This window comes from Streptomyces sp. NPDC057543, assembly GCF_042801895.1.
Classification (GTDB): Bacteria; Actinomycetota; Actinomycetes; order Streptomycetales; family Streptomycetaceae; genus Streptomyces.
Map to the genome: position 1 here is coordinate 1 of NZ_JBHVFF010000014.1, position 57293 is coordinate 57293.

Annotated in this window: 37 protein-coding genes, 1 tRNA gene and 1 pseudogene; 14 read left to right on the forward strand and 25 right to left on the reverse strand. The window is 69.1% G+C overall.

Annotated features, from left to right (window positions below; translation table 11 throughout):
• The 9 genes from ACFU8Q_RS04630 to eccD all read right to left on the reverse strand — a co-directional run.
• Positions 1–13806, reverse strand: a 13806-nt coding sequence (locus ACFU8Q_RS04630) for an EndoU domain-containing protein (protein WP_384447690.1), incomplete at its 3' end; no start/stop codon positions are given.
• A gap of 13 nt (positions 13807–13819) precedes the next feature.
• On the reverse strand, positions 13820–14143 hold the full coding sequence (locus tag ACFU8Q_RS04635) for a hypothetical protein (RefSeq protein ID WP_384447693.1): 324 nt from the start codon (positions 14141–14143) through the stop codon (positions 13820–13822).
• The gene (locus tag ACFU8Q_RS04640; protein WP_384447695.1) at positions 14136–14597 is read right to left on the reverse strand and encodes a YbaB/EbfC family nucleoid-associated protein; all 462 of its coding nucleotides are present in this window, start codon (positions 14595–14597) and stop codon (positions 14136–14138) included. The genes ACFU8Q_RS04635 and ACFU8Q_RS04640 overlap by 8 nt, the downstream gene beginning before the upstream one ends.
• Positions 14597–16636: a hypothetical protein gene (locus ACFU8Q_RS04645; protein WP_384447698.1), complete on the reverse strand. Its 2040-nt coding sequence runs from the start codon at positions 16634–16636 to the stop codon at positions 14597–14599. Before ACFU8Q_RS04645 ends, ACFU8Q_RS04640 begins: the two co-directional genes overlap by 1 nt.
• 124 nt (positions 16637–16760) lie before the next feature.
• The gene (locus tag ACFU8Q_RS04650) at positions 16761–17183 is read right to left on the reverse strand and encodes a hypothetical protein (RefSeq protein ID WP_384447701.1); all 423 of its coding nucleotides are present in this window, start codon (positions 17181–17183) and stop codon (positions 16761–16763) included.
• 2 nt (positions 17184–17185) lie between these two features.
• Complete coding sequence (locus tag ACFU8Q_RS04655) at positions 17186–17470, reverse strand: WXG100 family type VII secretion target (RefSeq protein WP_384447704.1); 285 nt, start codon at positions 17468–17470, stop codon at positions 17186–17188.
• A gap of 67 nt (positions 17471–17537) precedes the next feature.
• Positions 17538–17885 (reverse strand): hypothetical protein, encoded by a 348-nt coding sequence (locus ACFU8Q_RS04660; protein ID WP_383759208.1) that lies wholly within the window; start codon positions 17883–17885, stop codon positions 17538–17540.
• A gap of 109 nt (positions 17886–17994) precedes the next feature.
• Positions 17995–19500 (reverse strand): type VII secretion protein EccB, encoded by a 1506-nt coding sequence (eccB, locus tag ACFU8Q_RS04665; RefSeq protein WP_384447707.1) that lies wholly within the window; start codon positions 19498–19500, stop codon positions 17995–17997.
• A gap of 163 nt (positions 19501–19663) precedes the next feature.
• Positions 19664–21052: a type VII secretion integral membrane protein EccD gene (eccD, locus tag ACFU8Q_RS04670; protein WP_384447710.1), complete on the reverse strand. Its 1389-nt coding sequence runs from the start codon at positions 21050–21052 to the stop codon at positions 19664–19666.
• A 216-nt stretch (positions 21053–21268) separates the two neighbouring features.
• On the opposite strand from eccD, the gene eccCa reads away from it, so the two are divergent.
• Positions 21269–25291 carry a type VII secretion protein EccCa gene (eccCa, locus tag ACFU8Q_RS04675; protein WP_384447713.1) on the forward strand — a complete coding sequence of 1341 codons (4023 nt, stop codon included), beginning with the start codon at positions 21269–21271 and terminating at the stop codon, positions 25289–25291.
• Positions 25292–25570: 279 nt separating this feature from the next.
• Here eccCa and ACFU8Q_RS04680 read toward each other — a convergent pair whose 3' ends face one another.
• The 6 genes from ACFU8Q_RS04680 to ACFU8Q_RS04705 all read right to left on the reverse strand — a co-directional run bounded on the left by ACFU8Q_RS04680 (position 25571) and on the right by ACFU8Q_RS04705 (position 37297).
• On the reverse strand, positions 25571–26764 hold the full coding sequence (locus ACFU8Q_RS04680) for a S8 family serine peptidase (RefSeq protein ID WP_384447716.1): 1194 nt from the start codon (positions 26762–26764) through the stop codon (positions 25571–25573).
• Positions 26765–26810: 46 nt separating this feature from the next.
• A complete protein-coding gene (locus ACFU8Q_RS04685; protein WP_384447719.1) occupies positions 26811–30125 on the reverse strand; it encodes a right-handed parallel beta-helix repeat-containing protein in 3315 nt (1104 codons plus the stop codon).
• A 1191-nt stretch (positions 30126–31316) separates the two neighbouring features.
• On the reverse strand, positions 31317–32639 hold the full coding sequence (locus ACFU8Q_RS04690) for an RNA polymerase subunit sigma-70 (protein ID WP_384447721.1): 1323 nt from the start codon (positions 32637–32639) through the stop codon (positions 31317–31319).
• 13 nt (positions 32640–32652) lie between these two features.
• Positions 32653–33252, reverse strand: a complete 600-nt coding sequence (locus tag ACFU8Q_RS04695; protein WP_384447724.1) for a hypothetical protein — start codon at positions 33250–33252, stop codon at positions 32653–32655.
• The gene (locus tag ACFU8Q_RS04700) at positions 33249–34928 is read right to left on the reverse strand and encodes a DEAD/DEAH box helicase family protein (protein WP_384447727.1); all 1680 of its coding nucleotides are present in this window, start codon (positions 34926–34928) and stop codon (positions 33249–33251) included. The genes ACFU8Q_RS04695 and ACFU8Q_RS04700 overlap by 4 nt, the downstream gene beginning before the upstream one ends.
• Positions 34925–37297 (reverse strand): ATP-binding protein, encoded by a 2373-nt coding sequence (locus ACFU8Q_RS04705; RefSeq protein ID WP_384447730.1) that lies wholly within the window; start codon positions 37295–37297, stop codon positions 34925–34927. Before ACFU8Q_RS04705 ends, ACFU8Q_RS04700 begins: the two co-directional genes overlap by 4 nt.
• Positions 37298–37571: 274 nt before the next feature.
• Between ACFU8Q_RS04705 and ACFU8Q_RS04710 the strand changes: the two genes are divergently transcribed.
• Positions 37572–37760 carry a hypothetical protein gene (locus ACFU8Q_RS04710; protein ID WP_384447733.1) on the forward strand — a complete coding sequence of 63 codons (189 nt, stop codon included), beginning with the start codon at positions 37572–37574 and terminating at the stop codon, positions 37758–37760.
• Here the strand turns inward: ACFU8Q_RS04710 and ACFU8Q_RS04715 are convergent.
• Both ACFU8Q_RS04715 and ACFU8Q_RS04720 read right to left on the reverse strand, forming a co-directional pair.
• Positions 37745–38206, reverse strand: coding sequence for a very short patch repair endonuclease (locus ACFU8Q_RS04715; protein WP_384447778.1), 462 nt, complete (start codon positions 38204–38206; stop codon positions 37745–37747). The two genes, ACFU8Q_RS04710 and ACFU8Q_RS04715, sit on opposite strands and share 16 nt — an antisense overlap.
• A 332-nt stretch (positions 38207–38538) precedes the next feature.
• Positions 38539–39888: a DNA cytosine methyltransferase gene (locus tag ACFU8Q_RS04720; RefSeq protein ID WP_384447735.1), complete on the reverse strand. Its 1350-nt coding sequence runs from the start codon at positions 39886–39888 to the stop codon at positions 38539–38541.
• Positions 39889–40243: 355 nt separating this feature from the next.
• On the opposite strand from ACFU8Q_RS04720, the gene ACFU8Q_RS04725 reads away from it, so the two are divergent.
• Positions 40244–40807, forward strand: a complete 564-nt coding sequence (locus ACFU8Q_RS04725; protein WP_384447738.1) for an HD domain-containing protein — start codon at positions 40244–40246, stop codon at positions 40805–40807.
• On the opposite strand, the gene ACFU8Q_RS04730 is transcribed toward ACFU8Q_RS04725, so the two are convergent.
• Positions 40795–41262, reverse strand: a complete 468-nt coding sequence (locus ACFU8Q_RS04730) for an NUDIX domain-containing protein (RefSeq protein WP_358972811.1) — start codon at positions 41260–41262, stop codon at positions 40795–40797. The two genes, ACFU8Q_RS04725 and ACFU8Q_RS04730, sit on opposite strands and share 13 nt — an antisense overlap.
• On the reverse strand, positions 41249–42022 hold the full coding sequence (locus ACFU8Q_RS04735) for an XRE family transcriptional regulator (RefSeq protein WP_384447743.1): 774 nt from the start codon (positions 42020–42022) through the stop codon (positions 41249–41251). The genes ACFU8Q_RS04730 and ACFU8Q_RS04735 overlap by 14 nt, the downstream gene beginning before the upstream one ends.
• A gap of 97 nt (positions 42023–42119) precedes the next feature.
• Between ACFU8Q_RS04735 and ACFU8Q_RS04740 the strand changes: the two genes are divergently transcribed.
• The 5 genes from ACFU8Q_RS04740 to ACFU8Q_RS04760 all read left to right on the forward strand — a co-directional run bounded on the left by ACFU8Q_RS04740 (position 42120) and on the right by ACFU8Q_RS04760 (position 45636).
• The gene (locus ACFU8Q_RS04740) at positions 42120–42812 is read left to right on the forward strand and encodes a haloacid dehalogenase-like hydrolase (protein ID WP_384447746.1); all 693 of its coding nucleotides are present in this window, start codon (positions 42120–42122) and stop codon (positions 42810–42812) included.
• A 108-nt stretch (positions 42813–42920) separates the two neighbouring features.
• On the forward strand, positions 42921–43823 hold the full coding sequence (locus ACFU8Q_RS04745; RefSeq protein ID WP_384447749.1) for a radical SAM protein: 903 nt from the start codon (positions 42921–42923) through the stop codon (positions 43821–43823).
• Entirely contained in the window at positions 43816–44457 is a 642-nt protein-coding gene (locus ACFU8Q_RS04750; protein WP_384447752.1) for a hypothetical protein, read from the forward strand. The genes ACFU8Q_RS04745 and ACFU8Q_RS04750 overlap by 8 nt, the downstream gene beginning before the upstream one ends.
• A complete protein-coding gene (locus ACFU8Q_RS04755; RefSeq protein WP_384447754.1) occupies positions 44375–45052 on the forward strand; it encodes a class I SAM-dependent methyltransferase in 678 nt (225 codons plus the stop codon). Before ACFU8Q_RS04750 ends, ACFU8Q_RS04755 begins: the two co-directional genes overlap by 83 nt.
• Entirely contained in the window at positions 45049–45636 is a 588-nt protein-coding gene (locus tag ACFU8Q_RS04760) for a CYTH domain-containing protein (protein WP_353786714.1), read from the forward strand. Before ACFU8Q_RS04755 ends, ACFU8Q_RS04760 begins: the two co-directional genes overlap by 4 nt.
• 572 nt (positions 45637–46208) lie before the next feature.
• Here ACFU8Q_RS04760 and ACFU8Q_RS04765 read toward each other — a convergent pair.
• From ACFU8Q_RS04765 to ACFU8Q_RS04775, 3 genes and pseudogenes are all read right to left on the reverse strand, one after another.
• Positions 46209–47933 (reverse strand): relaxase/mobilization nuclease domain-containing protein, encoded by a 1725-nt coding sequence (locus ACFU8Q_RS04765; RefSeq protein WP_384447756.1) that lies wholly within the window; start codon positions 47931–47933, stop codon positions 46209–46211.
• Positions 47934–47937: 4 nt separating this feature from the next.
• Positions 47938–48489 carry a plasmid mobilization relaxosome protein MobC gene (mobC, locus tag ACFU8Q_RS04770; protein WP_383759190.1) on the reverse strand — a complete coding sequence of 184 codons (552 nt, stop codon included), beginning with the start codon at positions 48487–48489 and terminating at the stop codon, positions 47938–47940.
• Positions 48490–48813: 324 nt separating this feature from the next.
• Positions 48814–49544: pseudogene (locus tag ACFU8Q_RS04775) on the reverse strand (DUF2637 domain-containing protein).
• Between ACFU8Q_RS04775 and ACFU8Q_RS04780 the strand changes: the two are divergent.
• Positions 49476–49628 (forward strand): hypothetical protein, encoded by a 153-nt coding sequence (locus ACFU8Q_RS04780; protein ID WP_384447780.1) that lies wholly within the window; start codon positions 49476–49478, stop codon positions 49626–49628. The pseudogene ACFU8Q_RS04775 and the gene ACFU8Q_RS04780 sit on opposite strands and share 69 nt — an antisense overlap.
• A 459-nt stretch (positions 49629–50087) precedes the next feature.
• Here the strand turns inward: ACFU8Q_RS04780 and ACFU8Q_RS04785 are convergent, their stop codons facing one another.
• Together ACFU8Q_RS04785 and ACFU8Q_RS04790 are read right to left on the reverse strand one after the other, a co-directional pair.
• Complete coding sequence (locus ACFU8Q_RS04785; RefSeq protein WP_384447759.1) at positions 50088–51392, reverse strand: DUF3631 domain-containing protein; 1305 nt, start codon at positions 51390–51392, stop codon at positions 50088–50090.
• A gap of 233 nt (positions 51393–51625) precedes the next feature.
• Entirely contained in the window at positions 51626–51856 is a 231-nt protein-coding gene (locus ACFU8Q_RS04790) for a hypothetical protein (protein WP_384447762.1), read from the reverse strand.
• 94 nt (positions 51857–51950) lie between these two features.
• Between ACFU8Q_RS04790 and ACFU8Q_RS04795 the strand changes: the two genes are divergently transcribed.
• Together ACFU8Q_RS04795 and ACFU8Q_RS04800 are read left to right on the forward strand one after the other, a co-directional pair.
• Complete coding sequence (locus ACFU8Q_RS04795; RefSeq protein ID WP_384447765.1) at positions 51951–52652, forward strand: transcriptional regulator; 702 nt, start codon at positions 51951–51953, stop codon at positions 52650–52652.
• The gene (locus ACFU8Q_RS04800; protein ID WP_384447767.1) at positions 52649–54307 is read left to right on the forward strand and encodes a tyrosine-type recombinase/integrase; all 1659 of its coding nucleotides are present in this window, start codon (positions 52649–52651) and stop codon (positions 54305–54307) included. Before ACFU8Q_RS04795 ends, ACFU8Q_RS04800 begins: the two co-directional genes overlap by 4 nt.
• A gap of 129 nt (positions 54308–54436) precedes the next feature.
• Here ACFU8Q_RS04800 and ACFU8Q_RS04805 read toward each other — a convergent pair.
• A tRNA-Thr gene (locus ACFU8Q_RS04805) sits at positions 54437–54510 on the reverse strand.
• Positions 54511–54689: 179 nt separating this feature from the next.
• Here ACFU8Q_RS04805 and ACFU8Q_RS04810 point away from each other — a divergent pair.
• The 3 genes from ACFU8Q_RS04810 to ACFU8Q_RS04820 all read left to right on the forward strand — a co-directional run bounded on the left by ACFU8Q_RS04810 (position 54690) and on the right by ACFU8Q_RS04820 (position 57218).
• Positions 54690–55826, forward strand: coding sequence for an ABC transporter ATP-binding protein (locus tag ACFU8Q_RS04810; RefSeq protein ID WP_384447770.1), 1137 nt, complete (start codon positions 54690–54692; stop codon positions 55824–55826).
• Between the two features lie 233 nt (positions 55827–56059).
• Positions 56060–56473, forward strand: a complete 414-nt coding sequence (locus ACFU8Q_RS04815) for a hypothetical protein (protein WP_384447772.1) — start codon at positions 56060–56062, stop codon at positions 56471–56473.
• Positions 56474–56507: 34 nt separating this feature from the next.
• Positions 56508–57218: an NDP-sugar synthase gene (locus ACFU8Q_RS04820; protein ID WP_384447775.1), complete on the forward strand. Its 711-nt coding sequence runs from the start codon at positions 56508–56510 to the stop codon at positions 57216–57218.
• The last annotated feature ends 75 nt before the right edge of the window (positions 57219–57293 follow it).

The following is a 57293-nucleotide window of genomic DNA, read 5'->3' on the forward strand; positions in this document are numbered from 1 at the left end:
GTCGTCGTGCACCGGCCGGAGCGGTTCGCCCTCCGTGGCCTCGCGGTACTGGTCCTGGAAGCCGAGGAGGTGGCCGGTCTCGTGCGCGATGACGTACGACGTGTCGGTTGAGTTCTCGCCGCCCTCCGCGACGTACCAGGTGGCGCTGTCGAACCGGACCACCCCGCCCAGGTCCGGGTGCAACTTCACCGTGTGGTGCGCCTGTGCGGGATCGTCGACGAACTCCAGCTCCACCCTCAGCAGATCCCCGTTCGGGAGACGGTGCTTCGGTTCGTTGTAGTACGCGTCGACGCCGCGCTTCGCCATCGCCTTGGCGTTCACGACGTGGTTCTCGGTAGCGCCCGGCCGCCGTTCCAGATGGATGCGAACCGTGACGTCGGAGCGCACACTGCCGTCGCTGAGCAGGGTGCGCTCGACGGAGAACGCGCGCTCATGGACGGGCGCGGCGGCCCCGCCCATGTCCATGGTCCGCTTGCTGGGCCGGACAACGTCGGCCGTACCCAACGAACGGACGTCGGTGACCGGCTCGGGTCGGGGAGCCGGGGCGAAGGGGGACGGGGGGAGTTCGACGACGGCGTACTTGGCAGCGGGCGTGAGGGTGGGAGCCGGGGGCTCTTGCGGGCCGGTGTGCTGCGTGTGGAGCGGGGCGGTCGGCGAGGAGTGCGGCTGGGGCTGACGGGGCCGGTGCGGGCTCGGGGTCATCACGATGTCCTCGTCCCAGTCCACCGGGGCGTCCTCGCCCATCACGATGTCCTCGTCGAAGACCGTGTGCGTCGGTGTGGCCTGGTGGTAGGGAGGGGTCTGCGCGCCCGGAGTGGCGGGGGTCATGGGGTTCTCCGACCACAGCTGGGCAAGCCGCTGCTGCACCTCGGCGCGGTGCTCCGTGACGTAAGGATCCAGCTGAGCCAGGCGGTCCTGCGCCCTGGCGAACGCCGCCGGGTCCTGGGCCCGGCTCGCCTTGACGGCCGCGAACTTGGCCACGTTACGCAGGTGTTCCACCTCGTACAGATGGCTCCGGAGGTCAGCGAGGTCGAAGTCGGGCGGTGGCGGCACGATGTCCCTGACCGCCGACCAGTTGCCGACCAGGAAGTCCAACTCGGCTGCGGTGAAATGCCGCAGACCTTCGAGGGACATCCTGCTCCAGTGCAGGAAGCCGTGGTAGTCGAGGTCGGCGTCGCCGTTCTCGTCGCGGTCCTCGCCGAGGAGTTCGTCGGCGATCTCGTCGAACCGTTCCCGGTCCAGCTCGGCGCGGAGCTCCTCGATCTCCGTGCGGTGCCCGACCAGATACTCCAGCGCCAGCTCCTCCGGGGTGGCGGGGCGCTGCCAGAGGTCGGCGTCCATGTTCAGCCGGGTGACGTCCGAAGGGGTGTGCAGCCGCAGAGCGTCGGCGAGCCGGGTGAGGGCGAGCGGATGCACACCCAGCTCGTGTGCGGCGGCGTCGGTGACTGCGTCGGTGTCCACCACCTCGGTGCGCTGCCACTGGTCGATCCGCTGCTGGTTCTCCTGCATGTCCGGGCCGAGCAGGCTGCGCATGCTCTCACCCTGGCTGTGCTGGAAGGTCGACAGGTCCCACCAGTCGTCGGCGGAGACCTCGAGTTCCGACATCCGCCGGACGAACTCGCCCACCTGCGGTCCCGCGCCGAGCCGCGTCGCCAGCGTCTGCAGGGTGTGCAGTGCTTCGCTCGGCGTGGCGGCCTGGTGCAGCACGGGCAGGGCGCTGCGCAGATGGTCGGGGTGCAGTCCCAACGCCCTGGATACGGCGGCCAGATGGACCGGGTTGACGGGAGTGACCGGGCTTTCCAGGTTGACCGGCGTGTGGTCGCTCGGGTGCGTGGCCGGGCCCTCGATGTGTCCGGTCGGGGCCGTCGGCTGCGGCCGCGTGACGATCTCCGCCCCGAGGATGAGCAGCGAGGTGCTGTTGATGCGAGTGGTGAGCTGCACGCCCGGCTCGGGCGTGGTCACGATGGTGAGCGTGCCCGGCTGGTCCAGGTCGGGGGTGCGCGGTGCGCTGCTCCGGGCCGCCCGCAGTGCGGCCAGCCGCAGCCGGTCCGGGGTCCAGCCCTCCGGCAGCCGGCCGTCCGGGGTGTGGGTGTAGTCGGACGCGAACGCGTCCTGGGTGAGCGCGGTCAGCGCCGCCTCGGTCGACTCCTTCGTGACGTGCGGGGCGTGGTCCTGGGAACGGCGGGCGGCCAGCAGCTCCAGCAGACCGGGCTCGTCGAACAGTCCGGCGTGCGTGTTGCGGCGCAGCGCGGCCTCGACGTCCGCCGTGAGCATCGGGTTCGGTGTCCCGCCCTGCTGCTCGCGCGGGGCGTCCCAGGAGTCGGTGGACCGGGGCGTCGGGCGCCGGTGTTCGAGGACCTGGCGTACGAGATTCTCGCGGCCCGCGTCCGGGTCCAGGTCGAAGCCCAGCAGCCGGGCCGCGGCCTCTTCGGGGCTGTGCACGGACAGCGCTCCGATGTCGGCGCCGTCCTCCGACGGGCCGGTCTCCCTCGTCGGCCGAAGCTCCACGGTGAACCGGGTCTTGGGGAGCCGGCCGTTCTCCTTGCTCTCTTCCCCGGAGTTGTATGTGTCGTCGATGTGCTCCTGCACGTCGGACAGCTTCTCGCGCAGTTCGGCGAGGGCCTGCGGGTGCATGTTCCCCGGGTAGTGAACGATCCGGGTGAGGTTCAGCCCACGGTCGCCGTTGGTGAACACCACGTGCGACACCCGGAAGCCGGCGAGCCCGCCGGACGCCCGGGCATACGTCATCGGGGTCTCGGAAGTGACCGCCACGATGTCCTCGGCGTTCCACTCCGGGTGCGGCTGGAAGCGGGACGGACGGAACCAGCGGTGCTCGCCGTCCTTCACGACCCCCTGCATCCGCACGCCGCCCGCCGCGCCCTCCCACAGGTACCCGCCGTCGGGCAGCACCTCGAAGAGGCCGTTGGCCAAGGCGTTGTTGTGTGCGTCCCGTACGGCCTCGCGCAGATCACCGGGGGTCCACTCCTCGGGGAACAACATCCGCGGATTGGTGCCCCAGCCGTCCTGGACGACCCCGTCGGGCGAGTCGCCCTCGCCGACCTTCAGGGTCGCCTTCCCCGGTCCCGTAGGCGGATTCCGGAACCACACTTCGGCCCGGCGCACACCGTTGAAGTCGGGGCCCGTCAGCTTCTCGAATCGGATGCCACGGTCCGTCTGGGCCACCTCGCGCTTCTCTTCGCCGTGTGCGTACTGCACCCCGGTCAGCGTCTGGGGGTCGCCGCGCAGCACGAAGCGCATCGAGGCGTCGCTGAACGCGGGATCGTCGGACAGCCCGCGGGGCGACGGCGGTTCGAGGTGGGTGGGCGGCAGCAGACCGTTCTGGTCGGGGTGGGGGGCGAAGTCGGTGATGGTGCCGGTGGTGTCGGCGCTGCCCTTGATGCGTACGCCCTGGTAGACGCCGTCGAAGGTCCGGCGTCCGGAGCGTTCGCTGTCGGGGGTCAGGCTGCCGTTCCTGACGTGGTCGAGGTACACCTGGCGGGCCGCGTGCAGGACTTCGTCCGGGCTCCAGTGGTCCGGGAACATCGTCCGGTCACTGCCGTCCGGCCGTTTGCCCGCCTGGTAGGTGCCGTTGGGGTTGCGTGGCCCCGTGGCTTCGGGGCGGAACCGCCCGGAGGGGCCGCGCGGGGCGAGGAGACCGTTGGTGCCGGTGCGGGGGTTGCCGCGCAGGACCCGTTCCCGTACGTCGAGCGGGATGTGCGCCCTGGCCTTGTCGTGCGGAGCCGTGCCCACGCCGGGGGTGTGCGACCAGGCGTCGTCGACCGCCGTGGAGAGCAGCAGCAGATCCCGCGGCATGATCCGCAGCGTCGGCGAGAGGTGGTGGTCGGACGTCATGTGGTCCATGTCGAACTGCACGAGCCCCGCGTCGTCGATGCCGTAACCGGACATCAGCGAATGGTCGTCGTACACCGGCCGGAACGGCCGGCCCTCCCTGGCCTCGCGGTACTGGTCCTGGAAGCCGAGAAGATGGCCGGTCTCGTGCGCGATGACGTACGACTTGTCGATCGCGCCCGCCCCGCCCTCCGAGACGTACCAGGTGGCGCTGTCGTCCCGGCCCTCCCCGTTCGGGTCCGGGTGCAACCTCACCTGCCGGTGCGCGTCTGCGGGATCGAAGACGAACTCCATCTTCACCCGCAGCAGATCACCGTTCGGGAGACGGTGTTTCGGTTCGTTGTAATACTTGTCGATGCCGCGCTTCGCCATCGCCTTGGCGTACTTGACGTGCTTCAGGGTGGTGCCCGCCTGCGGGAACAGATGGACACGCACTGTGACGTCGGAACGCACACTGCCGTCGCTGAGCAGGACGCGCTCGACGGAGAACGCGCGCTCCCAGACGGACGCGGCGGCCCCGCCCATGTCCATGGTCCGGTCACTGGGCGGCAGAATCTCGGCCTTGCCCAGCGACTGGACGTCGGTGACCGGCTTCGGGAGGGGACCCGGGGGAAGTTCGGCGACGGAGTAGTCGGCGGTGAGCGTGGGCGTGGCGGCGGGCTTGTGCGGGGGGACGGGTGCCGAGGACTCGTGCGGGCTGGTGTGCTGCGTCCGAAAAGGGGCGTTCGGCGAGGTGTTCGGGGCATGGGACGACTCGGTCCGCTGCTGGGCGGTCGGCTCCGTCGTCCCGTCGAAGTGTGAGCCGTTCTGCTGAAGGTGTACGGAGAGCGGCGCACCGCTCCCCGGCGCCGGCCGGAACCGGTCCGACCCGCCGGGGTTCGTCCCCGACGGCGGTGTGTGCACGGTCAGGTCCACGTGGAACGTTCCGGCCAGCAGCGGCAGGAAACTCTTCGACCAGGGGGAGTCCCCGCTGTGCTCCCACTCGGCGACGGCCCTCCGCACCTCCTGGAACAGCAGGTTGCGGGCCCTGCGGGCCGCCGCCTCACTGGTCGGTACGGAGGTGTGCGGGAGGAGATCGGGGAGCAGTTCGGCGAGCCCGTGCGGGCCCAGATCCCTCACATGGGCGTGCACGGCCTCCTTCATGCCGAGCACCAGCGTGTGCAGGTCCTGGTGGCTCTCGACATCGGACGCGGCCGAAGCGGTGGCGCGCAGCTCGTCCGGGGAGTTGACCAGGTCCCTCAGCTTCTGGCCGAGGTGGGGAAGCTTCGGCCCGACTGCCGAGGGGGCGCTGACCAAAAGCGAAGTGAGCTGCGAGTAGGCGTCGTCGGGCACCTTGAGCACCGGGCGGGGCGTACCCGGCACGGGTTCGAAGTCGGACCCGTCGTCGGAGACCGAGTCGTGGTCGGAGACCGAGTCGTGGTCGGAGACCGAGTCGTGGTCGGAGACCGAGTCGTGGTCGGAGGCCCAGTCGTGGTCGGATTCGTTGTCGGACGGCGTTTCCTGCGGAGGCCTCAGGTCACTGGTCTGATCGACGTGCCGGTAGTGGCCGTCCTTCAGTAGAAGCTCGACGCCTTCGGCGCCCTCGTGGCCCGTCGCCTCGCTCCCGTCGGGCATGAACGTATGGCGTCTGCCGTCCACCAGCACCGTCACCGGCACCCCGAACAGCTGGGCTGCCAGCGGCGGGTACAGGTCACCCGCGCTGTCCTTGGCCGCGGAGTCCTCGTTGGCGGGCCGCTCCGTCTGCGACGCGGCGAGCGCGGTCCGCTGCTCCGGGGTCAGTACCGCACGGTGGTTCTCGGTGGGGGCGCCCGCCGAGTGCGGAATCCACTTGCCCTCCGTGTACTCCCGGCCCTGTGGCGTCGACCTGTCCAGCAGGTCCTCCAGGCCGGCCGCGCGGACCTCGTCGGGCTCGAACTTGTCGGCGAGGTCCGGGTGGGTGTAATCGGCCAGGGGGTTGTCCCCGCCCCCGCGGAGGGTCTCTCCGAACAGCGCACGCAACTCGTTCGCCACACCGGTGAGGTCGTGGTCCCTCGGGACGGCGATGCCCTGCTGCGCCAGTAGGTTCGGATCGATCCGGACCAGGTGCTCGGCCAGGGAGTGGAAGAAGCCGTTGCCGTCGTGCGAGACCGGGCCGACCGGGTGGATCCGACCGGACGAAAGGTCCTCCACGCCGAGGAGTTCACCCTGGTCGTCGGTGAACTCCGCGTACGTGTCGGCGGGGGGTACGGACTTCTCCACGCCGTGGTCGTGCTCCACGGTCGGGTCGTAGGCCAGCACCTGGGGCTCAGTGGTGTCACCGCGCTCGTTCGCCGGGAGCCGGTGCCAGTCGTTGAGGGCGTCGGCGGCCGACCGCAGCGCGTGGTAGTGCTCGCCTGCGGCCCTCAGCTTCTGCTCCAGCGACTCCAGCTTCGGCCGGACCGTCTCCCGTACCGCGTTCAGTTCGGCGTTCGCCGCGTCCAGCGCCTGCTGCGCCGTCTGCCGGGCCTCGGGGGTGGTCGCCGCGTCCAGCCGGTGCTGCGCGTCCTGCACCACGAACGCCAGGTCGGTCAGCGGGCGGTAGGTGCTCCAGTACGCGTCGTGGTTGGCCTTCCAGGTCTTCCATCCCTTGGCCACGTCGTCCCATTGGCTGGACAGCGCCTCGGGGTGGTTCTGGTCGTTGATGAGCCCCAGGTCGCGGGCCACGTCCTCGCGGATCCAGGCGAGCACCTCGGTGTCCGCCTCACCGGCCTGGAGGCCCGGCGGGTCGTAGCCCTCCCAGGTCAGCCCGCGGGCTGCCAGCTGCCCGACCGGGCTGTCCTTGATGTGACGGTGCACCCCGGCGACGGCCAGCCACTTCGTGGGCACGGAGAAGAGGAACGCCCGCCCGGTGTCCGGCTTCATGTTGATCTTGGCGGCGGTCGCCTCGTTGAACTTGAACTCCTCCGACGAGCCGACGCCCGGCGCGATGACCGGGGTGACCTGGTAGGTCGTCTTGTGCGAGTCGGCCCCGATGGCGTCACCTCCCATCCCGCCGTTCTTGCTGTGGGACTGCCCCTCACCCACGTCGAAGCTCTCCCCCGTGCCGGTGGCGAACTCCATCCGTACATCGGCCGTCGCGAGGAGCTTGGCCCCCGACAGGTCGAAGGCCGGGTGGAGTTGGAGGGTGCCGGTGGCGCCGCCGACGACGGTGTCGTCCACCAGGCCGAGCGGCTGGTAGCCGGTCTCGCCCAACGCCGAACCGTCGATGAGCGAACCGGTCAGGGACATCTCGCTGGTGCCGGTCGTCAGCGTGTCGCCGCCACCCTTGCCGGGCGACAGCAGTTTGACCTTCGCGGCCTTGGCACGGGCCTCGGTCAGCTGGTCACCGGTGAGCACACCCCGGGTCTCCACCCCCTTGCCCGCGTGTCCCCCGTTGAGGTGCTGGCTCTCGGCCTTCGCCAGGGTGATGTGGGCCAGGTTCTCGACGTTCCTCGAGCCGAGCACCCGCGTGAAATGCACCCCGTTGCCGGGGACCAGCCCGGCGGGCCGGTTGTCGCCGGACACGTGCTGGGTGAGGTGCCGGCTGATCCTGTCCGGCGTCGCGTTGTTCGACGGCCACACGTCCACGGCGGCGGGCGGCGGTGTGTACACATCGCCCTCGTTCTCCCCGCCCGGCTTGAGCAGTGCCAGCGGCTCCTGGCTCTTCGCACTGCCCGCTTCCCAGGTGTGTTCCAGGACGACGTCGCCCTTGTTGTCCACCACCGTGACCACGACGTCGTACGAGGTGGAGACGGTGGCGAGCGGGCCGGGAATCACCGTCACCTGCGCCGTGGTCTGCGACTCCGAGCTGCTTTGGCCACCGCTCTCTCCCTTCGAGCCGCTGGAGTTCCCCAGCGGGCCGCCCGACGAACCGTTCGGTCCGGTGATGCGTTCGGTGACGTTCGCGGAAAGGCCGCGGGAGCGGGTGACGCCCCGCGAGGCGCTGTTGCTGTTGGTGACGGAGTGGCCGTTCTCCACATCGCCGAAGCCGAAGTCCTCGACCGTCCGGGTGCCGGGGACCTGCTTCACCGTCACCCGGTATTCCTTGCCCCCGACAGGGAGGCTGTCGGTGAAACCGCGCCAGGGCGCGCGCCCCCGGTACTGCTGCGGGATGCCGGACTCGACCATGGCCTGCCCGTGCCGTTCGGACAGCAGTGTCCTGATGGACTCCAGGCTGTTGCGGGTGAACCGCAGATTGCGCAGGGTCTGCATGAACTGCGCCCGTCCCGCGTCGTGACCGCTCGGAGCCGACACCGGGACGACCCCGAGCGGACTCTCCTTGAACCACGAGGAGTGCGACCAGGTCCCGGCCCCGTCGGCGAGACCGGGCACCCGCGCGATACCGGTGTTGAACAGATTCAGCGCGTGCGCCGCCTGTTCGGAGACCAGTCCGCGCCAGGCGTTCGCCTTGTCCACCAGCTGCCCGGTCCACGCGGGCAGCTTCGAGCGGAACGGGGTGAGGGCGCCGAGCTTGTCGGCGGACATCTCGACGCGATACTGGGCGTCCGTCGTGACCGGCACCCACTGACCGTTCTCCGGAACGATGTTGACCGACCGGCTGATGGTCTTGCCGCCGCCCTGCGAGGTCACACTGGAGCGCTGGTACGGGGTGGCGCCGAAGCCGTAACGCGTCGTGGTGGGTACGCCCGTCGGCTGCGCGGGGAAGTGCCCCACGTTCACGTCGAACGACAGCACCCAGCCCTTGCTGTCGCCGCCCGAGACCGCCAGGTCCAGGGTGCGGTTCATCTCCGGCTTGAGGTCGACGGGGCCGCCCACGGCGGTCGGGTTCCCCCGCCGTCCGACGAGGCGTATGTCGCCCGTCGCGCCGTACAGGAAACCCGGGGCGCGTACGTCGTTGAGCTGCTTGCCCGTCGGGGAGAACACCTGGTCGGAGTCGGAGGTCAGCGACATCGAGCCGAAGGCGTTCTTCATCCGCTGGTGCTGGCTGGTCCCCTCGGTCGTCAGCGACCACTCACCGCGGGTCGCCCGGTTCGCGACCAGCGGGCCCGCCTGCTGGAGGTGATGGTCCGTCGGCACGTAGAGGGTGATGACCGGGATGCTCTTGAGCGAGTCGTCGCGCTGCCACTCCGAGGGCGCCCACAGGTCCTCGGTCTCGGTCAGCGGGTCCAGCTCCCGCGAGGTGGTCTCGCGGCTGGTGACGAACGGGTTGGCCGCGCCCTCCGCATGCGGGTCGACCTTCGGCATGTACTGCTCCGACAGATGGAGCATCACGCTGAAGTCCCCGAGCGTGGCCTCGGGGCCGCCCACGGTGGCCGGCTCGTGGATCTTGCGCCCCGCCCGGCCGAGCGTGAGGGCCCGGTACGGCGCGTGCCACTGGTGCACGCCCACCAGCTCGGCCTTGAACCGGCCGGTCGCCAGGAAGGAATGCACCCCGGCCGGGGTGGCCGTCACGTCCTCGCGGCCGGCTGTGAACGTGGTGCCGTTGCCCCGGGTGTGCTGGCGGTTCGCGCCGGCCTTGGCCCCCAGTACACCGATGTGGTCCGGCGTACCGGTACGGAACGTTTCGTTCGAGCGCAGTTCGACGGTGCCGCCCGCCTGGGCCCCGAAGGTGTGCGTGGTGCTGTGGGCGTTGCCCACGCGCTCACCGGCGTTGTTGTTCTGGCGGGTCATCCGGTCACGGTCGGTGCCCTGGTAGACCGGCGGATCGAGATCGGCCTTCAGGTTCAGCGCGAAGAGGTTCTCCTTGGTGAGATTGCGGCCGAACAGCTTGACGGACAGCCCGTCGTGGGCGAGTTCGTTGAGCGTCACCGCCAGGTTCCGCTCGTCGAACCTGGCCATGATGATGCGGGTGTTGGCCTTGGCCCGGTCCCGCTCGCCGCTGATGGCCTGCGTGAACTTGGTCCATTGGCTGCGCGGATCGGCTGTGTTCGCACCTGGCCGCGGGGCGACCAGCACCGAGTCGCCGTGCGTCCGGTTGATCCAGTCGAGTACCCGGTCGACGAGTACGTTCGGGGACGTCGGGTCCGGAGAGTGACTGTTGTCGATGACGAGGTCGGTGGCCCTGGTGTGCGTCAGGTCGTAGTCGCCGTCGCGCCAGTGCGCGGGCAGCGGCGGCTCGCTCCCCTCGGGACGGGTGTGGGTGTCGGGGTCCCAGCCCGCCCGCTCGCGGGCCTCGCGCACCGGCATCCGTACGAGATTCCAGGTGTCGAGGACCCTCGTCTCGCCCTTGAACGTGACGGGCACCTTCAGCTCCTGGAGGTAGAGGGCCGTGGAACTGCCCTTCACCCGCCCGGTGATCTTGCGCCCCACGTTCCCGCCCTGGAGCGAGACCTCGCTGGAGTCGTGGCTGTAGTGCAGGGTGAGCCCGAGCTGCATGAAGATGTGCGGCGCCTGGTCGGTCGGGATGGCGAACCGTGAACCGCCGAAGAAGGCCACCACATAACGCCGGTTGTCCTGGACCAGGATCTCGTTCTTCACGGTGATGGCGTCCGTGATGCGCATCTCGGCGTCGTCCACGACCTCGATCAGATGGTGCTCTCCGGATATCGCCTTTCCCACCTGGAAGCTGCCCGCGGACTGGCCGTTGCGCCTGCGCACGTCGAGCGGTGCCAGCGGTCCACGGGCCATCTCGTCGGACATGCTGTGGAAGCGGTCCGTGCTGAAGTAGTCGCTGAGCTGCTTGTGCTTGTACCCGCCCGGCCTGGCTTCGAGCTTCTGGACCGCCCAGTCGAAGAGCGACTTCACCGGGCCGAAGCCCTCGGTGCTCGGTGAGCCGAGAGGCGAGCCGGGCGGCGGGGTGAAGTTGCGCGGGACGCGCAGCTCCGTCACCTTCGGCACGGCGGAACCCTTGGACACCCGGGTCGTCATCCCGTTCTTGATGCCCGCGCCGAAGGATTCGAGCTGCTCGTCCGGGTGGAACTCGACCTGGTAGTAGACGTCCTGGTGAAAGGACTCGCTGCCGCCGGTCGTGCGCGTCTCACGCTGGTACGAACGCTGGTCGTGGCTGCCGACGACATGCTTCTGGTTGTGACTGGCGCTCCCGCGGAGGTCCAGCAGCATCCGGGCTTCGGACGGCAGTGCCCCGACGGCGAACCCCGCTTGGAGACCGGTGCCCCGGGACGTGCCGGTGTTCGTACCGGTCTGCTGCTGGAGCTGTTGGGACGTGTCCAGCTTGTGCGGGTCGCGGGCCTCGGAGTCCGGATGGTGGGTCCACATATCGGCGTACGGGATGGCCGTGACGGTCATCACGGTCCGCTTCGCCTTGGTGAGGCTCGTCCCGAGGACGGGAACACTGTGCTTGACGACGAACCGGCGGCCGTCGCCGAGGAACGATCCCGGATGCCGGGCCAGTTCGTCGTCGATCTGCTGGATCACGGAGGCGTCGGCCCGGTCGCCGTTGCGCTTGCGGTTGAGCGCGGCGTTGAGCTTGTCGTGGAGCGTCCGGCCGATGCTCGCGCCCTGGCGCGGCTGAAGCAGCTTGGTGCTGCTGTGTCCTGCGGCGGAGCCGGTGGGGAGCGGGGTCTCCCGCCCGGCCTGGTTCTTGACGTACTGGCTGACGTCGTGCTGCCAGAGGGGAGGACGGGGGGCGTCCTCGGTGACCGCCCTGGGGGCGTTCGTGGGGGGCGTCAGGGTGTCATCGTGCCGGGGGTCGTCATCCGGGGTCTGCTCGTTCGTCTGCTGGTTGGACTGCTGGTTCGTCTGCTCGTTGGACTGCTGATCCGTCTGCTGGTTGAGCTGCTGGTCGGTCTGCTGGTTGAGCTGCTGATCCGCCTGCTGGTCAGACCGCTGCTGTTGTTGTTCGGAGTGCTCGTTGGCCTGCTGGTTGCTCTGGCTGCTCTGCTCGTTCTGGAGCTGATCCGTGTCAAGTACCGAGTTGTCCCGGTGCTCGCTGGAGACGACGTTGTCGTGGGACAGCGGCGTCGGAGGAGAGGGCGGCGTCTGCGAAACCGTCTCGTTGACATCAACCGTCTCGTTGACCGTCTCCGTGACGTTGTTCGCCGTGGACTTCGGGGCGGTGACCGATTCATTGGTCTGCGTGAGCGTCGAGTCGAATTCGGTGGAAGTGGTCTGCGTCGAAGTCGGGCGCCGCAGAGGCTTCAGTTCGATGTTGCTGCTGCCTTCGCCATTGTTCGGCAGAAGGGGCGACTGGTTCGAACGGCGCGGCGGGGTGGCCGCATTGGGCGTGCTGCCCGATGACGTGTGGGTGGGCGACAGGTTCGGCGGGGTGGTCGATGCCGGGTTGGCCGGGGGCACGGAAGTGACCGGAGCGACCGGCGTCACCGGGGTCTCGGACTGGTGCTGGAGGTCCGACGTGACCGTGTGTTGCGTGTCGTTCGTGTTCGTGTGGTTGATGGTCTGGACCGTCGCGTCCGAGGAGGTCGTCACCACAGGCTTCACCGGCGTCACCGGGTCGTGGGACGTGACCGTGTGGTTGGACGTGCTGTCGGGCGTCTTGTTGGACGCGTCGTCGGCCGTGGTGTGGTTCGAAGTGTTGCTTTCCGTGGTCTGCGGCGTATTCGCAGTCGTGTTCTGTGTCGTGTTCGTCGTCGTGGGGTTCGTCCCGTTGTTCAGCGGGTCCGATCCGCCGCCGCTCACATCGAGGTGCTTGTCCAGGCCCTTGTCGAGCCCGCCGTCGAGCGCCGACGTGTTGAAGTGGTGGGACATGGCATGCACGACAGGGCGGACGAGATAGACGTGTCCGCCATGGCTCAGTCCGCCGGTCAGCATGCCCGCGACGAATGTGTCCCACGACGTGGTGAAGCCGTCCTGGTAGATCAGGTTGTAGAAACCCTCACCGAGGTTCTGGCCCACGGACTCGACGAGCAGCCCACTGCCCACCATGCCCATCCGGAAGCGCTTGTTGCCCTGGAATCCCATGTGCATCAGCGTCTGGGGCATGTCGTGGGCGAGCGCCTTCAGCGCGTTCTTGTCGAGCTTGCTGCCCAGTTCCTTGGTGAGTTCCCTGCTGAGCGCTTCCGCCGCCCCCTTGGTCGGGCCCGACCAGTGCTCGGTGACGGTCTTGGCCCAGGTCTTGCCGATCTGACGGGACTCCTCCTTCGTCAGCCCGTTGATGGGGGACTTGGCGAACTCCTTGCCCATGTTCTTGATGAAGTTGTCGCTCGCGGCCTTGGCGCCCTCTTTTCCACCGACCTTGGTGAAGCCCTTCATGAGGCTGAGGTCGTGGTCGCTCAGTATCTTGGCCACGTTCTTGGCCAGGTCACCGGCCCCCTTGCCGCCGACCTTCTCCAGGGTCTTGAAGGCTGTCTTCAGCTCCTTGGTGAGGAGCTTCGACAGGCCCGTACCGAGCTTGTTGCCCAGCCACTTGCCGATCCCCGGGGCCAGCAGGCTGAGCGGCCCGGTGACCAGGCCCTGGATCGCGCCGAACTTGACCGCGTCCAGCAGCAGCTTGTTGTCGAACTCGTCCCGGTTGCCCTGGCCCATCTGGACCATCTGGATGATGCGGTCCATCGCTATGCCCATGCCGACCCCGAGGGCGACGTGCTGGGCGATCCTCTTGAGCAGCTCCTTGAGCAACATCTTGAGGAACAGCCGGGTGAAGAGCGTGCGCCAGCTCAGTCCCGACAGCAGTGCCTCACCGAAGCCGGGCACCCACGAGAACGCCATGGCGTACATGAACTCGGCCAGCAGCTCGATGAGCTGGGCGAGCATCATCCACTTCGTGTACTCGGCCTGGTTCGCGGTGTCCCGGGCGACCTTCGCCATGCTCTGGGACTGCTCGGCCGCCGCGTCGAGGAACGAGCTGTCGCCGCCCGCGATGACCTGGCCCAGCTTGAGGAACGCGTTGGCCGCGTCGCCCTCGAAGTTGTTCTGGATGCTCTGGAGCAACAGCACGAGCTGGTCGTCGAGCTGCTTGTAGTCGTCGCCCACGGAGTCGTAGAGCTCCGCCGCGTTCCGGAGCTCGTCCTCGTTGGCCTGTGGCCACTTCATGCCCGTCAGGGCATGCATGATCCACTCGACCGCGGGGGAAGGGGTCAGCATCCGGGTGCTCTCATCATGCGTCGCTCGACCAACTGCTCGCGAGCGACCTGGCTTCGTCCTCGACCCGGTCGAACAGGCCCATCACGTCGGATCCCGTGTACCCGACTTGTTCGACCAGGGTCTTGAGCAGGGTCAGCAGGTCGTGCAGGTGTGTCATGCCGGGGTCGATGGTCTCGTGGTACTGCTTGGCGATCTCGTCATCCTTGCCGCCGCCATCGATATTGATCTTGTCGATCTGGGCCAGGTAGTCGCCGATTTGCTTGATCAGCGACCCGATCTGCGGGTACTGCGCGAACTGCTGCTTGAGCTGGTCGATGGTGGTGATCTTCTCAGCCATCCGAGGCACCGCCCTTCCCCTTGCCCGTGCCGTTCCGGTCGGCGCCCGGCGTGCCGCCCGGCCCCGCCGGCCCCGGCCACATCTCCCGCAACGGGCCCATCAAATCGTCCATTTCGGTGCCGCCCGTCATCGACTTGCGCAGGGCGGCGCCCGCCCCCTGGAACGGCGAGATGGTCTCGCGGACCTTCTGCCCGGCCTGCTCCCTGGCCTGGCCGATGACCTCGACCAGCGCCGCACCCAGCTCGGCGGGAGCCATGTCGCGGTACGCGTCCGTATGGAACTTGATCTCCCGCACGTCGCCCTGGGCGCCGGCGACGACCGTCAGCATCCGGTCCTTCGACTGCACGGTGACCGTGTACTTGGCCAGCTCCCGCTGGGTCGCGAGGAGGGACTCGCGGTGCTCAGCGAGCTTTCCCATCATCTCGTCGAGCTGTTCCTGGAATCCGTTACCCATCAGCCGATCACTCCCGGTGCTGCTTCCTGGGAGGTGCCCCAGGTCTCTTCGTCCTCGGCCAGCCAGGTGCGGCGCTCGCGGTCCCGCTCGCCTCCTCCGCCGCCGCCGCCTCCGCCGCCCATGGGAGGCATCATCGGCTGGCCGTTGGACGAGGTGCGGTTCATCGCGGAGGACTCCCTGGCCGCGGTCGCGGCGGCCAGATTGGGCTCATTGGCCGAGGTGCGGGCCCGGATGCGCTCGGAGATCGAGGTCCTGGGATCGCCGACGGTCCGGCTGGTGGGGAGCCGCTCGTTGACCCGGGGCGGCGTCTCCTCCAGGTTCAGCCGGTTCCTGTCGCCGCCTCCGGTCCTGTACCCGTTGCTGCTGGTCTCGGTACGGGCCTGACCGCGGACGTGGGAGAGGGCCTGCTGGTAGGCCTTCTCCTGCTCGACCTCCCGGGCCTGCTGCGCCTTCCGCTGCTTCAGCTGCTGTTCCTGCAGTTCCTGCTGGTCCTTCAGCTGCTGCTGCTGGTTCGCCTTCTGCAGCTTGAGCTGCTTTTCCTGCAGTTCCTGCTGTTCCTTCAGCTGCTGCTTGCTGTTGCTGCTGCTGGGGCCGGTCGACGACGACGGGCCGATGTGGGAGTTCGCCGGAGCCTTGAGGGGCTTGTTGTCGGCGCCCATCAGCAGCTTGCCGTCGGGCCCGGTGATCGTGCCGTCCTTGTTGATGTGGGACCCGGGCGGGATCCGGGTTTCGTTGCCCTTTGAGTCCTTGATCGGCTGGTTGTTCTTGTCGAGCAGCGTGTTGCCGGTGCCGTTCCCCGTACTGGTCTGCGGGGGACCGGTCGTCTTCGACTCCGGCGGCGGCATGGAGTTGAATTTGGAGTTGGTCTGCGGCGGCCCAGTGACACTCGAACTCCCGGGCGGCTTGTCACCGGGGTTGGTGTCCGTGCCCGGGGGCTTGTCGCCCGGGTTCGTATCGGTGCCCGGAGGCTTGTCACCGGGGTTGGTGTCCGTGCCCGGGGGCTTGTCGCCCGGGTTCGTATCGGTGCCCGGAGGCTTGTCGCCGGGGTTGGTGTCCGTGCCGGGGGGCTTCGGCGCGTTGGGGTCGCGGTACGGCGGCGCGGTGAGCGCGTTGGGCGGGATCACGTCGATCGCCTGCTGGTAGACGATTTCCACGGCCTTCATCTGCGCATTGGCGACGGTGTCCAGCCAGGAAAGCCCGCCCAACCAGGCGTCCTTCGACTTCTGCTCAAGCGTGGTCCAGAAGTCCGACTTCGTCGGATTTCCGAGTCCCGGCACGTCAAGATAGGCGTCGCCCGACGCGTCGAATTGGAGCGACGTGGCGTTGAGGGCATTGAAGAACTGGTCGTGGACATGGTTGGCGGGCCAGGCGGCCGCGCTGTTGCGGTAGCCGTCGGCCGCGTTGACCAGCGCGTACAGCGCCTCGTGGATCATGGCGCGCGCATCGTCGATGCGATACGGGATGTCCCCGTAGTTCGTCACCTCCTGGTAGAGGTAGGCCACTTGCTGCTGTACGGCCACGAGGGTCCGCTTGAGGGCCCCGGCCGCCGTGCCCTGCATCTCGGAGTCCGGCACGTTGATGTCTTTGGCCCACGACTTGAGCTCGTTCTGCACATCGGTCAGATGACCGAGCATCCCGCGCATCATCATCCCGGCCGTGTCGAAACTGCCCAGGCTGAGCGAGGAGTTGCCGTTCAGGGTGTTCAACGCCGGCCCGATGATGGCCCAGGGTTCGTGGATGAACTTGGACAGCGCGGTGTCCGAGCCGTTCTCCCCGACTTCGGGCGTCAGAGAGAACCCGATCTGGTACGTGTAGTTCGTGGAGTTCTTCCCGGTGCCCGACTTGCTCCAGCTCTGCGCCCAGGCGTAGTCATAGCCGCTGGGAGTACCGGCGCTGGGCCGGGCCGTCGGGTTGACCACGTGATCGGACTTGAACCACGCGCCCCCCATCACGTCGGTGCGGTTGGTCACCTTGCCCTGACCGGGGCCGTCTTTGGCGACGACGACGGCGAGCGCGTCCTCCCACTTCCGGTCGACCATGACGGGCTCCTTACGGGTGCGATGCAGACGGTTGAGCAGTGCAGACAGGTGAGCGGTACAGGCGCCGGGCAGGCCGGCACTGCCCGGCGCTGACGTCGAGCGGTGCCGGTGCGCTGTACCGGAGTTACGCGGAGGGGCTGTTCGTGGGAGCGCCGCCGAACCCCTTGATGGCGTTCGCCAGCTCCAGGTTCATCTCCGACGCCGTCAGTGCGGCGTCGTCCTCGCTGTTCTGGAGAATGGAGTCGACGGTCGCCATGTCGATCGAGAGGGTGTTGAAACCGTTCCCGAGGACGTCCACCTGCGCCTTGAGACTTGAGCAGAGTTGAGTGAACACCTTGTGCAGAGTTGCGTCGACGCCCAGGGCGCCCGAGCCCGCGAGGAGCCCCTTGTAGGCGCCCGTCTCGGTCGCGAATTCGGTCAGCGTCGTGTAGTCGGGGCCCTTCTGGAGCATGTCCCGGAGCGCCAAGACCCTCGTGCGGGCCTCACCCTTGAGCCAGCCCTCGGTGACCTTGAAGGTCCCCGTGTCGCCGCCGTCGTCCTTGGCCATGGTCAGAACATCCCAGCGCCGCGCTTGTCACCCGCGACCTGGCCGTCGACCATTTCCTTCAGGGCCTGCGAACCCATACCGAACTGGGCGTTCATCGTTTCTATGGCGGTGTTGGCCTGGTTCTGGAAGTCCTGGTACACGACCGCGGTCTGACCGGAGAAGGACGCCTTGAGGGCGCCGAGCTGGCTGAGCAGTTCCGTGAGCGCGTTCACCATGTCCGCGTTGGCCTTGACCATGTCGTCGATGGCCGCGTTGGCGCGCGAGACTTCGAGTGTGACGTCCGCCATGTCCGGTCGTCCTTTCAGGAGGTGAGTGAGGGGAGAGGCAGTGCTGGTGGCGCCGAGTGGCGGTGGGTCAGCCGGAGAGGGCCTGGTAGTAGCCGTTGCCGCCGCCGTCCCATGCGCTCGCGTACTCGGAGGCGTCCATCTCACTGGTGTTGTGGATGACGTCGGCCGCCGACAGCGCGGCGTGCAGCGCGTCGACCTTGCCCTTGACGTCCGTGTACGCCTGCATCCACTGCTGGAGCTTGCTGCTGAAGATGCTGGAGGAGTTGGCGACGTACGCCATCCGCACGTCGTCGTGGATCGCCGACACCGTCGCGCCTGCGCGGGCCATGGTGGCCACGTGGTTCTCCAGGGCGGTGCGGGCCTTGTCGACGTCTACTTGCTGCCGGTTGAACAGCCCAGCCGTGCTGTCATCCATGGTCGGCCTCATTCACATCAGGATTCGGACATGTGTCGCCACGATACTCATCAGAAGTGCTCAACTGACCCTGCAGGATGAATATTTGATCTTCACTTGAGCATTGGCTTCAATTGTTGACGCATCGTTCATTGGATTGTTTACCCGTGCGTGCAACCCTTTCGCTCCCGGTGCCTTCCGAGGCGGATTGGTCGGCCTGCACGATTCCGCCCCGAGCCAGCGCCTGCGGGTCGAGACTCGGCCCGGTCGGCAGCAGGTCGAGCAGCGGCGCGGGCAGCCGTACCGCTTCGTCCGCCGAGTAGCCGAGCTGCTTGAGGGCGTCGTCGTCGGGCACCGGGTAGGCGGCGCCCGCATCGGTGACCAGGTAGCGGCTGGCACCCGTCCCGGCCGTGGAGTGGGCCGTCACCAGGACGCCCGAGCCCGGCCGCACCCAGATCCGGTCGGCCGCCAGGCAGCCGGCCCGTACGCCCGGTTCGGCGTCCGGCGCCCCGCCCGGCACCTGCGCCGCGGCGACCAGCGCCACCGTCGTGGTGTGCCCGGAGCCGCTGGAAGCGACCCGCGCGCAGACGTCCTGACCTGCGGCGGCCGACACCGGGTGCGGCGCCTTGGCGGGCAGGTCGGCGGCGAGCGCCGCAGCCGCCGACGCCGGAACCTGATGGGCAGCCAGGTCAGCGGCGCCCACCGTGCGTTCGCTCACCACGCCCCCGTCGTACGCCTGCGCCTGGGTGCGCGGGTCGCCGAGCACCAGCCGGTGGAGGGTGTCGGTCAGCGGTACGAGCCCGTCCTTGCGCAGCAGGTAGTGCTGGCCGCCGTCGGCGGTGAACAGCTGGCCGGTCCGGCTCGCCGCCCCCGCCAGCCGCGGGCCCGCCCCGCCGCGGCCCGGCACCTCGGGCGCCGCCAGGTCGGGCCCGGCCGCCAGCGAGGCGAGGAAGGCGTCGCCGACCGGGTACGGGGCCGTGGTCCCCGCCCAGCCGAGCGCCGCAGCCGCACCGTGCTCGGTGTCGACCGCGAACCGCCTGCCCTGCCAGAGGAGTTGGACCCCGCCGTGAGGAGACGACACCAGTACGCCGTCCTTCGCGCCCAGTCCGTCGCCGCCCGGTTCGGTGCCGATCACCACGGAGGTGACCGTGCTGGTGCCGCCGGTCCCGGTGTCCTTGCGGCCCGCGCACACCGACCAGGTACCCCGGTCGAGCGCGCCCTTCGGCAGCCCGTCGGGCGCGCCCACGATGCCGAGCGGCGTCCCGCGCGGGGTGTCCCCGAGGGAGGCGGCGGCGACCTGCTGGACGGAGAGCTTGTCCCCGGCCAGCAGCCGCGCCGACGCCTCGTTCAGTACGGGGTGCAGCGTGCCGCCGACGTAGAGGTACCGGGCCCCCGAGTCCTTCACCACCACCAGCGCGCCGTCGGTGCGCCAGGAAGTCGCGCCACCGGGCGAGATCAGCCCGTACAGCGTCGTGACCACCGCGGCGAGGGCGGCGGCCAGCAGCCCCCACATGATGCCGCGCCAGGTACGGGCGGTCGGGGTGTCCGGTGCGTCCGGCTCGGCGCGCTGCATACCGGAGGAGAGCCGGCCCATGACGAACATATGGGCCTGGACCTGGTCACGCCTGGACTGCATGGGAGTTCCTCACCGCTTCCTCAGTGTGCTGACCGTGAGTGTGCTGAATGTGAGCGTGCCGACCGTGCTCAGTGCGCTCACGGGCTCACTGGATCACCGGGGAACCGGCCCCGGACCTGCCCTGTCGGGCTGCTGGGAATCGGGCGGCCGGTTCCGGGGCCGGTCAGCCCCAGATGCCCCGCAGTGTGCCGAACACCCCGGCCAGCAGCAGCGCGAGCGGCAGCAGCACGAGTGCGGTCAGGCTGTGCAGGAGGTCGGCCGCGCGGCCCCAGTACGGGACCAGCCTGCGGCCTGGCACGGTCCAGGCGGCGATCACCGTGACCGCGGCGGCGACCGTTAGATACCCGGTGACCTCCAGCCGTCCCGGCATGCCGGTTCCGACCGCGTCCATGCAGGCCGCGAGCACCAGGGCGTACGCCCCCGGCAGTGCCAGGGCCAGGCGCTGCCAGGCACCGCCGACGGTCCGGGTGTGCAGCAGCAGCAGTACGCCGAGCGCCACCGCGAGGACCGGCGCGGGCCAGCCGTCGGAGTCGGGCCCGGTGAGCAGCGCCGTCACACAGCCCGCCAGGACCAGTCCGAGTGCGGCGGAACAGCCGGTGGCGTACGCGTCGGCGGACCGGGCGCGCACCCGGACCCGCTCGGCCTCGAAGGGCTCGATGCCCTCCTGGAGTTCGTCGGCGCTGGACGGCAGTGGTGGGAGCCGCAGCCCCGCCAGGCGGAAGGCGAGACCCGGTACGAAACTCCCGGTGGCGACCGCGCCCACCGCGAGGTATCCGGCGGTGTGCGACAGCGGCACACCACCCGCGCAGACCATGCCGCCGACCGCCGCGAACAGGGCGACGACGAAGGCGCCGAGGAACAGCGGAGCGAACGCGCCGACCGCGGCCAGCGCGAGGACCGCGGCGCCGGCTGCCGCCGCTCCGCCCGCCAGCAACCGGGGGCCGAACACGTCCTCACCGTGCCCGGCGGTGGGCAACAGCGCACCGGCCAGGGCCAGATGCGGCACCGCCATCAGCCCGAGAGCGGCGCCCGCCCCCGCGTCCCCGACGGCGCGCGACGCGGCCGTGGCCCCGGCGAGCAGCAGTACGGCGAGTACGGCAGCCGCGGCGGTCCGCCAGCCGGCGGGGCCGGGCAGCGCGACGGTGAACAGGGCCGCGGTCAGCCCGGCCACGGCCAGACCGATCAGCAGCCGTCTGGTCAGCGCGGGACGCCAGGTGTCGGGGCGGGCCCGCAGCGTCTCCCCGATGCCGTCGACCAGATCGTCGAAGTCGACTTCGGGGAGCGACTCGTGACGGGCCCGCAGGTACAGTGTTTCGCCGTCGCGCAGTTCGAGCGACTGCGGGGTTCCCTCCTCGTCGAGGGGTGCGGCGCCCAGCCGCTGGAGGGTCCAGCCGCCGTGGGCGGCGCCCTGCTCGTGCAGTTCCCCGCCGGCGTACTCGACGAGGACCGGGATGAGATCGGCGAGCGGTACGTCGACCGGGACGCCCAACTCGTAGGAATTTTCAGGCGCTCTTACAGCTATTCGGCACAATCCGACGGTGGTGTCGCTCACGGCGTTTCGATTCTCTCCCGTCCGTGGGTGCGGGTCGACCCGGGAACGGGGCGAACACTATCGTGAGTTCGAACCGATCATCGGATCAACCATCTGGCCGGCATTGGTGGGTGGTTGTTGAAATTGCCCTACGGCACAACGGACAGCTGTTTGCTGTCCGCCCTTTGACCCGCGGGTAATTCACCTGTCTCCTTGGACCAGGAAGGCCCTGCCCTCTTGAGCACCGTCACGTTCCGGCGCCCGCCGCGCCGGCCGGGCCCGCAGCTGCCACAGGGCGAGCTGACCCTCCAGGAACCACCCGCACTGCCCGAGTCCCAGAGCGCCATGAGCGGCGTCATCACCTATCTGCCCATGGCGCTCAGCTCGCTCGGCATGGTGCTGATCTTCATCAGGCCCGGCGAGAGCAGCGGCGTCCTGATGTGGGTCGCCATCGGCATGATGCTGCTGTCCGCGGTCGGCATGCTCATCAGCCAGTTCATCCGCGCCGCCGGTGACCGCAAACGGCGGCTGCGCGGCGAACGGCGCGACTACCTGCGCTACCTCTCCACCAGCCGCCGCCGGATCCGCAAGGCCATCGACGAGCAACGGCGCGCCGACGCCTGGCACCACCCCGAGCCCGGCTCGCTCGTCTCCCTGGCGCGCAGCGGACGGCTCTGGGAACGCCGCACCACCCATGAGGACTTCGCCGAGGTCCGGGTCGCCACCGGCACCCGTCAGCTCGCCCTCACCCTCAACCCCCTCTCCACCAAGCCCGTCGAGGACCTCGAACCGCTCTGCGCGCACGCGCTGCGCCGCTTCATCCGCGCGTACTCGACGGTGCCGGGGCAGCCGATCGCCGTCCGGATGCGCTCCTTCGCCCGGCTCATCCTGCTGTCCGGCAGCAAGGACGGGGAGGAGACCGGGACAGACGCGGCCGCGGCTGCCGAGCGGAACCTGGAGACGGCCCGCGGCGCCGCCCGCGCCATGGTCGCCCAGCTCGCCGTCCTGCACGCCCCGGAGGACCTGGCCCTTGTCGTCGTCGCCGACGGCAGCGCGCTCCCCGGCTGGGAGTGGGTGAAGTGGCTGCCGCACGCCCAGCACCCGTCCGACACCGACGGCGCGGGCACCTCCCGCCTCGTCGCCGAGGCCGTCTCCGAGCTGGAGCCGCTGCTGGGCGAGGAGTTCGGCGGGCGTCCGCCGTTCGAGCCGGGCTCCGAGCCGAGCCGCGACGAGCCGTACACGGTCGTCGTCCTGGACACCGCCGCGGTCCCCGCCGGGGCGCGCATCGCCGGGCCCGGCTACCGCAACGCCCTGGTCATCGACGTACGCGGGGCCCTCGACGCCGCCCCCGCACGCGGCACACTCCGTTTCCGGGTCACCCCCGACGACCTCTCGATGGTCACCACCGACCCGGACGGCAAGTCCTCCGAGACCTCCGTGGGCCGCCCCGAGACCCTGGGTCCGCACGCCGCCCGCGCCCTGGCCTCCGCCGTGGCCCCCTTCCGGCTGGGCGTCACCGCCCGCTCCGAGCAGCCGCTCCAGGAGGACATGGAGCTGACCGGTCTGCTCGGCGTCCACGATCTGCACTCCGCCGACTTCATCAAACTGCACGAACGGCGCGCGCCCGGCGACCGGCTGCGGGTCCCCATCGGTCTCGCCGCCGACGGCAGCCAGGTCGTCCTGGACATCAAGGAGTCGGCACAGGGCGGGATGGGCCCGCACGGCATGCTCATCGGCGCCACCGGATCGGGCAAGTCGGAGCTGCTGCGCACCCTGGTGCTCGGCCTCGCGCTCACCCACTCGTCCGAGACGCTCAACTTCGTACTCGTCGACTTCAAGGGCGGCGCGACCTTCCTCGGTCTGGACCGGCTGCCGCACACCTCCGCCGTCATCACCAACCTCGCCGACGAGACGGCGCTCGTGGAGCGCATGCGCGACGCCCTGCACGGCGAACTCATGCGCCGCCAGGAACTCCTGCGCAAGGCGGGCAACTACGCCTCGCTCCTGGAGTACGAGAAGGCCCGCGAAGGCGGCGCCGATCTCGCGCCACTGCCCACGCTCTTCGTCGTCGTCGACGAGTTCAGTGAACTCCTCGCCGCCCACCGGGACTTCCTCGACCTGTTCGTGATGATCGGACGGCTCGGCCGAAGCCTCGGCGTGCATCTGCTGCTCGCCTCGCAGCGGCTCGACGAGGGCCGTATCCACCAGCTGGAGTCCCACCTCTCCTACCGGGTGGGGCTGCGGACCTTCTCGGCGATGGAGAGCCGCGGCGTGCTCGGTGTCCCGGACGCGTACGAGCTGCCCCCGCAGCCGGGCAGCGGACTGCTGAAGAACGACGTCGGCACGCTCACCCGGTTCAAGGCCGCCTTCGTCTCCGGTCCCTACCGGGTCGTCCGCCCCGCGGTACGCCAGGCGGTCGTCGCCGGGCAGGTCGTGCCGTTCCACGCGGGCTGGGTTCCGCCGCGGCAACTGCCGCAGACCGAGCCCGATGTGGCCGCGCCGGAAGCCGGTCCGGCCGAGGAGGCCGCTGCCGCCAGCCTGCTCACCATCGCCGTCGAGCGGCTGGAGAGCTCCGGCCCGCACGCCCACCAGGTGTGGCTGCCCCCGCTCGCCGAACCCCCCACGCTCGACCTGCTGCTGCCCCCGCCCGGCGCGGCGACGCCGCGCCGCCCGCTCACCGTGCCGGTCGGCATCGTGGACCGACCGTTCGACCAGCGGCGCGACGAGCTGTCCGCCGACCTGTCGGGGGCGGGCGGCCATGTCGGTATCGCGGGCGGACCGCAGAGCGGCAAGAGCACCCTCGTCCGTACGCTCGTCACCGCCATCGCCCGCACCCACACCCCGCGCGAGGTGCAGTTCTACTGCCTGGACCTGGGCGGCGGTGCGCTCGCCGCGCTCTGTGGCCTCCCGCACGTCGGCGGCGTCACCGGTCGCCTCGACCCGGACCGACTGCTCCGTACGGTCGCCGAGATCACCGCGCTGATCGCGCGCCGTGAGCGGCAGTTCACCGACCACGGCCTGGGCTCCATGGCCGACTTCCGGCGCAAGCGCGCGGCCGGTGAGTTCGCCGACGACCCGTACGGCGACGTCTTCCTCGTCGTGGACGGCTGGAGCACGATCCGCCAGGACTTCATGGACCTGGTGCCCACCTTCACCCTCATCGCGTCCCGCGGGCTCAACTTCGGCATCCACCTGATCATCGCCGCGACCCGCTGGGGCGAGGTCGGCAGCGCCCTGCGCGACCAGCTCGGCACCCGCTTCGAGCTGCGGCTCGGTGACCCGGTCGACTCCGCGATCAACATGCGGGCGGCGGCGACCGTACCGAAGATCCCCGGCCGGGGGCTCACCGACGAGCGGCTGCACTTCCTGGCCGCACTGCCCCGTATCGACGGGGACTCCTCGGTCGACACCCTCTCGGACGGCGTGGACGCGCTGGTCCGCGAGACGGCCGCCGAGTGGGACGGACCCAAGGCCCCGCCCGTACGGATGCTGCCACTCACCCTGCCCGCGTCCGAACTGCCCGAGCCGGACGGCGACCTGCGCGTCCCGATCGGCCTGCGGGACGTCCAACTGGACACCTTCCACCACGACTTCGAGGAGAACCCGCACCTGGTCGTGGTCGGCGACGCCGAGTCGGGCAAGACCAACCTGCTGGCCATGGTCTGCGAAGCCGTCACCCGGCGCTACGGGCCCAGCGAGGCCCGCGTCATGGTCACCGACTACCGTCGCCGCCTCGCCGAAGCCGTACCGGAGCCCTACCGCCTCGGGTACGCGGTCGGCCCGGCCCAGCTCCAGGAGATGGTCAGCGGCTCCGCCCGCGCCATGGCCGACCGGGTGCCGGGGCCGGAGATCTCACCGGAGCGGCTGAAGCGGCGCGACTGGTGGAAGGGGCCGCGGCTGTTCGTGGTCGTGGACGACTACGAGCTGATCGGCGGCGGCGGTCCGGACCCGTTCGCCCCGCTGCTTCCGTATCTCGCCCAGGGCGCCGAGGTGGGTCTGCACGTGATCGTGGCTCGCAGTGCCAACGGCGCGTCCCGCTCGATGATGTCGGACCAGCTGCTGCGCCGGCTCGTCGAGGCCAACACCCCGGTCCTGCAACTGTCCTGCCCGCCCACCGAGGGCCAGATCATCACCGGCACGAAGCCCCGTCTGCTCCCGCCCGGACGCGGTCTGTACATCACGCGCCGCACCACGGTGCAGGTGCAGACGGCGCTGCGCGGCGAGGAGGCGGAGGAGGCAGTGGGGACCAAAGCGGAGTAACGACCTCACCCGCGAAAGAGAGTGGATCAGCGAGCGGCGTCGTGCGGCTTCGAATCCAAGGCGGAGGCGCAGGGCGTCGGGAGCCCGCTCTCCATCGCGGGTGAGGTCGTAAGCCCTCCGGGACCACAGGGCCCGGGATCCTGTGGTCCCGGCCCGGTGGTCCTGGCCCGGTGGTCCTGGCCCGGTGGTCCTGGTCCGGTGGTCCCGGCTCTGTGGTCCTGGGGGTCCCACGCTCCGCGGCTCCGCGGCCCCGTCGTTCCGGAGCCCCGAGCCCCGGGGTCAGACGCCGGGGCGCCAGCCCCGGCGGCGGGCGCGCGGGAGCACCACCGCGAAGAAGGCCGTCAGCGCGACGATGCCCGCCGCGCCTCCGGCCACCGCGACGGCGCCCGCATGGGCGCTGTCCCCGGTACCGGCCGCGAGCTGCGGGGCTGGACCGGGCCGCGCGGGGCGGGGCGCCGACGGGGGCAGCACGGCCGTCACCGCACCCGCCGGATCGACCGTCCCGGCACCCGTCAGCGCACGGCTCCCAGCACCCGGGTACGCCGTCGCCGTCAGCCGGTCCGTGAGCTGCTGAACGGTCAGGCCGGGACGGTATCCGTCCACCAGCGCGGCCGTACCCGCCACGAACCCGGTCGCCAGATCGGCCCCGCTGCCGCTGAAGTGCCCGGTGCCGCCGGGCCCGATGCTCATGACACTGGTGCCCGGCGCGGCGATATCGGGGGCCGTCGCGGGCGCGACCTTCTGGTCGGGGCCGCCCCCGGGAGCGAGCCCGGCGACAGCCAGCACACCGGGCAGCGCCGCCGGATAGGCGGCCGGGGCCGCGTCCCCCGACGAGGCAGGACTCCCGTACGCCGGGGCCACCACGAGCACATCGTGGCTCACCGCGTCCCGTACGGCCGAGGTGAGCAAAGCACTGCCGCGGTCCAGCGCGAGGGGCACGTCCACCACCCGAGCCCCGCCGGCCACCGCGGCCCGGATCCCCGCCGCCACCCGGTCGGCGGTCACCGACCCGTCCTTGGCGGTCACCCGGACCGCCAGGATCAATGCGTCGGGCGCGACCCCCGCGAAGCCGACGCCGGGCTTCTGCCCGGCCGCGATGATCCCCGCCACGAAGGTCCCGTGCCCGGTGCAGTCCTTCCCGGCGGTCCCGCCCGAGGCGACATCGGGCCCGGCCTTCACCCGCCCGGCGAGCGCAGGGGTCCGCGCGGCATCGACCCCGGTGTCGACCACGGCGACGGTGACACCCGCGCCCCGGGACAACGGCCAGGCCCGGGACGGCGCGATGAAATGCTGCGGCCACGGAGTGAGGTCGGAGTGCTTCGTGGACGGCTTGACACAACTGCCGTCGTCGGGCGGAGCGGCGCTGACGGCGGGGAGGCTGGGACTGTCCGCGGCCTCGGCGGGGCCGGCTGCACAGACGCTCACGAGGAGGGCGAGGGCGGCGGCCGGGAGCAGTGCGGTGCGGGGCTGCATGGCCGTGATCCTATGACCTGTTGGGCCGCCGCCCTCGCCCCGTACCTCACCCGCCGGACAGGCCCGAAGAGACCACCAGGTCCTCGGGCAGCAGCATCCGCAGTTCCTGCGGCCCAGCCTCCGGCATCCCGCTCAGCCGCCCCGCCTGCCGGGTCATCATCGACTCCAGCACCCGCCGTGCGAACCGCGCGTTGCCGAAGTTCTCGTCGCGCGGCACCTCTTCGAAGTACCGGGCGAGCAACTCCACCGTCTCCGGTGCGCAGTCGTACCCGTCACGTTCGCACTGCCGCCGGACAATCTCCACCAGATGTTCCGCCGAGTACGAGCGGAACGTCACCCGGCGCGAGAACCGCGAGCCCAGCCCGGGGTTCGACGCGAGGAAGCGGTCCATCTCCCGTTCGTAGCCCGCCACCACCACCGCCGTGTCGTCCCGGTGGTCCTCCATCAGCTTCACCAGGGTGTCGACGGCCTCCTGCCCGAAGTCCGCGCCGGAACCGCCCTCCGGGGTGAGCGCGTACGCCTCGTCGATGAACAGCACCCCGCCCCGCGCCCGCGCGAAGACCTCCTGGGTGAGCTGCGCCGTGTGCCCGACGTAACGGCCCACCAGGTCGGCCCGTGCCACCTCCACCAGCTGACCACGGGGCAACACCCCCATGGCGCCCAGTAGTTCGCCGTACAGCCGTGCCACTGACGTTTTGCCGGTGCCGGGCGGGCCCGCGAACACCAGGTGGTGGCCGACCGACGGCGCGGGCAGTCCGGCCGCCCGGCGTCTGCGGGCCGTCGCCAGCAGGTTGACCAGGTCCTGCACCTGCGACTTGGCTTCCTCCAGGCCGACCAGCGCGCCCAGTTCGGCCATGATCGCGTCGAGCCGGGTGGCGTCCGTGGGCTCGCTCCCACCCGCGCCGATGGCTGCCGCCGCCTGCTCGCCGACGTCCGAGGGGAGCAGCGTCGTCAGATCGTCCTCGGAGACCTCCGGCATCTCGGCGAGCCGCAGCGCCTGCCGGTCGATCAGCTCCTCGAAGACCTTGCGGGCGGCGCGCGCGTTGCCGAACGACGCGTCCTTGTGCATCCGCCCGAAGTGCACGGCCAGCGCCCGCTCGGTGTCCTCGCCCAGCGTGTAGCGGTTCTGCTCGCACTGCTTGCGCACGATGGTGATCAGCTCGGGGACCGTGTAGTTCTCGAACTCGACGGTACGGTTGAAACGCGAGGCCAGCCCGGGGTTGGACGCCAGGAAGGTGTGCATCTCGGACGAGTAGCCCGCCGCGATCACGACGACATCGTCCCGGTGGTCCTCCATCAGCTTCACCAGGGTGTCGACCGCCTCCCGCCCGAAGTCGGCACCGGACGACCCGCCGCCCTGGGTGAGCGCGTACGCCTCGTCGATGAACAGCACCCCGCCCATGGCCTGTTCGAAGACCTCGGTGGTCTTCATTGCGGTGCCGCCGACCACCTTCGCGACCAGATCGGCGCGGGCCACCTCCACCAGATGCCCGGAGCGCAGCACACCCAGGGCGGCGAGGATGCTCCCGTACAGCCGCGCGACGCTGGTCTTGCCGGTGCCGGGCGGGCCCGCGAACACCAGGTGGCGGGCGGTGGCCGGGACCGGAAGGCCCGCGTCGCGGCGGCGCCGGGCCAGCCGGTTGAGATTGACCAGGGTGGCGACCTGCTCCTTGACGGCACGCAGTCCGACCAGTTCGTCCAGCCGGGCGAGCGGCCCGCGCGGGTCGCCTGGGGCGCCGTCCGGCGCGTCGGCGTCCCCCGTGATGTCGGGCTCGCCGTTCTCCTCGCTGGTCAGCCGGTCGAGCACCAGCTCGCCCTCGGTGGGTGTACGGCGCACACCCGCGCCCTTGTTGCCGGTGATGGTGCACCCCGCGGCACGCACCCGCAGCCGGCTCACGGTCCGCAGCCCGTCCCCGCCGCCCGCGGTCAGGACGCACTCGGTCAGCTCGGCCGTCGCCTCCGCCCCGACGCTCGCACCGTGCCGTCCGGCAGCGCGCACCCGGACCCGTATCGCCGTCAACTCGGCCTCAGAACCGTCCACTTCGAGCCCGTCGCCGCCCGGTTCTTCGACTTCGCAGTCGACCAGCATGAGGACGCCGCCCGCCAGGACCGACACCCCGGCCCGCGCGGCGGACCGTACGGCCGTGCCCTGCAGAGCCGGTCGGGCGCCGTCGACCCGGACCCCGCAGCCGCCCGCCGCGGTCACCGTGGACGCCTCGATCTTCCCGCGCGCCCCGCCGCGCAACTCGATGCCGTGCCCGCCGGTGTCCGTCACCTCGACCCGCCGCAGCACCGGGTCGGCGCCCTCCGCGACGACGATGCCGTGCCCCGCGACGGCGGTCACGGTGACCCGGTCGAGACGGGCGGTGCAGCCGCCGGTGAGGAGGATGCCGTCCGCCGCGCCTTCGGCGATCTCCGTACGGAGCACGGTCGTCGACGATCCGTCCTGCACGAGCAGCCCGGCCGAACGGGCCCCGCTGATCCGCGCATCGGCCACCGTGCCCCGGGAGCGCCCGGTGACGGCGATGCCATGGCCGCCCGGGCGGTCGATCCGGATCCGGTTCAGCTCGGGGTCGGTCGCGCCGGAGAGGGTGACGCCGTGGGTCGTGGAGCCGGTGGCCACGCAGTCGGTCAGTACCGTCTGCGCGGCCGTCGATATGTGGAAGCCGATCACACAGTCCTCGACCCGTACATCGGTGAACCGCGTCGTGGCGTTCTCCTCCACGGCGACCCCGGGCTTCACGGTCCGCTCCACCGTGACGTCCGTGAAGCTGCCGCGCGCCCGCCCGTTGGCGAGTACGCCGTTGCCCCCGGCGTCCCGCACGGTGCAGCCGCGCACCTCGGTGGACGCGTCCTCGCCGAGCACGATCCCCGAACTGCCCAGCCGCTGCAGGACGCAGTGCTCGACGACGCTGGTCCGCGACGACAGGTCCACGATCCCGGCGCCCGCCGGATTGCTGACGGTGGTGTCGCGGATGGCGAGCGAACCCTCGTCGCGCGAGAGCAGCGCGGCCCAGGAGTTGCCGTACACCTCGCAGTCCTCCAGGGCGGCCTGACCGCGCGGCACGTCCACCACCGGTTCGTCCTCGTCCCCGCCCCCGCCCGCCATCAGCCGCAGCCCGGAGAGCTTGACGGCCTCCGCGAGCACCTGCACCGCGCTGCCGCTGCGCGGTGCGATCTCGACCGCGGAACCCGGCTCGTGGGCGACGACCGTGACCAGCTTCGTCACCACGAGGTTCTCGTCGTACCGCCCGGCCCTGACGCTGATCACCGAGCCCCCGCGCGCCGCGGTCAGCGCCTCGCCGATGGTGCGGTGGTCGCCCGACCCTGCCGGGTCAACGACGATCAGATGGCGCGCCACAGCGGCTCCCTCGTGCTCGGTAATCCGGTGGGCCGACGGCCGACCGACCGAACCCCATCATGCCAAGGGATCTCCGGCCGGGGGGCGCCGGACCTGCACCGCCCTGCCCACCGTCAACCACCCTGCTGACGGCTCGGACCGCTGGCCGAGGGAGCGCCATGGCAACTGCCCAGGAGGGGCCCGACACCCTCTCGCCGGAGTTCGCGGAGAATCCGTACCCCGTGTACCGGGCCATGCGGGCGCCCGCCCCGCTGCTCCTGCACGAGGCCGTGCAGAGCCAGCACTTCACGTGGTCGTCCATGTCCACTCACAACGTCCGGAGGCCGGGAACAGGTCCTCCTGCCATTCGAGATTTGCCTTCTCGGCCTCTGTGCACCTGGTGATCGCAACCATGTCGATCGTTCTGTCCGTCGGACTCACTGGCTGTCGGCGTTCGGCCAAGGACAGACGCCGGGGGCTTGGCACTTGAACGGTGCCTCCAAGGCCGGCGCAAGCTCCTTGCATGCCTCGGGGGCCGGATAGCGACGATCGGCCTCACACATAGCTTGCTGGGCGATACGTCGATTGAGTCGGCCGTTCTCGGCTGCGGCAGTCCGGCCGATCTCCCACAAAGCTTCTCGAGCGGGGCACTGGCCGGACGGCCGACGCGCAGCTTCTCCACCAGTCATGGCCGGCCAGGCAGAAAAGGCCAAAAAAGTAGGACCCCGGCGGCCCTCCGCTCACGCATAGCCCACGCGGGCCGTCCCGCCACCCCTCAGCCGTACGCCCGCCACGCCCCGACCGACACAAAACCCCAGGTCATCTGGTGTCTGACCTGGGGTTTCTCTGAGCCCCCTGTCGGATTCGAACCGACGACCTACGCATTACAAGGGCCTGCAAGATCGTGACGGCGGGTGGCGAATGATGCTGTCTGAACCTGATTTCCCTGGTCAGCTCAGTGCGAGCGACGAGAAAGTGCCAGCCAGACCCGATCCGTGCCGCCCCGTCCGCTCACGCACCGCTCACGCGCGCTGGACGTTTGACAGCCTGCTGCAGCAGAGCCCGAGCCTCCGAGCTCCCGAGGCGAAGAACGTAGCACGCACTGCCGCCATCATCGTTTCTCCCGTTGTCCCATGCGCCCCCTCGTCATGGATTCACCGAACCCCTCCGGCGACAGCTCAGTAGTGGAGTCGCCCAGCGGTCCCGCCTCGCTCAGGGCTGCCCACCCACCGCCCGGCAGGTCTGCCGGTCACAAGCGTGCTCGATGCGCGCCGTCGAATCGTCCGTGCGGAGGAAGAGGACGAACTCGCAGCCCCCCACCATTCCTTTCTCCTTCGCCAGCACCCGCAGGCTGGAGAGTTGGGCCGCACCCGTCGCCCGCTTGAGAACGATAGGGGTGGGGTGACCAGCCATGGAAAAGGTCCGGACCATGGGAGCCTGCCGCATTCCGAGCTGCCACGTAAGCCAGCTGCTGACGACGACGCCGCTGCCCCGGAGAATGTCCTTGTCCACGGTGAGACGGACCCCGAAGACGTTTCCGGCGGGATCCGCGGCCATGGTCGCCGGCCGTGCCGGCTCGCTCTCCTCGATCGGAACCGCCCCGCGCGCGACAAGGTCGATCAACCCGTCGTCCGTCGTGCCCACCCTGTCGTCCAGCAGACACTGCTGAAGGCGCCACAACGTCACTGGGTACCGCTCACCGACCTTCACGAAGAGAGCCTCCTTGGGCAACGGCCCCAGTTCGGTCAGCACCGCGACGAAAGCCTCCACGGCGTTCGGGTACGGAGTGACGTTCAGGTGAGGCCATTCGGCCAGCGCCCACTTGCCCTCCAGACGGAGCTGCACGAACCTCTCGTCCCGCCTGAGCGCCTCGGATACGGCGGGCTTCCGCCTGATTCCGGTCGGTTCCACCAACTCCTCAGCCCGGCAGGGCTCGCCATTCGCCAGCAGGTAGAGGTAGGCCGCGTCCCTACCGCGGGCGCGACGGCGTAGCCAAGTCCCCTCGAAGCCGGGGACCAGCGGGCTGTTCGGATGCCCGAGAAGATCCAGCAAGGGGACCTCGTCGGGTACACCAGCGCTCGCGAAGGTCACCGCCACGTCCTCCCCACGCAGCGGTGCCTCCTCCACTCCAACTCGCAGCAGCATCTCCAGGGCGCTCGGATTGCGTGTCCACCAGCCGTCCAGACGACCAGCCCAAGTCAATGGAGGCTCAGCCCCGACGTCTTGGACGAGAAGACCCACACCAACGTGCTCGCGTACGGCCAACACCGCAGCCACCTCGGACTCGGATACCGCTGGACGCACGGTGAGGGCCATGAGCCGATCGCGCCAGTCGTCGACGAAGGCGTCGGCGAAGGCGCAGAGATGCTCCTGCGCCTTCAGAAGCAACTGGCGAACCCTTTCGCGGCTCACCTCGTGCTCCTGCCCGATACTCCCGAGCGTTCCCCCGCTGGCACGATCCTCGACCATGCGACGCGACCGGGAGGGGAGAGCGCGCCAAGCAGCGCCGAGCCAGTCGTCGTCATCTCTCGTCATGGCGGAGCCCCGCTCAACCATCGGTGACATGTGCGCTGATCAGATCGAGCCGGTTGGCGATCAGCTCGTTCTTCGCCTTCTGCTCCAGAGTGATCTTCCGAACGAACGAGTCCACCGTGCAGATGACCCACGGCAGAGCGTCGCCGCCGGCCTGCGCAGCGATGGCCGCCCACGCGAGATGCTTGAAGTCGCGCATGGGAGCCCACGCGAAGCGCCGCTCCGTCTCCTCATCGTCCTCGTGGCGGATCGTCACACGGAGCGGCTTGATGTCCAGGGTCTCGAGATCGACCGTCCAACCGGAACCGAGAGCCCTCACGACGAGCTCACTGACCGGGGTGGACGGCTTGGCCACGAGAGGGGCCCACTTGCCCACCCCGTAGGTGGCCCGGGTGTACTCCTTCATCGGCCTGTCCTTGAGCCACGGACGGACGTTCTCCGGCTTCCCGATGAACGGGAGGAGCCTTCCCCCCACCTCAGGGTCGGAGGTCCACGTCACGTAGTGACTGGTGCGTTCGGTATCCGGCAGGTAGATCCAGTTGAGGTCGGCCATCCGCTTGTAGAGGAGGCGCACGACTTCTTCTTCCAGGTCAGTGGGGATCGCGTACTTGCTCATTCGATTCCTGTCGTCAGAGGAAACTGAAGGCGGACCTCGTCCGCCTTGGTCTCAAGGTCTGCCGCGTCCTGAATCCAGTGGTCCATCAGAGACCCGACGGTTTCGTCGCTGAACTGGATACGGGAGGCGTGCGGCATTCGTACGCGCAGATGCTCGCTCTCCTGGGCCTCCTGCGCCTCCAGCGATCGCCGGAGTTCCAAGGTCGCCGCCACCCTGCGGATGTCGGTCACGAAGTCGAGGACACGTAGGGCTTCCTTGCCGGGGCTGAGCCGAAGTCCACGCCCGAGTTGCTGGACGAAGATCCGCCGGCTGTGCGTGACGCGCAGGAACGCGATGAGGTTGACGTCCGGGACATCGACCCCCTCGTTGAAGACGTCGACGCACGTGATCACCGGCACACGGCCGAGCCGGAACTCGTTCAGCAGGATCTGGCGTCGCTGCCGCGGTAGTCCGCTGTGCAGGAACGACGCGTTAGACCACGCCGAGTCTGACGTGGCGAACAACTGGGCCATGTGCTCGGCGTGTTCGATGGTCTGGCAGAAGACGATGGCCCTGGGGTTGGCCGTGGTTCGCCACGCCTCGCGGAAGTGCTCGATGATCTCCTCGTCGCGCTGCGGCAGGAACAGTGACTTGTTGAGATCCTTGATCGACTGGCCGTGCACGCTGGCGTCCCTGACCGCGTTCCAGTCGACGTTGTCGACGTACAGCCGGTAGTTGACGGCGGACAGGTAACCGGCGGCCATGCCTTCCGCGATGCCCATCTTGAAACTCGGGTACCGGAAGCGTGAGGTGATGTCAAACTTGTCGCCTCGCCAGGGTGTCGCCGTCACGCCGAACTGCTCAGCATTCCCACACAGATCGAGCAATTCCGCAAACCTGCCGGTCTCGGCCACGTGGTGGGTCTCATCGATCATGATCAGGTCGGGTCGGTAGCCCACACGTACGGCACCGAGAACGGATTCAACGGTTCCGACGACGACTCCGTCGAGGCTTTCGGGTCGACTCTCCCCGGTGAGCAAGCGCGTGGGAACGGACTTGGGGATGTGCCGCCACATCGCCTTCTCAAGCTGTGCGACGAGTTCCTTCATGTGCGCGACGACGAGAATCCTGGCAGCCGGATTGACCTTGAGGTGACGGCTGATGATCTCCCCGCCCACCACCGTTTTGCCGAGCCCTGTCGCGAGCACGAGCAGGGCGGTGCCGTTCGCGCCGAGATCTCGGACCACCGCGTCCGCAGCCTCAGCCTGATAGGGGCGCAGGGCGTACTTCGCGGGAACCGTCTCAGGCATCTGGTCCCCGATGGAACCCAGCGTCGCGCCGTGCCACAGGGAGATCGGCACACCGACTCCGTTGAGCACCACGCGGCGGGCCTCCGCCGCCGCGTTGAGGTCGGTGTTGGTGATCAGGACGGCCTTGTCCGCGCGGTACCGCGTACGCGCCCGCTCCAGGTCGTCTACGCCGCTGCGGTCGACCTTCCCGCCCGCCTTCCACTTGCACTGGAAGACCCACTGCTCCCGACCTCGTACGGCCAGGAGATCCGCGCCGTGGTCGCCAGCGCCGTCAATGACACGTACGTCGTTGAAGCCGAGGTACCAGAGGGCCCGCTCCACGGCGTGCGTGAGACCAGCGGGCCCTCCCTTCAGCAGCTCGTCAGCCGAGAGGAAGACGGCGCTCACTTCTCCTCCGCGAGGTCGTCGGCCAGCAGGCGGATGCTCAGTCTCGTGCGCAGCAGCTGGTTCGGGAGGCTGCTCCCCGCGAAGGTCGCCTGGGTCGCGACGTCGGAGAGGTAGCCGACCGTCCGCGCGAGGCTAAGCCGCCGCGCGGACGCGGACGCGACACCCTCGTAGATGCCCTGGAAGACCCGGTTGTCCATGAACGCCGCAGGCAGCGACTCGACGAGATGGACCAGGAACAGCGCCGGTACGTGGAGCAGGAACTCTCCGTTCGCACCAAGGTCGGCCGTACGGGTCACCTTCCCATTGGCGATCATGGCGTGCTCGGTGGCGGTCAGTTCGTCGGGCGAGAGAAAGTGATACGCCTTCTTCGCCTCACCAGTGCGGTCCAGTTCCGACGCCATGCGGTGACGGATTTCCGCAAGCAGATCCTGTGCCTCGGCGCTGATCATCTGGGCGTCCAGAGCGGTGGCGGGCAGTGACTCCGCCCGGATCGCCGCGATGAGTTCGGAGTGGCTCCATTCCGTCTCCGCCCGCACCCTGAGCAGCACAGCGATCTCCGCGAGCAGAAGGTCCGCCGGGTCCGCGCCGAACTTCTGGAAAATCGAGTGATCGAGGTCGAGGAACGCCACGAGGCTGTTGCCCGCGCGCTGGTCGAGCAGGACGGGGGTGGGGTGCAGGTTCTCGTCGGTCAGACCTCCCGCCGTCAACTGACGGGCCTCGACCTCGACGAAGCCGACGCGCGGGTGACCGAAGGAGCGACTCAGTGCCGGGTAGGTGGTCGAGCTCTCCATGTAGCGCGTAACGCGTTCCTGCCGGGTCTCCTTGCGCTCCTCCGAGGCCGGTGCGGCGGGAGCGGAGGCGCTGTCCTTCGAGGACTGCGCCCCGGTTTCGGGCTTCGACTCGTCTGGACCCGGAAGGGTCGTGGTACTTGGGGTGCCAGCCCCGTTAAAACCGAGCGCTTCCATCACCGCCGCCTCATCCGGCCGTCCCGGGGTCGCGGCGGCAGCCTTCGCGTTCTTGCCCCGGCTCTTGGCCGCCTCGTGGTCCTCGACCGCCTGCCACCAGCGCTCATCGGTCTCGTAGTCGGGGTTGCCCCGGCGGAACTCCTGCCCCCACCGGCGGGTGTCTTCGTGGATCGGCTTACGTCCGTCACCCGGGACCAGGTACCGGAGGCCAGCGTCGTTACGACGGAAACCCTTGAAGAGGAGCGCGAGCGGACTGGTGTTCTCCTCGTACTCGAGGTTCGCCGCGCGCTGGGGCAGCAGCGGCGCGACCCCCCTCACGATCTCGACCGCCGAGCGCCAGCTGCGGTCGCCGTACTCGAAAGCGTCCTTCTGGTAGGTGACCGGGACGTGGTCGAGGTGGATCTCCCCGATGATGCGGCCGCCCTGGTGAGCGAGGTCAACCGGGTACTCCGGCTCCTCGTTGCCCACCGCGCCGTCCGGGTTGCGCCAGGTGAAGAGCTGCTTGTCCCAGCGGAGGATCTTGCGACCGTTGCGCAGGAAGTCGATCCCGTAGTCGTTCTTGTGCATGTACCGCTGGATGCCGAGCCACCCGTGCACCCGGCGCTCGCGAATGGTGAGCCGGTTGCTCCCACAGTCCTCGCAGGCGTCCCGATCAGTGAGCTGCCACTGCCCACAGTCGCCGCAAGCGAGACCGTTCTCCAACTTCTGGTCGATCTCGATGTAGGCGGGGATCCGCTCCTTGTTGTTGTAGAGGACCGAGCGGTTCTCGCCCCAACGGCAGTGCCGGACGGGCTTCACCTGGAAGCCGCCGACCCATAGCTCGAACGGACGGTTCAGGAACATCCACGAGTAGACCTGTCCCAGGATGTTGCGCAGGGCCGCGCCGTTCTTGTTCAGCCACCGAGCGCGCGCGGGGTGCAGGCGACTGATGACGATGCGGGTGCCGTGCTCGTTCGGATCGACCTTCGGCTCCGTGATGTCCTCAGCCTCGAAGTCGTCGCCGATGCGGTCCAGGTCGATCTCCACGCCGATCCACTCGGTGTCGCCCTGCCGCGTGGTCAAGACGCGCGTGCGCTTCCCGAGCCGGGCCGTCGAGACGTTGAACCCCATGCCGAAGAGACCGAGCTTGTCGTGCATGTCGTTGCCCGACCAGCCGGCCCGCACGGCCCGCTCCAGGCGGTCGTACGTCATGCCGCGCCCGGTATCGGTGATCACGAGCTGACCCTGGGCGGAGTCGGGGAGTTCGACGCTGACGCGATACCCGCCTGCCCAGGGAGCCCCGGACCGGTGGATCTCCGTGAAGTCGTCGAAGGCGTTGTCGATCAGCTCCGCGATGCACTGCCACTCGTCGAACTCGATCTCACCCAGCATGCGCAGCACACGCGCGGAAGGAGTGATCTTCATAGGTGGAGGGCCCTCCTGCCTCGTCTCGCGAAGACACGCCGAAGTAAGCCCTCCGCGGGCAGCGCTTCGGAGCGCGGCTCGGTAGAACCGTACGCGTGATGAAGAGAGTAGAGGACAGGACTGACATCCAGCGCCAAGTTACTTGCTAATCCGCCAACTTGGGGGACGGATGGCATGTCGCGCGGTGCGATCATCGGATCGTCGCAACCGCAACGCACCCCGACGGTCCGCGGGACTGGTGGCGGACGCCGGCAGCCCCTGGGAAACTCACCCCGTGATCCGTGAACCCGCCGAGGTATCTGTAGAGCCCGATGGCCGTGTCGAACTGCCGTTGGGGCTGCTGGCCGAGGCTGGCATCAACGTTGGCGAGGACCTGCTCGCCTTCAGCGAGGGAGACGGTCGCATCGTCCTCTGGCGCGCGTCAGACACGATCAACGATCTCCTGAATCAGGGGACTCTGTGATCCTCCTGTACCGCAAAGTCGCGAACGACCGCGGCAACCCGACGCGCCGCTCGCACAGGGTCTTCGTGCTCCCAGATTCTAATGACACACCATCCCGCCTCCGCCAAGAGCTGGTCAGTCTGGGCGTCCCTGGCCCGGTTTCCGTCGATCTTGGCGCGCCAGAAGTCACTGTTCGTGCGTGCTGGCCGACAGTGATCGGGGCACCCGTGCCAGAAGCACCCGTCCACGAAGACTGCGACACGGGCGCGCGTGAAGACGAGGTCAGCGGTTCGCCGTAGCCCAGGAAGCGGCCGCGCCGATACGCGGTAGCGCAGACCCTCGCGGTGCAGCAGTGACCGGATACGAAGTTCCGGAGCCGTGTCGCGGCCTCGGTTCCCGCGCATCGTTGACCGCGTGGCAGGGGACGACGCCCACGACCCTTCAGGGAGAGGACGCTCTCCAACCATTCCCCTGTCATTGGCGATCTGCCAAGCCTGTTCAAGATTTGCCGCACGCGTCAGGTGCTCCACCTCCCCGACATACAGGGCAGGCGAACGCCCGTCTTCCGACCAGCGGAGATAGGCCCTGATCCGACGAGTCTTGGGCAACAACTTCAGCGTGATAGAGGCCAGCGCGTAGTCGCCGTCTTTACGCTTGACATAGCGGCCCTCCCGACCACCCGCGGCACGATCCTGTTCGGCGACGATCGCTTTCCTGGTCCGTCCCTGCCGTCCCCGCCAGGCCCTCTCGGGCGGCGGCTTGTCCCTCCAGCCGACTTGCCGGGATCCGGCGGCGTCGTTCACGAGCGCCGTTCCGCGTCGTTGAGGGCCTTCGCGACGGCGCTGGTGAACACCTCGCCCAGCTTCACGGGAACCGCGTTGCCCAACTGCCTCATGCGTTCACCTCGCGGGCCCGCCATGCTCCAGTCATCACCGAATGTCATGACCCGGGCAGTCTCGCGCACTGTCATGTACCGGTGCTCGGGGCGCAACTGGCCGGTCTTCTCGTCGCGCACCAGGTTATCGAGCTGCATTACCGACTCGCCACCGGGCACACCATGCACCCCGGCCTTGACGGTCTTGGCCGGCCGGTCAAGTTCATTGGGCGTGTGCCCGTCGTAGATCCTCGCTCCAGGCCACCCGATGTGGTCGGGGAATCCGCCCTGCTCCGTCGTCTTGTCCAACATGCTGGTGTTGATCTCGGGGAGCCCCATTACGGCGTCTCGAAGGGTGAGCCATGGCTGGAGCTCCTCATCCCCGCTCTCGAACGACAGCTGCTCATTCGCGTAGCGCGAGGTCACCAGATCGATGACGCGCTTCGGGATCTTGGCGCCCGCCTGCTTGTGGCGGTCCCAGTAGGAGCCTTCAAGGATCGTCCGCGCGAGGGCCGCATGGGAGTGGGTACGCGCGACAGCGCGCTTGACCAGATCCGGGTCCACGCCCAGGTCAGCGCGGAACGCGAGAAGGATCACCCGGTTACGGATCTGCGGCACCCCGTAGTTGGCGGCGTTCACAGCGTGTTGCGTGACCTCGTAGGTCTCCGCCGGATCGGTGTCCTGCGCGTCAAGCCGCTCCCGCAACGCCTGGTCGTGCTCCTGCCACGTGGCGCCCTTTCGGCGCTTCACGAACGGCAGAGAGAGTTCGCGCTTGATGTACTCGAAGTAGGGATTGAAGGACGGGCGGAGCAGCCCTCGGACGTTCTCACAGATGACAGCCTTGGGACGGATCTCGCGAACCGCCCGGAACATCTCCGGGAACATGTTCCGCTCGTCCTCGTCACCCTTCGCGACTCCGCCAAGGCTGAACGGCTGGCATGGTGGCCCGCCGGCCAGAAGGTCAACATCGCGATCCCTGAGGAAGCGCATGCCCAACCCTCGGACGTCGCCGGTGACCAGGGGAGGGTAGTGGAGCCGCTCAACGGCGCCTGCGGCGTCGAAGCCCTTCGCGCGTTGCTCATCGATCTGGTCCAGCCACTTCGCCAGCACATCGGAATCGACATCCGCAGGAAACGCGTCGAAGCGATTGCCCTCAAGCGTCTCGCACGCCCTCTTCGCGAACTCGTTCAGCAGCAGGTGTCGGAAGCCGGTGTTCGTGCTGGCTTGGACCAGCCCACCCCCGCCCGCGAAGAGCTCTACCGACGTCCGTTGCATTTTCTACTCCTAGCAGTTCAGTGCAGCCAAAACCATACCGCGGAGTTGTGCCGATTGTGACCCATGCGCCGAAGAGAATCGTGTGCAGTCGTACGCTCCACAGCGGCAGAACCCACGAAGAGACCGGCGGAGGCCATGACGGCGACAGCGGGGGGCCCTGATCACCGGCCTGGGACTCCTGCCCCGGGAAGCTGGGAACCGTTCCGCAGCTGGAGGGCGCGGACGCGGTTCGCAAGCGCAGACCGCGAAGCCTCTGCCCTGTATTGAATCGCGTATCGCCAGTGCCAGTCGGCCTCGGGAGGAGTCCCGTTCGTGGCCAGGCTTGTGCGGGTCGTGCCTCGGGCAGAGAGCTCGCATGGGTGATCTCATCGAGGAATGGGCGACGCGGGTCGCGGAGGCAGAACTCAGCGGCACGCTTCCACAGAGGTGGGCGCATACACAGGGAGTGGCTAAACGCGCGGTCGAAGTAAGTCACGCTCTCGGCCAGGACGCCAGCCTTCTCGTCGCCGCCGCCACGCTGCACGACGTCGGCTACGCGCCGCAGTTGGTCGTGACCGGGTTCCATCCACTGGACGGAGCGCGGTTCCTTCGGGACGAGCATGGGGCCGACGAGCGGCTGGTGCGGCTGGTGGCCAACCACTCGTTCGCGCTCATGGAGGCCGAAGAGCGGGGGCTACGGAAGGAGCTCGCGAGCGAGTTTCCCTTGCTGGAGGAGCGATTGCTGGTGGACGCGCTCGTGTACTGCGACATGACGACCACGCCCGACGGCGGCCGAACCACCGCCGAGGAGCGTGCCGTGGAGATCCTTGGTCGTTACGGGGGCGACAGCGTGGTCGGGCGGTTCATCCGCCGGGCGGCTCCGGAGATCTTCGGCGCCGTGGGGCAGGTGGAGGCGGCGCTGGCGGCTCAGCCCAGGTAGGGGTACGTGCCGGCAAGGTAGTCGCCGATCTGCTGGCGCATGCTGGGGTGGATGTCGTACTGGTCCAGGTCGCTCGGCTGGACGTAGCGGACGCCGTCTGCTTCGTCGTTGATGGTGGGCTCGCCGCCCACCGGCCGGCCGATGTAGGTGTTCTCGTACTGCTGGCGGATCTCGCCGTCGGTGTAGGCCACGATGTGGTTCGGGTTCGTGTAGACCCCCAGGAAGCCCGTGATCTCTGCGATGATCCCGGTCTCTTCCAGGCATTCGCGCACTGCGCACTGGGCCGCCGTCTCGCCGATGTCCTGGGCCCCGCCCGGCAGCGCCCATTGGCCGGTATCCCGGCGGCGCTGGAGCAGGATGGCGCCATCGTCGTCGACGACGAGCAGGTTGTTGGCGGGGATGAGCGTGTTCGCCTTGGGGGCCTTGGGGTCGTTGTAGTACTCAGTCCTGCCCATGCGGCGAGAGCCCCTCCTGGTCTGGTGTCCAGGGCCGTGCTGTGGCCCAGACAGCTTCGAAACTCTGAGCGTAGTTGTCGAACCAGCCTGCGGTGTCTGCTCTTCGAAGATGGAGGAGAGGGTTGGCGCTGGCCGGCTGGCCCCAGACGTGCGGGTTGATCAGAAGATCATCGTCGTACCGGAACATGGAGGTGTAGAGCGTGGTGTCGTGCAGTCTCACCTCGCAGCCAGGCTCGGACAGCAGGGGCCGGTAGTAGGTCAGGGAGGCACGGATCTTGGCGGCGAGGGTGTCGCCGATTCCCTCTTCGTGGCCTCGGGTTGCTGCGGCCTGGCCCTTCGAGTCGCCGAAGCAGAGCCGCACTCGCACTCCGGTTGATGCGCGCTCGGCGAGCATCTTGGCGACGTGAGGGTTGGACTGGGCGAAGAAGGTTCCGGAGAAGACGAGAACGCTGATCTGCTCCTGGGCGCCCTTGAGCAGCGACAGCCACGTGTCGCGTGGGACGCTCGCCCGGTTCTGGTAGGTCCCGACCAGCTCCTGCCCTGAACCTGCGAGCTGCTGCGGCGTGCTCGGCGCTGGTGCGGGCCAGAGGAACAGTTCCTCGACCCGTAAGTGCTTGGCGACGCGGAAGCGGTGGCGAGGATGGGGAACGCGCCCGCCGAGCCACCGGCCAACGGTCTTGGGGTCCACCTCGCAGACTTCGGCGAGTGATTCAGGTGGGATGCCGCGCTGGGCGAGCACGGAGTGCAATCGCTCGTTCACAGGCGACATACAAGCCGAGACGGTCAGGAGCGGCAAGGACGTTTCGGGACGTTCCGCAGAAGGAGGGGGCCCTGACCGCTGTATTTACGCTGGATGCATGGAGCTCATCGTCCTGTGGGACATCGACCACACCCTCATCGAGAACGCCGGGGTCAGCAAGGAGATCTACGCCGCCGCCTTCACAGCCCTGGCGGGAAGGGCGCCCGCGGGGCCGGCGCGAACGGAAGGGCGTACTGACCGGCTGATCATGCGCGACATGTTCCAGCGGAACGGCATGTCCGAGCCGAACTGGACCGCTGTCGAGAAGGCACTTGCCGACGCAGGGGAGGCACGTCTCCACGCCCTCAGCCTGCGAGGAACGGCCCTGCCCGGCGTGCGGGCAGTCCTGAAGGAGGTATCCGTGCGCAGTAGTTGGGTGTCGTCGGTACTCACCGGCAATATCGCGGACAACGCCCGCGTGAAGGTCGCCGCCTTCGGCCTTGATCCCCTCCTCGACCTGCCAGTTGGCGCCTACGGGGCCGATGCCCTTCAGCGCCCCGACCTGGTCGCTGTCGCCCGGGAGCGTGCCCAGCGGCTGCGGGGCGCCCCGGATGGCGTGCCCGTCGTACTGGTCGGAGACACCCCGAGGGACGTGGAGGCCGCACTCTCCACGGGCTCCGAGATCATCGCGGTCGCCTCCGGCGTCCACAGCACCGAAGAGCTGGCAGACGCCGGTGCCCGTACGGTCCTGCCCGATCTGACGGACACCGGCCATGTGCTCGGGATTCTGGAGGCGCTCTCCGCACGCTGAAAACGTCCCAGGACGTCCTCGGAGCGTCCCGATACGCGGTGACGAGGTCCGTACCTGTCCCGCCAATATCAGGTCTCCCACCAGGCAAGCGCCCCGAAGGAGACCCTCGTGATCAGCGAAGTCACCGGGATCCGCAGGATCCGGATGCTGTACCTGCAGTTGCTCTACCGCTGCAACTTCGAATGCCTGCACTGCTTCCACGGCCAACGGCTCCAGCACGCCGACGCCTTCACCACGGACGAGGCGGTCAACCTCCTCACGCTGATGCGCGACGAGTACGGCACCGCGGCCGTCACCCTGCTGGGCGGCGAGCCGTTCGTCTACCGAGACCTCGCCCAGGTCGTCCGGTACGCCAAGCGGGACCTGGGCATGCAGGTCGAGATCTGCACCAACGGCTACCGGATCGAGCGCCGGCTGACCGAGATCGCCCCCGACCTGGACCTGCTCCGGGTATCGCTGGAGGGCATCGGCACGACCAACGACAAGATCCGCAAGTTCGGGAGCTACCGGAGCGCCCTGAGCGCCCTCGAAATCGCCCAGCAACTCGGCGTCCGCGCCGGCGCGACCATGACGGTCACCTCACGCAACATCGACGAGGTCCTGCCGCTCGCCCGCACATTGCAGCACTACGGGGTGGAGCAGCTGAAACTCCACTGCCTCCGGCCGGTCGGCAACGCAGCCGATCACCCCGAGCTCCTCGTCAACGACGTCACGGCCTACACCCGTCTGCGGGAGTGCCTGGCCTCGGCTGAGTTGGACATCGAGGTGATCCTCGACGAGGACCTGTCCGAGCTCGGTGCGTCGGACGCCTGTCTCCCTGCCGGGGGCCCTGTGGAGATCGAGCGGATCGAGGCTGACCCGCGCGGCGCGCTCACCATGTCCTGCAAGGCTGTCGGTAAGGACTCGCACGCCTTCTGGTACGACAAGCTCGCCGACCATATCGACCACCGGCCTTCCGCCACCGACGAACTCACCCTCGCGGTACCGGACGTGGTGTACGGACGTGTCTGACCCGGCGTCGTTCGAGAGCGTTGAAGGTCTCCGCGGCACCGGCAAATCGACGCTCGCCCCCAGGCTCGCGGCCACCCGTGGCGCGGTGCTGGTCCCGACCGTGCCGCCCACCTATCAGGTACTGCGGCAGGAGGTCGACCGGCTGGGAAATGTGGAAGCCCGCATGTGCTTCTACCTCTCGGCCCTGTTCACCGCAGCCGATCAGATCCAGCGGTACCTGACCGTCGGCACCCCGGTCGTCGTCGAAAGCTACTTCGCACGCTGCCTGGCCAACCACCGCGCTTTCGGAGCCAACCTCTCCGTATCCCTGCCGTCCGGCCTCCCGCGTCCCGTCACTTACTACCTCGTCTGCGCGGAGGACGAGCGTCAGCGCCGACTCGCCAGACGCGAGAAGCCCGTCTCACGATGGGACGCCCTCGCCGAGATCACCGCAGACAAGATCACCGACGCCTACGCCTCGTTCCCGATGCACCGAGTGGACACCACCGGACACAACCCGGACGAGGTACTCCAAGCCGTCCTGAGCGCCAACTCGCAAGGAGAGCAAGCCAGTGCAGACACCCAGCATGTGGCGGCACACCCTCACCTTCTTCCCTCAGTTCCTCGCCGCGCTGAAGGAGCGTACGGAGCCTGACTCCACCGTGACGGTCATCGGCGCGAGCGACGGCAGACTCGTCGTTCCACTGGCGGCGGCCGGCTACCGCGTCATCGCCATCGAGCGCGACCCGCTCGCCCTCCACGGCGGCGAGGTCCAACTTCCGGGTGGCAAAACCGGTCACGCGATGGGCGTGATCGAGCGCCTGAAACAGGAAGGGCTTCACGACCGCGTCCGAGTCGTGGAGGAGGACTTCCTCGCCTCCGAGCCCGATGCTGCTCCCTGTGACGCTGTCTGGACGAGCTGCTCGTGGCATTACAGTGCCAACCACCACCGGCCGTTGGGCGAGTTCGTCGACCGCATGCAGCGCCTGGTCCGGCCCGGCGGTCTGTTCGGCGCGGAGTTCATGATGCCCATCACGCAACGCCACCACGTGCTGGAGCACTACACATCCCCCGAGAAGCTCCGGCGTTACTTCATCGGGGACTGGCACGTCCTGCTCACCCTCCGGACCAACGAGTTCACGGAGCAGGCGCACGTCGGACAGCTGCAGGACCACAACCACCGCATGGGCCTTCTCCTCGCCGCCCGTGCCTCCACCCCCTCCCAGAGCTACGGGAAGAAGGACCTATGAAGCACGAGTACGAAGCCAAGTTCCTCGCCGTCGACGTCGACGGCCTCCAGGCCAAACTGACGGCACTCGGAGCCGTCCAGGCGTTTCCGCGCACCCTCCTCACCCGGAAGATCTTCGAGAACGACGCCCTCGAAGGCGGTGCCTGGGTCCGCCTGAGGGACGAGGCCACCCGCTCCACGCTCACGCTGAAGCAGGTCACCGACTCCACGACGATCGACGGCACCACCGAGATCGAGACCGAGGTGTCGGACCTGCACGCCATGGCCGAGATCCTCCGCAACGTCGGCCTGCGCGAGGTGCGCTACCAGGAGAACTACCGGGAGGAGTGGCGCCTGGGCGAAGTCGCCTTCGACTTCGACACCTGGCCGGACCTCCCCACTTTCGTCGAGATCGAGGGACCCGACGAGGCATCGGTCCGCCAGGCAGCCGCCCTGCTCGACCTCGACTACACCGAGGCACGGTTCGGCAGCGTCGACGAGATCTACAAGAGCGAGGCCGGCAGGGACATTTTGGCCGAGCCCACGCTCCTCTTCGCCGACGCCGACAAGCAGGCTTCGGCCAGGGCAGCTGTCCCGAGCGAGTGATCTTGGGGACCGAGCTGTGTCTATAGAACTGGCCGTGACACCTCGGGTCATCCCCGGCATCGCCGAGTTCGCCCGCGGCGGCCTGCCCGCCGTGGCAGACACTGACGACGGCAATACATGGACTGACGGCGTCTGCTGGCTCTACTGCGGCCAGCGATGGACCCGTGTTCTATGGATCGGCCCCGTGAGTGTGGCGGGTGCCCAGGCGGCGATGTTCGCCTGCGGCCCGTGCATCCGCGCCTTGCAGGAGCAGGTCTGGCAGTCTCTTCTCCTTCACGATGAACCGACTCGCCGGGCGCCTGTTAGCAAGGCTTCTACGAGCGAGCAGCCTGAGGGACGCCGCGTTGGAAGGCATCGCGCGCGGGGCAGCATGTTCCGGCGGGAGTGAGGCCGAGAACGGACAGTGGGCGTATCAACGGTTGGGCCGGTCACCATGCGTGGTGCCCGGCCCAGCCATTGGTGCGCAGGCGCCCCTCCGACGCGGATCCACGCTTCCGGGGCTCACGGGCGTCCTGAGGAGACCCTCGCCGACGCTGCTGGCGGGTCTCTGGGGATCTGGCACTCCTACCGGGTCAGCGTCGGTGGCGGCTCGGCTGGCTCGTGGGCGCTGCGGTTGTCCTCGGCTGGGCGGCGGGGGAAGGGGCGCCCAAGGCCGATGCACTGATGCTTCGCAGCCGGGCTGCCTCGGCACGCCGATTGGACGCGGGGTTGCGGCTGGTGTGCTGGATGCGGGTGATCAGGACGCGGGCCGGTTGGCGGGCTGTGCTGAGCTCTCGGCGGGCGGCCGCTTCCTTGAGGAGCTGGTGAGGTTTGTGACCGCTGGCTTCGGCGTCGGCGAGGACGGTGGCGAGCCCGGGCCAGCCCGGGTCGGCGAGGATCCGCTCGGCATGTTCGGGGACGGCTGCGCGTACGTCGTCGGCAAGAGTGCGGCGGGTCCCTTCACCAGGGCGCCGGGCTTCAAGTTCGGTGAGCGTCGGAGCGAGCGCGGCGTCGGCTGCCGACTGGAGGTGCTGGACGGCTTGGCGGGCAGCGTCGGCCTGGTGGGCGTGGCCCTTGGCCTCGTGCCAGCGTGCAGCGAGGATGGCGGCCCAGAGAAGTGCGGCGGTCAGGGCTGCGAGGGCGCTGCCGTCGGGGCCGGAGGCGGTGTGTGCGATGTCTCGGGCCGCGGTCCGCAGGGCGTGGGCGGCACGGCCCTCGGCCCGGACCCGCGACCGCTGTGCCCGGGAGAATGCCGCACTGGCTGAGCGCAGTTGAGCGCGATGGTCGGCGGGCGCTGCTTGGGCGGTGGCTTCGATCAGTTCGCCCAGAGCGCTGATGTTCGCCTGTGTCCGTGCGTCCTCGTCGGCGCTCGTGGTGGTGGTCTCTGGGCGGAGGGTGTCGAGGGCTTCGGTGGCCTGATGCCAGGGAGTGGTGGGTCGGTCGCGGCGGGCTGTGGGGTGTTCCTCGGGCGCGCCGTTCTCAAGGCGGGCCTTGAGTTTGGGCAGGGTGAGGTCGGGGGCGATCTTCCCGCCGGGGTGGTAGATCTGCTCGCCGTCCTTGTTCAGGTCGCCGGGCCGGCCGACGGCGTAGCCGAGGAGGTCTCCGGAGGGACCGCGGCGGGGCTTGACCAGGATGTCGTCGGCTTCGAGGTAGGCAAGGAGTTCCTCGGCACTGGTGGCGTGCGGAATAGCGGCGCGGATACGGTCCTGGAGCCACTGGCGGCTGGTCTGCTCCCAGCCGAGGCGCTCGGACTTGTGCATCTCGGCCTGGGTGGGGCGACGCTCGGCGGTGCGGTCGCCCTTCCGTAGGCGGCGCAGCCCGTAGTCCTTCTCTATCTGACGGCACTCGTCGCCGACGCGGATGCCGCTGTCGTGGAGTTTGGGGCGGCGGCCGTCTTCGCGGACGGTGGTGGCGAGGATGTGGATGTGGTCGTCGGCGTGGCGTACGGCGATCCAGCGGCAGGCCAGGTCGTCGCCGTCAGGGGAGATGCCTGCGGCCTGGACGATGCGCTGGGCGATCTCGCCCCACTCGGTGTCGGAGAGATGGCGGTCTTCGGGAGCAGCGCGGACGGGGCAGTGCCAGACGTGGTCGGTGACGGGCTTGCCGAACTCGCTGTTCCGAAGGTGAACGGGCTCGTCGAGGTGGTGGCCGAGTTCGGTCAGGGTGGCGTTCTCGTCGCGTCCAGGGTCGGGCATGCCGAGCATGGCGAAGCCGGTCACTAGGTGTGGGTCGAGGTGTTCGTCGTATCGGCCGGGGCCGTAGAGGTAGGCGAGCAGACCGCGGGTGTTGGATCCTGCCGGTTTGATGGCGGCGATCATCCGGTCAGACCTCCGTCGGGTCAGTGGGCCGGCGTACGGCTTCGGCGATCAGGGTGAGCAGGTGGTGGAGTTCGTCAAGGCGCTGGCGGATGTCGGGCGGGGTGTAGTCGCTGTTGAGTGCGCGGGCGATCTGGTTGACGTTGACGCCGGTGCGGTTGAGGGCGCGCAGGACCTGGGCGCGGAACATGTGGGTGCGGCGGCGGTCCTCGGACAAAGGCAGGTTCGCGGTGAAGCGGCCGTCGATGAAGGCCAGGACGATGTCGGCGGCGAAGCCGGATTCGCCCTTGTACCCGTGCTCGGCGGCGGCCTCCTGGAGGGCGGCGTGCTCGTCGGCGGTGAAGCGCAGCGGGCCGACGCGGACGGTTCGCTTGGTGCCGGTGAAGCGGCGGATCGCCGGCTGGATGCTCTGCACGCCTCGCTCGCCGGCCGTCGGCTCGGCGGTGGGCGTGGGGTGGAGGATCTGCTGCTGGACGGTACGGAGCTCGTCCTGGTCGGGGCCGCCCTCGGCCCCGGCCTCCCGGTTCGGCGCCCCCTGGCGCTGGGCCGTCTCCGCCACCCCTGGGGCGGAGACCCCCGAAGACCGGCCATGAGTCGGACTCGGGGTACTACTGGCTCCGCCAGGAGCCGTCCGTCCGAACGCCCGCCGCAGACGTGCGAGCAGCGTAGGGGACTGCGGTGACGCAGACGACTCAGCGTGGGTGTCGTCGGGCAGGTGCTGGTTGTGCGTCAAGGAAGCTGCTCCAGGTGCGGCTGGGCGAGCGGGGGCGGGGATGTCTGCGCGGCACGGCCATCGCGTTGTCCACAGGTGTGGAAATCTGCGGGCCGGTTGGCCGATGCTCGGGTGACCTGATGGGTTCCGGTCACCCGAGCAGGCCCGGCGTCAGCGCCTGGATACCTCGATACCGACGGCTTCGAGTTCCGGCCGAAGCAGCTCCATCACCTCGGTCTGCCGGTCACTGCCGATCGCCAGGTCTCGGTCCTTCACAGCCGCTCGGAGCAGGCCGCGCGTGAGTTTGCCGTGCTGATGACCGGTCGCCCGGCCGATATCCGTTAGCTCCGCGATGGTCGCCTTCGGCGGCCGGCCACCGCTCGGTTTGCTGTCCGATGTCTGGGACGCAGGTTCCGTCCGCTCGTTACTCGGGGCTTGCGCATCGTCGGGAGCGGAATCCGGCCGATGGCTGTGGCTGACGTCGCCGCCCGACCGTTCCTGCGCCTGTACGGAACCGATGTCCGGAGCGTCGTCGGACGGTGCGACGAGTTGGTGGATCTGTCGCATCAGGACGCCGAAGGCGACCATCGCGGCGGCCGGAGGAACGGCTGCGACTACATAGTCGAGGAACGGTACGGCGCCCGCGTGTCCGGTACCGCTGACCCCGGCGACGTTCAACGCGATGGAGCCGACCGATCCGGCAGCGGTCACGGCGATCGCCCAGGGGTCGGTGACGCGGCGCAGTGCCGCGCGCAGCATGAGCAGTTCGCCCGCGACGATGAACGCGTCCAGGGTGGCGGGCCAGGCCCACCGGTGGGAGATGCGCCGAGCCCGTGCTGGCCGGCGACGTCGGCGAGGTGCGCGTAGGAGAGCCAGAACGCTCCGACTGTCAGGGCGACGATGACGATGCCGGCCGCGCCGAGCACGAGCTGTTCGGCGTCAGCACGCTTCTTCGGCTGCCCTTGGGTGCGGGCGTCGCCTCGTGACTGAGGTGATGGCGTGGTGAGGTGCGGGGCGGTCAAGCGGGAAGCTCCTGGGGGTAGTGGTGTGGGGCGTCTTTGCCGTCTCGGCCGTTGCACGTGCAGGTCAGCGCGGGACGGCAGCGCTCCGGACGTGCCGTCTCGGCAGGCAGCGCCAGCGTCTTGTCCCGACTCGGGACAGGGAAGTGGCGGCTTCCGATCCGGGCTCTACCCGGGGGCGGCTCGCGCCTGCCGGGACGGCTGCGTTGCGGCAGCCGTCCCGGCGAGCAGGACTGCGACCAGCGGCGATACGGCAAGGACGCCAGGGCCGGGGCAAGACGGATCAGGGCGGTGTCCCCTGGCGGGCTGCCAGCACGGGGACGCCTGCGTTGCCGTCTTGACCTCGGCTGCCGTCTTGCCGGTGTGTGCCCTGACCTGCGAGATCACGGCAGGGACGGCAAGTACGGCAACCAGGGAGGGTGGGGTTCAGCCTGCGCCGCGAGGGGCGTCGACCGGGTGGACGGTGGGGCAGTACCGCCGCCAGGCTTCGAGGAACTTGTTGCGCGTATAGCCCTTGCGCTGCGACCGGTCGGCCATGCGCACGTTGCCTGGCCGGATGTCGTAGTCGCGCAACATCCCGCTGAGTTCCCGGGAAGTCAGGCCGTAGCGCCCCCGCTCGCCCCACGGGGCTTCGGCATCCGCGTTCAGGTAGTGCAGCAGATCCTCGGTGGAGAGGCTGTCCGCCTCCCTCTGGGCGAAGAAGACCCGCCGGATATCGGCGAGGATGCGCGCCCCACTGGGGTGGTCCTCCTCGGCCGCCACTTCGGCGGCGACCATCCGTGCGCACGCCATCCGCGCCAGCCGGGGCCAGCGACCGCCCGCCAGATCGGCGACAGTTATCAGAGGCTCCCACGTATCGGCAGCACGGTCCTCGACCGGCATGCCCGGCTCCAGGTTCGCGGCATCCTCCAGCAGCGGGCGGGCCCAGCTGCGGATGCGGTCGCGCAGCTCGTGCAGGGCCGGGATGTCGCGCCGTGAGCGGAAGGGTTTGACCTTCTCGCCCTCAGCCCTCCGGCGCATGCGGATGACGACCGACCGGTCCATGACCGTGTCCGGGAGGTCCCCGATGCCCGCGATAGCCGCCATGGCGAAGGTGGCGAACTTGTGCGGGGTGTGGTCGTTGCCGACGACCCGGGTGACGTACCGGCCACGCTGATGACCTGCGTTGAGAAGGCCGCGTGTCTCCTCGTTCTTCTCCGCGACCTTGGGGCCGAAGATGGTGTCGGCCTCGTCCACCAGCAGCGTCGGCGGCTCTTCCTCGTTGATCGAGCGGAAGATGGCCGCTGGTGTGGTGTTGATGGTGAGCATCGGCTCGTAGACCGTCTCGGTCAGCACGTCCAGCAGCCGCGACTTGCCGCAGCGCTTCGCCGGCCCCACCACCGCCAGCCGTGGCGCGTGCTGCCACGCAGGCTGGAGATGCGTTGCCACCACCCACAGGGTGATCGCGTCCAGCGCCTCGGATGAGGGAGGGATCACGAACTGGGCTATCTGGGAACGCAGTTCGTCCAGCAGCTTCGAGCCCGGTGTCGGTTCCGCGTCGGGGATGGCCTCCAGCCCGCTCGCCGGGTCCGCCTCGCTGGCACTGCCGTCGGCCGTACCGTCGATCAGGTCCGCCGTGGCACCGTCCGCCTGAGTGGGGTGCAAGTGGGCGCCGGGCTGGCCAGGGATGGCCGTGGCGGGCCAGGCTGCTCGCACGGGGACGGAATAGGGCTTGGGGTTCTCGGGTTGCACCTGGCGGCTCCTCGTCTGGCGGTGTCGGGCTTGCACGCCCCTGCCGCCGGGTCGGTTCTCATGGGATTGGTGGGGAGTCCTGGGGCCTCCGGCGTTGCACCGCCGGAGGCTCTCCCTCTTCTCGTGGGCTTGTCGGCACCGCGAGCGACCACGGACAGTACGTCCACGCCGCGCCACAGTCCAGCGTTTCTGTGTCAGCTCAGCGCAGAAGCGCCTGCTATGCATCACACACTTCACGCCGCCAGCCCCAGCAGGGCCAACAGGTCTGCGGTCACCACCCGGTAGGCGTTGCCGAGCCTGAGCACCTTGCAGGGGTACTGGCCACGCTTGGCGAGCTCGTACCCCTTGCTCCGCCCAAGCCCCAACGCCCGGTTGCCTGTCTCCAGGTCAACGGCCGCAGGAAGCTCCAGAAGCTCCTCACGACTCATCCCCTTCGCTCGGCTGGCCTCTTCGTTCTCGCGCATGCGCGCTCCATCCATGACTGAGCCCACGGCGAACGCGACCGTCGCGCCCGTCTCCAGGTCTTGGAATCAACGCTAAGCGAGCTAATGTGTCCACATGACACAACGCCGTAGCGAGCATGGATCAAAGAAGGCCGACGACGAGGACGACGTCCTTGAGTGGGTGGACCAGGTCATGGCCACCGTGGCTGCCGAGGTCCGCAGACGACGGAGGGAACTGGGTTGGAGCGCACAGGACTTGGCCGACAAGTGCGAGGAGATGGGTCACCCGATCCCCCGCAACGTCATCGCCAACATGGAGTCCAGGCGCCGCTCCAACCTGCCCCTGGTCGACGTCATGGTCCTGGCCCAGGCGCTGAACACCCCTCCTATCTGCCTTATCTATCCCGTCGGCTACGTCGACGACGTGCAGCGGCTCCCGCTCCAGGACTCCGCCTCCCCCCTGAACGCCCTGCGCTGGTTCACCGGGGAGGAGACCGAACTCGGCGCGAACGACGACATGCTCCGTTACTTCCGGGCCCACCACGCTGCCCAGGAGCGGCTGCAAAACGCGCGACGCGATGAGGAGTACGCCCGCTACCTCGCCCAGACCGCCCCGAACGCCGACCGGAAGGCCGAGGCCCTCCGCTCCCAGGCGCGTGCCGCCGAGGCAGCCGATGGCGCCGCAAGCCGCCTTCGCAGAGTTCGCGCCTTCATCGAGGAAGAGGGCGTCACACCCCCGTTCCTGTGGCCAGACGTGGCCGCCGCAATCGACTCATCCGGGAGCGATCCCGATACCACCGAGGAGAACGATCTTTGAAGGGCTCCACCTATCGCCGCTGCTCCTGCCGCGACCCCAAGACCGGCAAGGAACTCGGCAGCTCCTGCCCCAAGCGCAACAGCAGGAACCACTGCACCTACTCCATACGCCAGGAGCTGCCATCCCGCGAGGACGGCAGCCGGCGCTCCTTCGCTCGGGGCGGGTACAGCAGCCTCAAGGCGGCCCAGGCCGACCTCGACCACGTACGCGCCCTCCTGGGGCTGGCCGAGTCGGACGACCCCGAGGGCACCGACCTCATCGCCGAGATGCTGGCCGAGGTCAGCCGCGAACGGTCGCCTCTGCCCGAGGTCGAGGAGACGAGGCGGCGGCTCAACGCCGGCCAGGACCTCATCGGCAGCCTGACCGTCGCCGAGTGGCTCGACCGGTGGCTGGCCGGCAAGCGCATACGCAAGTCCGGCCTCAACCGCTACGAGACCGACATCCGCATGCACCTGAAGCCGCGCATCGGCAACCGACGCCTTGACCGGCTGCGCGTCAGCCACCTCAGCGAGATGTTCACCGACATCCGCGACGCCAACGCCCAGATCCTGGAGGACAACGCCCAGCGCCGAGCCGCGCTCGACGAGATGGCGACCGTGCCGTGGAAGGGCGCGGAGAACAGAGCCCGACGCAAGGCGATGAAGGTCGCCATCGACGAGATGCCGCCCTTCCGCCGCATCACCGGGCCTGCCACGCGCCAGCACGTAAAGGCCACCCTCCGGGCATCGCTGAACGACGCGATCGGGCAGCAGATCATCACCTTCAACCCCGCCGCCCACGTCGAGATCGACCCCGTACGCAAGCCGAAGGCACTCGTGTGGACCGACGAACGGGTCACCAAGTGGGAGCAGACGGGCGAGAAGCCGTCGCCCGTCATGGTCTGGACACCCCAGCAGACCGGCGCCTTCCTCGACTTCGTCGCCGAGGACCGGCTGTACGCGATGTGGCACCTCATCGCCTTCCGCGGCCTGCGCCGGGGCGAGGCATGCGGCCAGCCCTGGTCGGAGACGAACCTCGACACCCACTCCCTCACCGTCTCCTCGCAACTCGTCCAGGACGGCTGGGAAATCGAGGCGTCTGATCCCAAGACCGACAGCGGTTACCGCGTGGTCGCACTCGACGACGACACCGTCGACGTCCTGAAGCGCTACCGCGAACGGCAGGGCCAAGACCGCGAGAAGTGGGGCACGGCCTGGGTCGAGACCGGCCACGTCTTCACCCAGGAAGACGGCTCCTGGCTCCACCCGGGCAAGGTCACCGACCTCTTCGAGCGCCTCGTCGCCGCTTCCGGCCTCCCGCCGATCCGACTGCACGACCTCCGACACGGCGCGGCAACCCTCATGCTCGCCGCCGGCATCGACATCAAGATCGTGTCGGACACCCTCGGCCACAGCGACACCCGGATCACACGGGACATCCACCAGAGCGTCCTGCCCCACGTCGGCAGGAGCGCCGCCGAGGCCACCGCGAAGCTCGTCCCCCTCCAGCGCAAGGCCGAGGCCGAGAAGGCGGCACTCAAGGCCGCGAAGAAGGAGAAGGCCAAGAAGGCTGCGGCCAAGAGCGCCGGCAGGGCCAAGGGCGGCAAGCCGAGCAACAAGGCGAAAGCCCAGGCCAAGGACGCCGTGAAGGCCAAGCGCCGGAAGCCCAGGAAGTAGGGGTCCCTGAGCGGCTCCGCTCACGCACCGTTCACGCAGGCCCTCCCTCCGCGCCCCGGCCGTCCGGCACACCAGCCACGGAACAGCAGAAACCCCAGGTCACGGGCTATGTGACCTGGGGTTTCTCCGAGCCCCCTGTCGGATTCGAACCGACGACCTACGCATTACAAGTGCGTTGCTCTGGCCAGCTGAGCTAAGGAGGCGTGCCGGAGCAGTGTAACCAACACCGCTCCCTGTGCGGTCCCCAAATTTCGCGTCCCTCGAACTACTGACAGATTTCACATGGCCAGGTAGCGTCGCTGAGGATTCACCCAAGTGGACCAGACCACTCCCTTACTCGGATCGTCCGGCACGTTCCTGCCGGTGGAGGAGAAGATTCAGCATGGCCAGTGTCACGTTCGACAAGGCGTCCCGTGTCTACCCCGGCTCCACGAAGCCGGCCGTGGACCAGCTCGAGATCGACATCGCGGACGGTGAGTTCCTCGTCCTGGTCGGTCCTTCCGGTTGTGGCAAGTCGACCTCCCTGCGCATGCTCGCGGGTCTCGAGGACGTCAACGGCGGCGCGATCCGCATCGGTGACCGCGACGTCACGCACCTGCCCCCGAAGGACCGGGACATCGCCATGGTGTTCCAGAACTACGCGCTCTACCCGCACATGACCGTCGCGGACAACATGGGCTTCGCGCTCAAGATCGCCGGTGTGAACAAGACGGAGATCCGGGCGAAGGTCGAAGAGGCCGCCAAGATGCTGGACCTCACCGAGTACCTGGACCGCAAGCCGAAGGCGCTCTCCGGTGGTCAGCGTCAGCGTGTCGCGATGGGCCGTGCCATCGTGCGTGAGCCGCAGGTCTTCCTCATGGACGAGCCGCTGTCGAACCTCGACGCCAAGCTCCGTGTCTCCACCCGTACGCAGATCGCCTCGCTCCAGCGCCGTCTGGGCATCACGACCGTGTACGTCACGCACGACCAGGTCGAGGCCCTGACCATGGGTGACCGCGTCGCGGTCCTCAAGGACGGTCTGCTCCAGCAGGTCGACTCGCCGCGCAACATGTACGACAAGCCGGCGAACCTCTTCGTGGCCGGCTTCATCGGTTCTCCGGCCATGAACCTGGTCGAGGTCCCGATCACCGACGGTGGCGTGAAGTTCGGCAACAGTGTCGTCCCGGTCTCCCGCGAGGCGCTCTCCGCCGCCGCGGAGAAGGGCGACACGACTGTCACGGTCGGCATCCGCCCCGAGCACTTCGACATCGTCGAGCACGGCGGCGCCGCCGCGAAGTCCCTCTCGAAGGACAGCGCCGACGCCCCGGCCGGTCTGGCCGTCTCGGTCAACGTCGTCGAGGAGCTCGGCGCCGACGGTTTCGTCTACGGCTCCGCGCGGGTCGGCGGCGAGGACAAGGACCTGGTCGTCCGCGTCGGCGGCCGCGCCGTTCCGGAGAAGGGCACCGAGCTGCACGTCGTGCCGCGCCCCGACGAGCTGCACGTCTTCTCCACCTCGACGGGCGCCCGTCTCACCGACTGACGTCCCGCACCACGCAAACACGCGCACCCCAGCGGCCCCGCACGTTCTCCGTGCGGGGCCGTTCGCGCGCCGCACGGCGTGTCCGGGTTTGAATCCGTACGGCGCCGGATTCCCCGGCACACCGGGCATTTCATCGTGGTCCGTCAACACGCGATTCGAAAAGCGCCCTCGAACCATCCCCCTCAAGGGTGACGAAATGTCGCCACATCATCACTGCCCGCTACGCTCGCTGCGTGACCCACACCGCTCGCCGCATCGGCCGATCCCTCGCTTTCGTACTGCCCGTCGTGATGGTCCTCTCCGGGACCCTCGCCGTCACCAGCGTGCCGTGGGCAGCGCACAACTCCGAGTCCCGGGTCCTGGCCGCGTCGGCTCAGGACGTATCGAAGCGCGCCGGCAAGCGCACCCCGCAGGACGTCCTGCGGGACCGGCTGCTGCTGGAGCTCCGGGCGAAGGACCCGGGTGTCGCGCTGACGGACCTGCAGCGTTCCGTCGAGGCCCGTCCCTCGCTCGCCCGGCACTGCATGTCGATCGCGAGGGCGCTGGGCCGTGCGGCGGTCGAGCAGTACGGTCCGACGCGCGCCCACCGGTTCTCGCGTCCCGTCTGCGACACGTCGTTCGCCTCGGGCGTCGCCCAGTTCAGCTGACCGGCCGGTCCGGGCACGGCATATCGTGCCTGGCATGCATACGTATCCGACGCAGGCCGTGGTCCTGGCAGGTGGCCAGGGGTCGCGGCTGCGCCCATACACCGACGACCGCCCCAAGCCGATGGTCGAGATCCCGGGCACCGGGACTCCGATCATCGGCCATCAGCTTTCGTGGCTGGCCGCCGAGGGCGTGACCGACGCCGTGGTGTCGTGCGGTCATCTGGCCGAGGTGCTGCAGGAGTGGCTGGCCTCGGCGGTGCTGCCGCTGCGCGTGACGACCGTCGTGGAGTCCGAGCCCCTGGGCCGTGGTGGCGGGCTGAAGTACGCCGCCGCCCGGCTGCCCGATCCGGGCCAGCCCTGGTACGCCACCAACGGCGACATCTGGACGCGCTTCTCGCTGCGCGAGATGGCCGCGTTCCACGCCGAGCGGGATGCCACCGCCACCCTGGCCCTGGCCCGTCCCCGGATCCCGTGGGGTGCCGTGGAGACGGACGCGTTCGGGCACATCACCGACTTCATCGAGTCGCCGCCGTCCCCGTATCTGATCAACGCCGGTGTGTACGTCTTCTCACCGACGTTCACGACGCTGCTGCCGGACCGGGGCGACCACGAGCGGACGACGTTCCCACGGCTGGCTCGCGAGCGCAGGCTGGCCGGGTACCCGTTGCCGCACGGGGCGTACTGGCGGGCCATCGACACGGCGAAGGACCTGACCGAGGCCGCCAAGGAGCTCGACGGGCATTAGCGGTAGCAGTAGCGACAGCCCCGGCGGACGACGAAGACGAAGGGGCGGTCACCGGACACATATCCGGTGACCGCC

Coding starts and splice junctions, on each gene's coding strand:
- ACFU8Q_RS04690 (WP_384447721.1), bottom strand. CDS start 32,639: ATGACGAGAGATGACGACGACTGGCTCGGCGCTGCTTGGCGCGCTCTC.
- ACFU8Q_RS04705 (WP_384447730.1), bottom strand. CDS start 37,297: ATGAAGATCACTCCTTCCGCGCGTGTGCTGCGCATGCTGGGTGAGATC.
- ACFU8Q_RS04645 (WP_384447698.1), bottom strand. CDS start 16,636: ATGGTCGACCGGAAGTGGGAGGACGCGCTCGCCGTCGTCGTCGCCAAA.
- ACFU8Q_RS04650 (WP_384447701.1), bottom strand. CDS start 17,183: ATGGCCAAGGACGACGGCGGCGACACGGGGACCTTCAAGGTCACCGAG.
- ACFU8Q_RS04655 (WP_384447704.1), bottom strand. CDS start 17,470: ATGGCGGACGTCACACTCGAAGTCTCGCGCGCCAACGCGGCCATCGAC.
- ACFU8Q_RS04715 (WP_384447778.1), bottom strand. CDS start 38,206: ATGGTTGGAGAGCGTCCTCTCCCTGAAGGGTCGTGGGCGTCGTCCCCT.
- ACFU8Q_RS04695 (WP_384447724.1), bottom strand. CDS start 33,252: ATGAGCAAGTACGCGATCCCCACTGACCTGGAAGAAGAAGTCGTGCGC.
- ACFU8Q_RS04660 (WP_383759208.1), bottom strand. CDS start 17,885: ATGGATGACAGCACGGCTGGGCTGTTCAACCGGCAGCAAGTAGACGTC.
- ACFU8Q_RS04635 (WP_384447693.1), bottom strand. CDS start 14,143: ATGGCTGAGAAGATCACCACCATCGACCAGCTCAAGCAGCAGTTCGCG.
- ACFU8Q_RS04795 (WP_384447765.1), top strand. CDS start 51,951: ATGACACAACGCCGTAGCGAGCATGGATCAAAGAAGGCCGACGACGAG.
- ACFU8Q_RS04765 (WP_384447756.1), bottom strand. CDS start 47,933: ATGATCGCCGCCATCAAACCGGCAGGATCCAACACCCGCGGTCTGCTC.
- ACFU8Q_RS04810 (WP_384447770.1), top strand. CDS start 54,690: ATGGCCAGTGTCACGTTCGACAAGGCGTCCCGTGTCTACCCCGGCTCC.
- ACFU8Q_RS04760 (WP_353786714.1), top strand. CDS start 45,049: ATGAAGCACGAGTACGAAGCCAAGTTCCTCGCCGTCGACGTCGACGGC.
- ACFU8Q_RS04730 (WP_358972811.1), bottom strand. CDS start 41,262: ATGGGCAGGACTGAGTACTACAACGACCCCAAGGCCCCCAAGGCGAAC.
- ACFU8Q_RS04790 (WP_384447762.1), bottom strand. CDS start 51,856: ATGCGCGAGAACGAAGAGGCCAGCCGAGCGAAGGGGATGAGTCGTGAG.
- ACFU8Q_RS04740 (WP_384447746.1), top strand. CDS start 42,120: ATGGAGCTCATCGTCCTGTGGGACATCGACCACACCCTCATCGAGAAC.
- eccB (WP_384447707.1), bottom strand. CDS start 19,500: ATGCAGTCCAGGCGTGACCAGGTCCAGGCCCATATGTTCGTCATGGGC.
- ACFU8Q_RS04680 (WP_384447716.1), bottom strand. CDS start 26,764: ATGCAGCCCCGCACCGCACTGCTCCCGGCCGCCGCCCTCGCCCTCCTC.
- ACFU8Q_RS04725 (WP_384447738.1), top strand. CDS start 40,244: ATGGGTGATCTCATCGAGGAATGGGCGACGCGGGTCGCGGAGGCAGAA.
- ACFU8Q_RS04720 (WP_384447735.1), bottom strand. CDS start 39,888: ATGCAACGGACGTCGGTAGAGCTCTTCGCGGGCGGGGGTGGGCTGGTC.
- ACFU8Q_RS04820 (WP_384447775.1), top strand. CDS start 56,508: ATGCATACGTATCCGACGCAGGCCGTGGTCCTGGCAGGTGGCCAGGGG.
- ACFU8Q_RS04640 (WP_384447695.1), bottom strand. CDS start 14,597: ATGGGTAACGGATTCCAGGAACAGCTCGACGAGATGATGGGAAAGCTC.